59 protein-coding genes and 2 pseudogenes (2 of these 61 only partly in view) are annotated in these 57671 nt (G+C 39.8%); 10 read left to right on the top strand and 51 right to left on the bottom strand.

Features of this window, described 5'->3' with window-relative positions; translation table 11 throughout:
• Positions 1 to 405: the start of a LysR family transcriptional regulator gene (locus NQ503_RS05285; RefSeq protein WP_005426706.1), read on the bottom strand. 474 nt of this gene lie to the left of the window's left edge; 405 of the gene's 879 nt are visible here — the first part of the coding sequence; its start codon is at positions 403 to 405; its stop codon lies beyond the left edge, outside the window.
• Positions 406 to 509: 104 nt separating this feature from the next.
• A complete protein-coding gene (locus NQ503_RS05280) occupies positions 510 to 2030 on the bottom strand; it encodes a PucR family transcriptional regulator (RefSeq protein WP_005426708.1) in 1521 nt (506 codons plus the stop codon).
• A gap of 255 nt (positions 2031 to 2285) precedes the next feature.
• On the opposite strand from NQ503_RS05280, the gene NQ503_RS05275 reads away from it, so the two are divergent.
• From NQ503_RS05275 to NQ503_RS05265, 3 genes are read left to right on the top strand one after another with little or no spacing between them, the layout of a single operon-like run.
• Complete coding sequence (locus NQ503_RS05275) at positions 2286 to 3506, top strand: hypothetical protein (protein WP_005426710.1); 1221 nt, start codon at positions 2286 to 2288, stop codon at positions 3504 to 3506.
• A 16-nt stretch (positions 3507 to 3522) separates the two neighbouring features.
• Positions 3523 to 4512 (top strand): glycine cleavage T C-terminal barrel domain-containing protein, encoded by a 990-nt coding sequence (locus tag NQ503_RS05270; protein ID WP_005426712.1) that lies wholly within the window; start codon positions 3523 to 3525, stop codon positions 4510 to 4512.
• 14 nt (positions 4513 to 4526) lie between these two features.
• Complete coding sequence (locus tag NQ503_RS05265; protein ID WP_005426714.1) at positions 4527 to 5288, top strand: SDR family NAD(P)-dependent oxidoreductase; 762 nt, start codon at positions 4527 to 4529, stop codon at positions 5286 to 5288.
• Positions 5289 to 5520: 232 nt separating this feature from the next.
• Here the strand turns inward: NQ503_RS05265 and NQ503_RS05260 are convergent, their stop codons facing one another.
• A complete protein-coding gene (locus NQ503_RS05260; protein ID WP_005426717.1) occupies positions 5521 to 5733 on the bottom strand; it encodes a hypothetical protein in 213 nt (70 codons plus the stop codon).
• Positions 5734 to 6004: 271 nt separating this feature from the next.
• On the opposite strand from NQ503_RS05260, the gene NQ503_RS05255 reads away from it, so the two are divergent.
• The 3 genes from NQ503_RS05255 (at position 6005) to NQ503_RS05245 (ending at position 9321) form a co-directional block, all read left to right on the top strand.
• Entirely contained in the window at positions 6005 to 7288 is a 1284-nt protein-coding gene (locus NQ503_RS05255; RefSeq protein ID WP_005426718.1) for a sensor histidine kinase, read from the top strand.
• A 4-nt stretch (positions 7289 to 7292) separates the two neighbouring features.
• On the top strand, positions 7293 to 8006 hold the full coding sequence (locus NQ503_RS05250; RefSeq protein ID WP_005426720.1) for a response regulator transcription factor: 714 nt from the start codon (positions 7293 to 7295) through the stop codon (positions 8004 to 8006).
• An 88-nt stretch (positions 8007 to 8094) separates the two neighbouring features.
• On the top strand, positions 8095 to 9321 hold the full coding sequence (locus NQ503_RS05245; protein WP_005426723.1) for a hypothetical protein: 1227 nt from the start codon (positions 8095 to 8097) through the stop codon (positions 9319 to 9321).
• A 250-nt stretch (positions 9322 to 9571) separates the two neighbouring features.
• On the opposite strand, the gene NQ503_RS05240 is transcribed toward NQ503_RS05245, so the two are convergent.
• Positions 9572 to 10003, bottom strand: a complete 432-nt coding sequence (locus NQ503_RS05240; RefSeq protein WP_005426731.1) for a flavodoxin family protein — start codon at positions 10001 to 10003, stop codon at positions 9572 to 9574.
• Between the two features lie 41 nt (positions 10004 to 10044).
• A complete protein-coding gene (locus tag NQ503_RS05235; protein WP_044925936.1) occupies positions 10045 to 10737 on the bottom strand; it encodes a Crp/Fnr family transcriptional regulator in 693 nt (230 codons plus the stop codon).
• A gap of 97 nt (positions 10738 to 10834) precedes the next feature.
• Here NQ503_RS05235 and NQ503_RS05230 point away from each other — a divergent pair, with 97 nt between their 5' ends.
• Both NQ503_RS05230 and hcp read left to right on the top strand, forming a co-directional pair.
• Positions 10835 to 11431 (top strand): ATP-binding protein, encoded by a 597-nt coding sequence (locus NQ503_RS05230; RefSeq protein WP_005426733.1) that lies wholly within the window; start codon positions 10835 to 10837, stop codon positions 11429 to 11431.
• A gap of 14 nt (positions 11432 to 11445) precedes the next feature.
• Positions 11446 to 13050, top strand: a complete 1605-nt coding sequence (hcp, locus tag NQ503_RS05225; protein WP_005426735.1) for a hydroxylamine reductase — start codon at positions 11446 to 11448, stop codon at positions 13048 to 13050.
• 89 nt (positions 13051 to 13139) lie between these two features.
• Here the strand turns inward: hcp and asrC are convergent, their stop codons facing one another.
• The 8 genes and pseudogenes from asrC to NQ503_RS05190 all read right to left on the bottom strand — a co-directional run bounded on the left by asrC (position 13140) and on the right by NQ503_RS05190 (position 19893).
• Positions 13140 to 14105 carry a sulfite reductase subunit C gene (asrC, locus tag NQ503_RS05220; protein WP_005426737.1) on the bottom strand — a complete coding sequence of 322 codons (966 nt, stop codon included), beginning with the start codon at positions 14103 to 14105 and terminating at the stop codon, positions 13140 to 13142.
• Positions 14106 to 14118: 13 nt separating this feature from the next.
• Positions 14119 to 14907 (bottom strand): anaerobic sulfite reductase subunit AsrB, encoded by a 789-nt coding sequence (asrB, locus tag NQ503_RS05215; RefSeq protein WP_005426738.1) that lies wholly within the window; start codon positions 14905 to 14907, stop codon positions 14119 to 14121.
• 1 nt (position 14908) lies between these two features.
• Entirely contained in the window at positions 14909 to 15907 is a 999-nt protein-coding gene (asrA, locus tag NQ503_RS05210) for an anaerobic sulfite reductase subunit AsrA (RefSeq protein ID WP_044925938.1), read from the bottom strand.
• 20 nt (positions 15908 to 15927) lie between these two features.
• Positions 15928 to 16617, bottom strand: a complete 690-nt coding sequence (locus tag NQ503_RS05205) for a Crp/Fnr family transcriptional regulator (RefSeq protein WP_005426742.1) — start codon at positions 16615 to 16617, stop codon at positions 15928 to 15930.
• Positions 16618 to 16786: 169 nt separating this feature from the next.
• Positions 16787 to 17482 (bottom strand): annotated as a pseudogene (locus tag NQ503_RS17715) (AI-2E family transporter); the annotation flags it as partial.
• Between the two features lie 66 nt (positions 17483 to 17548).
• Positions 17549 to 18007 (bottom strand): annotated as a pseudogene (locus tag NQ503_RS17710) (cation transporting ATPase C-terminal domain-containing protein); the annotation flags it as partial.
• Positions 18008 to 18039: 32 nt separating this feature from the next.
• Entirely contained in the window at positions 18040 to 18201 is a 162-nt protein-coding gene (locus NQ503_RS17920) for a hypothetical protein (protein WP_005426748.1), read from the bottom strand.
• Between the two features lie 516 nt (positions 18202 to 18717).
• Complete coding sequence (locus NQ503_RS05190) at positions 18718 to 19893, bottom strand: MFS transporter (protein ID WP_022387814.1); 1176 nt, start codon at positions 19891 to 19893, stop codon at positions 18718 to 18720.
• Between the two features lie 124 nt (positions 19894 to 20017).
• On the opposite strand from NQ503_RS05190, the gene NQ503_RS05185 reads away from it, so the two are divergent.
• Complete coding sequence (locus NQ503_RS05185; RefSeq protein ID WP_005426755.1) at positions 20018 to 20920, top strand: helix-turn-helix transcriptional regulator; 903 nt, start codon at positions 20018 to 20020, stop codon at positions 20918 to 20920.
• A 58-nt stretch (positions 20921 to 20978) separates the two neighbouring features.
• Here NQ503_RS05185 and NQ503_RS05180 read toward each other — a convergent pair whose 3' ends face one another.
• The 3 genes from NQ503_RS05180 to NQ503_RS05170 form a co-directional block, all read right to left on the bottom strand.
• Positions 20979 to 21878, bottom strand: coding sequence for a hypothetical protein (locus tag NQ503_RS05180; RefSeq protein ID WP_005426757.1), 900 nt, complete (start codon positions 21876 to 21878; stop codon positions 20979 to 20981).
• A complete protein-coding gene (locus NQ503_RS05175) occupies positions 21875 to 23209 on the bottom strand; it encodes an MATE family efflux transporter (protein WP_005426766.1) in 1335 nt (444 codons plus the stop codon). The genes NQ503_RS05180 and NQ503_RS05175 overlap by 4 nt, the downstream gene beginning before the upstream one ends.
• 90 nt (positions 23210 to 23299) lie before the next feature.
• Positions 23300 to 25621, bottom strand: coding sequence for an Ig-like domain-containing protein (locus NQ503_RS05170; RefSeq protein ID WP_005426771.1), 2322 nt, complete (start codon positions 25619 to 25621; stop codon positions 23300 to 23302).
• Between the two features lie 229 nt (positions 25622 to 25850).
• Between NQ503_RS05170 and NQ503_RS05165 the strand changes: the two genes are divergently transcribed.
• A complete protein-coding gene (locus NQ503_RS05165; RefSeq protein ID WP_005426775.1) occupies positions 25851 to 27011 on the top strand; it encodes an IS30 family transposase in 1161 nt (386 codons plus the stop codon).
• A gap of 307 nt (positions 27012 to 27318) precedes the next feature.
• On the opposite strand, the gene NQ503_RS05160 is transcribed toward NQ503_RS05165, so the two are convergent.
• From NQ503_RS05160 to NQ503_RS04990, 35 genes are all read right to left on the bottom strand, one after another.
• Positions 27319 to 28302, bottom strand: a complete 984-nt coding sequence (locus NQ503_RS05160) for a Gfo/Idh/MocA family protein (protein WP_022388654.1) — start codon at positions 28300 to 28302, stop codon at positions 27319 to 27321.
• 63 nt (positions 28303 to 28365) lie between these two features.
• Positions 28366 to 29571 carry an ROK family protein gene (locus tag NQ503_RS05155; protein WP_044925944.1) on the bottom strand — a complete coding sequence of 402 codons (1206 nt, stop codon included), beginning with the start codon at positions 29569 to 29571 and terminating at the stop codon, positions 28366 to 28368.
• A 32-nt stretch (positions 29572 to 29603) separates the two neighbouring features.
• Positions 29604 to 29771 carry a hypothetical protein gene (locus NQ503_RS05150; protein WP_005426781.1) on the bottom strand — a complete coding sequence of 56 codons (168 nt, stop codon included), beginning with the start codon at positions 29769 to 29771 and terminating at the stop codon, positions 29604 to 29606.
• A gap of 263 nt (positions 29772 to 30034) precedes the next feature.
• Complete coding sequence (locus NQ503_RS05145) at positions 30035 to 30631, bottom strand: class I SAM-dependent methyltransferase (protein WP_005426783.1); 597 nt, start codon at positions 30629 to 30631, stop codon at positions 30035 to 30037.
• 4 nt (positions 30632 to 30635) lie between these two features.
• The gene (locus NQ503_RS05140; RefSeq protein WP_005426785.1) at positions 30636 to 30977 is read right to left on the bottom strand and encodes an arsenate reductase family protein; all 342 of its coding nucleotides are present in this window, start codon (positions 30975 to 30977) and stop codon (positions 30636 to 30638) included.
• Positions 30978 to 31064: 87 nt separating this feature from the next.
• A complete protein-coding gene (locus NQ503_RS05135; protein ID WP_005426786.1) occupies positions 31065 to 32051 on the bottom strand; it encodes an alpha/beta fold hydrolase in 987 nt (328 codons plus the stop codon).
• Positions 32051 to 33409 carry an MFS transporter gene (locus NQ503_RS05130; RefSeq protein ID WP_005426788.1) on the bottom strand — a complete coding sequence of 453 codons (1359 nt, stop codon included), beginning with the start codon at positions 33407 to 33409 and terminating at the stop codon, positions 32051 to 32053. Before NQ503_RS05130 ends, NQ503_RS05135 begins: the two co-directional genes overlap by 1 nt.
• Before the next feature lie 45 nt (positions 33410 to 33454).
• A complete protein-coding gene (locus NQ503_RS05125) occupies positions 33455 to 34102 on the bottom strand; it encodes a TetR/AcrR family transcriptional regulator (protein WP_005426790.1) in 648 nt (215 codons plus the stop codon).
• A gap of 197 nt (positions 34103 to 34299) precedes the next feature.
• A complete protein-coding gene (locus NQ503_RS05120; protein ID WP_005426791.1) occupies positions 34300 to 34641 on the bottom strand; it encodes an arsenate reductase family protein in 342 nt (113 codons plus the stop codon).
• A 26-nt stretch (positions 34642 to 34667) separates the two neighbouring features.
• Positions 34668 to 35558, bottom strand: coding sequence for a Fic family protein (locus NQ503_RS05115; RefSeq protein WP_005426793.1), 891 nt, complete (start codon positions 35556 to 35558; stop codon positions 34668 to 34670).
• A gap of 100 nt (positions 35559 to 35658) precedes the next feature.
• The gene (locus tag NQ503_RS05110) at positions 35659 to 35853 is read right to left on the bottom strand and encodes a hypothetical protein (protein ID WP_005426794.1); all 195 of its coding nucleotides are present in this window, start codon (positions 35851 to 35853) and stop codon (positions 35659 to 35661) included.
• A gap of 8 nt (positions 35854 to 35861) precedes the next feature.
• The gene (locus tag NQ503_RS05105; RefSeq protein WP_171030286.1) at positions 35862 to 36086 is read right to left on the bottom strand and encodes a hypothetical protein; all 225 of its coding nucleotides are present in this window, start codon (positions 36084 to 36086) and stop codon (positions 35862 to 35864) included.
• Between the two features lie 32 nt (positions 36087 to 36118).
• Positions 36119 to 37039: a DUF4268 domain-containing protein gene (locus NQ503_RS05100; RefSeq protein ID WP_005426796.1), complete on the bottom strand. Its 921-nt coding sequence runs from the start codon at positions 37037 to 37039 to the stop codon at positions 36119 to 36121.
• A gap of 571 nt (positions 37040 to 37610) precedes the next feature.
• Entirely contained in the window at positions 37611 to 38492 is an 882-nt protein-coding gene (locus NQ503_RS05095) for an Abi family protein (RefSeq protein WP_005426799.1), read from the bottom strand.
• Between the two features lie 125 nt (positions 38493 to 38617).
• On the bottom strand, positions 38618 to 39208 hold the full coding sequence (locus NQ503_RS05090; RefSeq protein ID WP_005426801.1) for a hypothetical protein: 591 nt from the start codon (positions 39206 to 39208) through the stop codon (positions 38618 to 38620).
• Positions 39209 to 39400: 192 nt separating this feature from the next.
• A complete protein-coding gene (locus NQ503_RS05085; protein ID WP_005426803.1) occupies positions 39401 to 40297 on the bottom strand; it encodes a DUF6414 family protein in 897 nt (298 codons plus the stop codon).
• Between the two features lie 154 nt (positions 40298 to 40451).
• On the bottom strand, positions 40452 to 40694 hold the full coding sequence (locus NQ503_RS05080; protein ID WP_005426805.1) for a hypothetical protein: 243 nt from the start codon (positions 40692 to 40694) through the stop codon (positions 40452 to 40454).
• A 76-nt stretch (positions 40695 to 40770) separates the two neighbouring features.
• Positions 40771 to 41643, bottom strand: a complete 873-nt coding sequence (locus NQ503_RS05075; RefSeq protein ID WP_227191094.1) for an HNH endonuclease domain-containing protein — start codon at positions 41641 to 41643, stop codon at positions 40771 to 40773.
• 12 nt (positions 41644 to 41655) lie between these two features.
• Entirely contained in the window at positions 41656 to 41943 is a 288-nt protein-coding gene (locus NQ503_RS05070; protein WP_005426808.1) for a hypothetical protein, read from the bottom strand.
• 288 nt (positions 41944 to 42231) lie between these two features.
• A complete protein-coding gene (locus NQ503_RS05065) occupies positions 42232 to 43173 on the bottom strand; it encodes a restriction endonuclease (protein WP_005426811.1) in 942 nt (313 codons plus the stop codon).
• Positions 43174 to 43449: 276 nt separating this feature from the next.
• Positions 43450 to 43782, bottom strand: coding sequence for a nucleotide pyrophosphohydrolase (locus NQ503_RS05060; protein ID WP_005426816.1), 333 nt, complete (start codon positions 43780 to 43782; stop codon positions 43450 to 43452).
• A gap of 5 nt (positions 43783 to 43787) precedes the next feature.
• Positions 43788 to 45548: a DUF2075 domain-containing protein gene (locus NQ503_RS05055; RefSeq protein WP_242650180.1), complete on the bottom strand. Its 1761-nt coding sequence runs from the start codon at positions 45546 to 45548 to the stop codon at positions 43788 to 43790.
• A 194-nt stretch (positions 45549 to 45742) separates the two neighbouring features.
• Positions 45743 to 46777, bottom strand: coding sequence for a DUF5692 family protein (locus NQ503_RS05050; protein ID WP_005426823.1), 1035 nt, complete (start codon positions 46775 to 46777; stop codon positions 45743 to 45745).
• Between the two features lie 23 nt (positions 46778 to 46800).
• Positions 46801 to 47145 carry a hydrogenase maturation nickel metallochaperone HypA gene (locus NQ503_RS05045; RefSeq protein WP_005426827.1) on the bottom strand — a complete coding sequence of 115 codons (345 nt, stop codon included), beginning with the start codon at positions 47143 to 47145 and terminating at the stop codon, positions 46801 to 46803.
• Between the two features lie 37 nt (positions 47146 to 47182).
• On the bottom strand, positions 47183 to 49969 hold the full coding sequence (locus tag NQ503_RS05040; RefSeq protein ID WP_005426829.1) for an FAD-dependent oxidoreductase: 2787 nt from the start codon (positions 49967 to 49969) through the stop codon (positions 47183 to 47185).
• Between the two features lie 33 nt (positions 49970 to 50002).
• On the bottom strand, positions 50003 to 50671 hold the full coding sequence (gene hypB, locus NQ503_RS05035) for a hydrogenase nickel incorporation protein HypB (RefSeq protein ID WP_044925949.1): 669 nt from the start codon (positions 50669 to 50671) through the stop codon (positions 50003 to 50005).
• A complete protein-coding gene (locus NQ503_RS05030; protein WP_005426832.1) occupies positions 50643 to 51221 on the bottom strand; it encodes a TetR/AcrR family transcriptional regulator in 579 nt (192 codons plus the stop codon). The genes hypB and NQ503_RS05030 overlap by 29 nt, the downstream gene beginning before the upstream one ends.
• Before the next feature lie 374 nt (positions 51222 to 51595).
• Positions 51596 to 51982 carry a methyltransferase domain-containing protein gene (locus NQ503_RS17570; protein ID WP_005426839.1) on the bottom strand — a complete coding sequence of 129 codons (387 nt, stop codon included), beginning with the start codon at positions 51980 to 51982 and terminating at the stop codon, positions 51596 to 51598.
• 46 nt (positions 51983 to 52028) lie between these two features.
• On the bottom strand, positions 52029 to 52556 hold the full coding sequence (locus NQ503_RS05020; RefSeq protein ID WP_005426841.1) for a flavodoxin family protein: 528 nt from the start codon (positions 52554 to 52556) through the stop codon (positions 52029 to 52031).
• Between the two features lie 252 nt (positions 52557 to 52808).
• Complete coding sequence (locus NQ503_RS05015) at positions 52809 to 53318, bottom strand: outer membrane protein assembly factor BamD (RefSeq protein ID WP_005426846.1); 510 nt, start codon at positions 53316 to 53318, stop codon at positions 52809 to 52811.
• Positions 53319 to 53340: 22 nt separating this feature from the next.
• Complete coding sequence (locus tag NQ503_RS05010; protein ID WP_005426848.1) at positions 53341 to 54834, bottom strand: RNA-binding domain-containing protein; 1494 nt, start codon at positions 54832 to 54834, stop codon at positions 53341 to 53343.
• A gap of 394 nt (positions 54835 to 55228) precedes the next feature.
• Positions 55229 to 55927 carry a DUF4160 domain-containing protein gene (locus NQ503_RS05005; protein WP_005426852.1) on the bottom strand — a complete coding sequence of 233 codons (699 nt, stop codon included), beginning with the start codon at positions 55925 to 55927 and terminating at the stop codon, positions 55229 to 55231.
• 19 nt (positions 55928 to 55946) lie between these two features.
• A complete protein-coding gene (locus NQ503_RS05000; protein ID WP_022389061.1) occupies positions 55947 to 56651 on the bottom strand; it encodes a DUF4160 domain-containing protein in 705 nt (234 codons plus the stop codon).
• Between the two features lie 102 nt (positions 56652 to 56753).
• Complete coding sequence (locus NQ503_RS04995; RefSeq protein ID WP_227191087.1) at positions 56754 to 57071, bottom strand: PH domain-containing protein; 318 nt, start codon at positions 57069 to 57071, stop codon at positions 56754 to 56756.
• Between the two features lie 251 nt (positions 57072 to 57322).
• Positions 57323 to 57671: the 3' portion of a hypothetical protein gene (locus NQ503_RS04990; protein ID WP_005426858.1), read on the bottom strand. Its footprint extends 248 nt past the window's final position; 349 of the gene's 597 nt are visible here — the last part of the coding sequence; the start codon falls outside the window, past its right edge; the stop codon is at positions 57323 to 57325.

The raw sequence follows: 57671 nt of genomic DNA, 5'->3' as shown, positions 1-57671 counted from the left end.
CATCTCATACACTGCATCTGCTGTTGCAGTATGCAATACAATCTGAACCAGCGGGTATTTTTCTTTATATGTTTTACATATCTCCGCCAATGTCTCCACCGCTGCAAATTCACCGCATCCAATGGTTATAGTTCCCTCTACAACATCTTCTTTTCCTTTCAGTTCCTCAAGTGTTTTTTCCTCAAGATTAAGGATCTCCAGGGCACGCCTTTTTAATAAAATCCCCTCTTCAGTAAGCGAAATTTTCTTCCCGCTTCGAATAAATAATGTTACTCCAAGCTCCTCTTCAAATGCCGCCATTTGTCTGGATAGCGTTGGCTGGGTAATATGCAATTGTTCTGCTGCTTTTGTAAAGCTCTGTTCTTTTGCTACTGTCAAAAAATAGCGTAATAGTCTTAATTCCATGTTTTTATATTCCTACAATTTTTTTATTCTAACCATTCTATCATGTTGCATCCCAGACATCATCTATATCTTTAATGTGACATTTTACAGTCTTATGTGATAAGTTATTTCAGATAAATTTTCTCTATTCGTCGTTGCTCCAACTCGGCCCTAAGAATAATCCCAAGTGTCAGACAATAGTCCGGATCCCTCAGATCACTGCCAAGCATGGCAGTAATATGAGATAACCGATCGAGCAGAGTAGAACGATGCAGATAAAGCGCCGCAGCAGTTTTTGTAACAGAAAGATTATTGTCCAAATACACCCTCAGAGTATGTAAATAAGAAACCTGTGAACTGTCATCATGTTTCTTCAGGCGTTTCAGGCCTTCCGTATAATAAACCCAGCTTGGCCGTCCCGCCAGAGCACTGTTGAGAAGCTGCGGAAGCAAATAGTCCTGAAAATAGAATATGATAGAATTATCTTCCTGAGAAAGTCCGTTCTGCAACGCCGCAGAAGCCTGAAACCAGGCATGATTTCCATCGTAGAGATTGTTAAATGAGGAGGAAACACCACAAATGGCTCCAAGTTTTTCCAAAACGGAAGTCAGCGAATCCATTGATTCCTTTTGAACCTGATCAGCAGGCAGAAATTCTACAACAGCATCCTCAAATTCAAATGCAAATGATCCTGGATGTCGCTCCTCCAAAGCAGCAGAAAGATAGGTTCCTGAAAGATGACTACCGCTGGATTCCGGAATCAGCTTCATACAGATCCAATCATGCTTTCCATTTTCCATACTCAAAGCACGACGATATTCAAAATCAATACGCTGCCCGGAAATGACGCTGCGCAAGGCTCGTCGTACAGCGGTACGGGTACTGGACAAAATCGGATTCTGCTGAATAGCCTGTCGCAGAAGTTTGGAAAAGAAAACTGCCAATGCCCTGTCAGAGGACCTGAATGGACGAGATTCTTCAAAAACAGTCAGACATCCTAAGTATTCTTCCTGATCGAAAATATTTACAGAAAGAGAACGCTTTCCCTGTAATTCCAGCAACAGAGGTTCGCGAACATAGTTGGACATATCATGCAAAGACAGAAATGTTGCCATTTTCTCAACATCGAAAGATTGCGTATCCAATTGCAATCCCAATTGTTTTTTCAGGTACTCTTCCTCCGTCACTCCCAGATAGCGAAAATCCGAGCCTATAAGCAGCATTGGATTTTCAAAGATGCCTCTGCTGGCATCCAGCATTTGAGACAAAGCTGCACCATGGCGCAGGATGAACCAGAGCCTTTCCTCCCAGGTATCATATTGATTGAATACCTCCTGCACCAAATTGAATATTCGAAAAATGTCCTGGCTGCCATGTATAAGAATAACGCTGCACCGCTCATAGTAGGCATTAAGATTCCAGTGTTCTCCCAAACATACCAGACAGACATTTTCTCCCAACTCTGGTGTCTGTGGTAAATGATCTGCAGAACAGACATAGACACTATTTTCCTCAAAGGACTGAGATCGATCCAGATAAAATTCCGGTCGGTTCAAGATCAGTGTACTGTTCTTCCTGCCATGAAACAAAACTCCTGTCAGTTCTTCTTTCAGCCTCCAATAAAGAATATCCGCGCATAACTTCATAACCAGCCTCCCAAATTATTCTAAAAATATTATAATTTTTCAAAAAAAAGCTGTCAAGATATCACCCATACGTTTTGTATGGGTGGCATCTGTTTTATATGCATTATTCACAAATAATGTCCATATAAATTGTATGGTTTTTTAGAATACAAATTGTATGTAAAGAAGAAGATAAAAACCATCTTTTTGTAGAATGTTCGATGCAGTATTTTTTGACTATAATAAATCAAAACAAAAGTAGACAGGAGGTATACCATGCTAAAAGAAAAACTGGAGACGAAAAAATGCTTTTCAACTGCCTGGGGCAGACTAATTACGGAGGAAGAAGCCTATCGACAGCTGAATCGCCAAATTGCCGCTATGACTGCCAATCTTTTTCAGGTCATGCGCATTTTTGAACCTAACTGGGAAAAACGCACCGCAGCCATCTGCAATATTGCCAATATGATGAATATGGCAGTTGCAGGAAGCCCCGATGAACAGAAAAACTATGTTAATGCTGCTCTCTATGAAGCATTTAACATCCCGGAGCTTTGTGAAAAATCCAGCTGGCTTGGTGGCATTACCGGTGACTCCGGCGATGAATGGGAAAATATGGCCGGTCGAGTAATACAGTTTACCCGAAATCGAGTGGAAAAAGAGCTGGATACCTGTCCCTGGGATATTGTGGGCAGCGAACTGTGCAATATGACCACCAGTATGTTCACTGCAAACTTCGATCTGGCTTCTTCCAACGGAACAGAAAACGAAGTGGCACTGAATATGTGCCAGGCACGAGGCTGTGGTAACAAGCACTGTCGTGTCGTGGCAGAACGACGGGATGTCTATGGACTGCCGAAGCAGGATTGGCTGGAACATATGCAGCAACCTGTAGATCCTATTCATGATACGCCTCGAGAACGCATGGTCAAAGATGGTCAGTGTCTGCGTAATGGTCAATACACACAGAACTTCGGCGAGGAAACATCGCTGGAAAAAGCATATCACTGGGTTGCGCAAATGGGCTGGGTATGGTCTATCCAGTTCCCAATGATGGCTATTAAAGAGATGGCGCCTGATGAAGATGAATTCATGCGAGTATTCCGCATTATCTTTGCTACTGCCGGTAAAAATCAGTTTATCGATCCCTTTGCAAAAGAAGGTCTGCGGAGTTTTCTGGGCATTCCTCATGATATGGACGAGAACGACGGCCGTATTCTCGGCGGATATATCCGCTATATGCTGGACGTACAACAGGTCCCCTATGAGATGGTTCGCTGGACCAAGGATGAAACCTGGATCAAGGTCAAATCAGAGGACTTTACTGCCCGTTATGAGATGGCACCTCTGGATGAACTGGTAGATGCCTACGAGGCACAGTGGAATGGTGCAGCTAAAACGCTGGTCAGCACGGAATGGTCCTGTGTAATCGAAAATCGTGACGAAGAAGAAATGTACATCAAGGTCATCCGCAAGGAAGACTCGCGAATGCTGTAAAGGAGGAGGACAAAATATGCTGTTTAGAGAAGATAACGTCGCACGCGCAGACGCTGATGCTATACGTAAGGGTGTGGGATTTTACCGCTGGACACACGATATCGTAGAGATTACCGGCAAAGACGCACTGGAGGTTCTTCAAAAGATTTATATCAGCAACATTTCCAAAGTTGCTGTCGGACGTTCAAAATACACTGCATCGCTGGATGAAAACGGTGAAATCATTGACGATGTGATCGTCATGCACATGGCAGATGGTCTGTACTGGGTCTCCGACCTCTATGGACCACGTTTGCTACCGTGGATTGAGAAGCACAAAGGTACAGCTGATATTCAGACAAAAATCATCACCTATGACTGGGATATGTATGCCATACAGGGACCTGATAGTATCAATGCGATGAATGCCATGTTAGATAAACCGATTGACGAACTCAAACGGTTTGGCATCTGCGAGCGTAAGATTGGCGATATTCCTGTCTATATTCACCGTTCCGGCTTCACCGGTGAAAATGGCTATGAAATCTATTCTGCATTTGATAAGAGTGCAGAAATTCACAATTTAGCACTGAAAGCTGTCGAAGCTGTCGGAGGACGTGAACTTCAAACTCTTGAAGTCTATGTCCGATCTATCCCAATGGAAAAAGGCTTCGCGCTCAAACAGGACTTTAAGCACCTGAGTCCATATGAGTGTGGACTCGGATGGGCCGTTGCCGCTGATAAAGATTTCATTGGTAAAGAGGCAGCACTGGCGCGTAAAGAACATCCGAAATATCGTATGGTCGGTCTTGAATTTTCACGTGAATCAACAGAAGATATCTCCATCTGGGAGCGTGTATACTGGTACGGTGTGGAAGTCGGCCGCTGTGCACAGACAATCTACGGCTATACAGTCGACAAAAACATTGGTTTTGCCACCGTCCGCGCTGACATACCCGATGGTGCGGAGCTGACCGTTGGCTGCAATGATTCTCCGGCCATCGTGGTAAACAAAGTTTTCTGCTGAGAAAGGAGGACATTATGGGAAGATTAGATGGAAAAGTCTGTATCGTAACAGGTGCATCTGCAGGTATCGGCCGTGCCACAGCAGAACTGTTCTGCCGTGAAGGTGCCAAGGTCGTGGCGGTTGCTCGCCGCGAAGAGCGTCTTAGAGACCTGGCCGAAGAATGCAGCGAACTACCTGGCGAGATAATCTGGCATGCAGGTGATGTCGGTGATCCGGCAACTGCTGTAAACATGGTAAAAAAAGCAGTGGAGACATTCGGAAAACTGGATATCGCCGTAAACGATGCCGGTATCATGGATGACAACACCGCTATTGCGGACATGTCTGACACAATGCTTATGGAAACATTCCGCATCAACACATTTGGTCTCATGTATGGAATGCGTGAAGAATGCAGACAGTATCTTGCACAGGGCAACGGTGGCGTAATCGTCAACATCTGCTCCGTCGGCGCAACACACCAGACTTCCGGTGCTGCCTACTGTGCAAGCAAGGGTGCTGTGCTGGCAGCAACAAAAAACACAGCATTCATGTACATGGAAGAAGGCATCCGCTGTAATGCACTTTCACCCGGTGGTGTCGTAACTGACATTCCTCTGGTCATGCCTCCTTCCGACGAGTTCGGCTTTGGCCGAACCAGCATGCTGCTGAACTTCTCCGGTGAGCTTGCTATGCCGGAGGACTTGGCTGACGCAATCCTGTTTCTCGCAAGCGACCAGTCCCGCTATGTTAACGGTGAAGAACTTAAATGTGACGGCGGCTGGACATGTTTCTAAAAAATAAGGGAGGATATATATGAGTCTCACCGAGCGACACAACAACAGAAAATATCATCCGCATCAATGCAATTGGAACCGTCAATATGGTCAAAGGTGAGTTTTTCCGCGCTGGTCTGGCCTATGCCATGTCTAAAAAGTTTGTGATCTACTTCACACAGAAAAATGTTTCCAGATTTGAGTTCAAAAAAAGAAACAGTCTCCAAATTGGAGGCTGCTTCTTTTTTGAAGATTATTCGATTGCCTGAAGCTCTTTTTCCAGTTCTTCCAGATGTGGTTTCAAAAATGCCGACTGCGGGAAAGATGCCAGTTTCCGTAAGGTCAGACCACCAACCAGTTTCATCTGTGGATTTTTTGAAGCGTCAGGGCTGTACTTATCCAGAACTGCTGCCGCTTCCGGATTTTTCAGGATATCCTTTACTTTGCTGTCAAGTGAAAATGCCATAACGCTTACCTCCTGCCGTATATTTTATGGTAATATTATACAAAATATCGGGCAGGAATCATAGCCTACAAAGTGCATGTTTTACAATCATCTTAATCCTTCACTCTAACGGTTATCCAGTTTTCCATATTTTTTCCAATCCAGTTTCCATTACATTTCACGCCTCCTCCGATTTCACATAACCAGACTGTTTTTCTTACTCTGTTTGTGATAAAATCACAGTAACTTCAGAAGCTTTCCCATTGTTTTCTTTTTACTGGAGGATTTTTCAATGCAGGAAATACATCATTTTTTTCACTCATTATTCAGTCTCACCCTTGATTTTCGTGTCCGGCTGTTTAATATCCTGGCTTTAGGAGGCACTGTGATCAGCCTGATCATGGCCCTTCTCAGTCTAGGAACCGGTTCCTGGGGAAATGTCCTGATCAACCTTGTGCTGGTCGCCGTCTCAGGAGGACTTTTTCTTTATTCCTATTACAGTGAGAAATATCAACGATGTTATCTGATCACCATTGTCATGATTTTTCTGATCGTTTTTCCGGTGATGTTTTTTACCAGCGGCGGATATCATGGCGGTATGCCGGCTTTCTTCGTGTTTGCCATTATTTTTACCGTGCTGATGCTGGAAAAAAGACGGGCTCTGATCGTTTCTCTGCTGGAGATTGTCCTATATATAGGACTGTGTCTGGTCGCATACCATTTTCCGCACATTGTAACTCCTTTTGCTACGGAAGTAGACCGGCTGGCAGATATTCTTCTGGCATTTGTCTCTGTAAGTACTGTCTGTGGCATTGTTCTCTATTTTCATCTGAAGGAATATAACCAGCAGCAGCTCCTTCTGGAGGAACAGAACCGGCGGCTGCGCTCCCTTGACAATGCCAAGTCTACTTTCCTGACCACCGTTGCCCACGAGATCAAAAATCCTCTGAGTTCCATCTCCCTCCATGCCCGGGACACCTCCGAGCTCCTTGAGGAAGAACCTCTGGATTTCTCTCTTATGCAGGAAAATCTCCGCACCATTGAACAGTCGGTAATGCGGATCGACCGGATCGTGCTGGATTTGATGGATACCGTTTCCATTGAGCAGGGACGGCTGGCCCTTTCTCTTGTACCATCAGATCTGGGAGCACTTTTACATTCTGTAGAAAAAGATTTCAGCAGTCATCCAAGTTCCGGGAATAACCAGCTGGTCCTTACGATACAATCTGACCTCCCGGAAATCTCTGCAGACCCGGAACGGCTGATCCAGGTTATCACCAATCTGATCTCCAATGCAGATCGTCACACTCAAAACGGAACCATCACCATTTCCCTTACAGGCGAACCGGGCTGGCAGACCATCTGCGTTTCCGACACCGGAACCGGCATGTCAGAAGAAATGCGAAAAAACGCGCTCAAGGGTTATGTTTCTGCAGATAAAGATTACTGGCGGCACGGCATAGGCCTCTATGTCTGTCATCAGATCATCACTGCCCACGGCGGCAAAATATGGCTGAAAAGCCAAGAAGGTGAGGGAACTCAGGTGTTCTTCTCACTTCCGGAGGAGGAGTCATAAATATATGAATGAAAATAAATCGCTTATCCTTATGGTTGAGGATGAAGAACAGGTGCTGAATACCAACTGCCGGATGCTGCGGCGCCGTGGCTACGATGTTCGCACTGCGCAGACAGTCTCCGAAGTCTATCATCAGCTTGAAGAACAGCTGCCGGATCTTCTCATCCTGGACATTATGCTTCCGGACGGAAACGGCCTGGATATCTGCCGCCACTTCCGCGAAAAAACCATGAACCCTGTTCTTTTTCTCACAGGAAAAAGCGATATCCGCGATAAGGTAGAAGGGCTTCAGCAGGGAGGCGACTATTATCTCACCAAACCTTATAATTTTGACGAATTTCTGGCCGTGATCCAGATGCTTCTGGAACGCCAGAAACGAATAGAAGAAAAAATAAAAGAAAAATTTCAGGCTTCCCGCCAGATCACCATCGGAAGCCTGCGGCTGGATCTTTCGGACGGTCACGCATATCTCAATAATACCGACACAGGTCTTACCCGTACCGAATTCTCCCTGCTGCGTCTCCTTGCCGAAAACCAGGAGAAGATTTTTTCTGCAAAGGAGCTCTATGAAGCAGTATGGGGCAGCTGTGCGGGAACAGATACCAGCACAGTACGGCGGCATATCTTTAATCTTCGTGTCAAGATCGGTGCCGAGGATACCGATGAATATGACATTGTCTCGGTTTATGGTAAGGGATATCTTTTTACCTGCCGGTAAATGTCTCTTTTTCTTCACATTTCTGAATATCAGAATCTGTCTGTTACAATATACTTAACAGACAAGTTCTTTTTATCAGGAGGTGCCTATGCATAAAAAAATCTTATTTCTTTTAACAGGCTTGATTGCTCTTTCCATATCTGCAATCCCAGCCCTCGCTTCTGACCCTCCAACTGATGATGGTCAGTACATCTGGCAGGATGAAAACGGAGATTACTGGTACCGCAATGGTTCCGAGGATGAATATATCGGCGAAGGTAATTATGCCCCTGATCCGGATTCCGGTGAGCTGATGGAAGGCAACGATGCCGGCTGGACCGAACAGGACGGTTATTTTGAACCTCATTATTATTATGAGGATGGCAGTGTGTGGCTGGAGGACGCTACCGGAACCACTTATATTGGCTCCAGAGATAAATACTATATTGATGACTACGGCAATCTTCAGGAATATTCCGAATCAGAAGCTGCTTCCTCCTCCGGGGATTCTTCAGAAGAATACTCTAAATCAGAAAAGCGTGGCGAACTTCATATGCGGGTTGGATTCACTGCTGATGATACGATCAGAGAATCCATGCCTGAAAAAGAAGGTTATTTCGAGCAACGTTCCGTAAATGAGGGAAAAAGTACTGCCTTTGCTTTAAAAGTAGCTAATTCTTCTCTGGAGGATTCTTCCCTGAAGGGTTTTCTGGCAGAATACTATCCGGTAAAGGGTGAGATCATCACTCAAAAGGATCTTACCTTTGAATCTTATCCTGCTACGAAATATCAATATTTAACCGCAGTCAACGAAGAAGAAAAAAATGTTGATGCGCTTGTATGCCAGACTGACGATTATACATTTGGACTTTTTATCCTGACTCCGTCAGACACCTATGATAAGACCGCTGAAAAGGAAGCTGCAGAGCTGATCAAATCCATAGATTTTGTTTACGCAGAGAATGTGGATATGGCCATGACGGATTACTTCCAGGTTCTTACTCCGGAGCGTTGGAAATATCTCTGCCATTATGAAACGACCAAAACCGAAAATGGTGGATATAAACTGACTTATTACAATGAGGATGTTCCTGTGCTGACCCTGGAAGCCAGATATTACGATGGTGAAGACCAGCCTTTGGACAGTGTATGGCAAGGCTATCTCGGCCGCATCGAAACAGTCGATGGCAAAAAGTATGATCTTATGTCCACCATCAGCCAGTACTCTGAAGATGCCTCTGACGAATGGAAAGAAATGTATGACACCTGTCTGGATACCATAAACGGAATCCGCATGATGGATGGCTGTTCCCTGACCGAAGGAAGCCATATCTGATTTCCCGGTCCCCTCTGCCGTTATTTTGCAGACCGGAAAATCTATAGCTGTATCTCAACCGCAAAAGACACATCATATTTACACAAAAGAAGCTGCAGAACTTGAGTCTTCATTGTTCTGCAGCTCCTTTGTATTATTCTGTCCATCATCCACATCATTGATTCCTGCAATAAAGGTTTCAATGAGCTACTCACTTAATTATATATTTTGTGGTGAAAACAGAGAAAATTTCTATTTCTTCTTTACGTGTTTATAAGTCTTTTACAAACTCCACTGCATTTTGGATATCTTTATCATCCGGATGTCCTTTTGCAATACCTCCAACCAGTTTGAAGGGACCAAATGTATCATATCCTTTGCATCCAAATTTCCCTACTACGCTGGCATGTTTTTTATCCAGAATCTGCTCTATGGATCTATAATTCGCACTTCCACCATAAGTGCAGATCAGGAATACCTTTTTGTCATCTGACAAATTCTTTTCTGCAAATTTTAATATCGACTGATGAAATTTCGAAAAATAGATTCCTGATGCAAACCCGATCATATCATAACTTCTCAGATCTGCATCTGACTGTTTTACTGCATCAATCAAATCAACCTGACATCTTTCTGCTATGCTTTTTACTATTTTTTCTGTATTTCCATGATGTACTGATGCATATACGATTGCTTTTCTCATATCTATACCCTTTCTATCCGCTCAACAAAAGAATTATACCATCATTTGTCAGCTTGTAAATCTGTTTCATTACAGGCAATCAGCTCAAAATGATTTCGATTTGTTTTTATAAAGCCTTCTTTTTGTAACTTTGATATCTCCGTAGACATTGCCGCACGGTCTATGCAAAGATAATCTGCCAGCTGCTGCCGGTCAAAGGGAATGTCAAAAGATAACGACGAACGTCTGATGGATTCTGCCGACAAATATGACAATAGTTTATCCCTTGTCGTTCGCTTGCCAACATGAGTAATCTTATCGTTCAGGATTAGTATCTTATTTGCCAGGACACTGACCAGGTTACGTATCAGCTTCTGATGATGCTCACACGCAGTTTGACAAGTAACCAAAAGCCTTTGGACATTTAAGAAAATAATCTCACAATCCTCATCTGCTGCCACACTGATATTCAGAACAGCTCCCAGGCTTGCCGCATATGGTTCTCCAAAAAAATCTCCGGCATGACATTTCGACAGAATATTCCGATGTCCCCAAAGATCTTCCTGCATTACAAGAACACAGCCCGACACCACAAGGCCCATTACCTCAGTAGAATCTCCTGCTCTGAAAATATAAGAAGCTCGTTCTTTTGAAATTACGGTTGCATTTACACAATGCAATATGGATAATATCTCGTTATCACTAAGACCTTTAAAAAATGGACTGTTTCTTAGAATAGGCAAATATTTCTCCAAAATCGTTCCTCCTGTTGGAAATCAAACATACAAGTTGTATTTATCATACTATAATTTTAGCAGAAACAAAAGTTAAATACTATTGACGGAGGATAAAATGATAAGAAAGATTATCAGGATTGATAAAGACAAATGTAACGGCTGCGGTGCCTGTGCAAGTGCCTGTCACGAAGGTGCTATTGATATCATTAACGGAAAAGCCGAACTGGTAAGAGAACATTTCTGTGACGGACTAGGCGATTGTCTCCCAGAATGTCCCACAGGCGCCATTTCTTTTGAAGAAAGAGAAGCCCCTGAATATGATGAAAAAGCCGTGCAAGAAGCACAGAAAAAAACACTTCAGAACTGGCCGGTACAGATTAAACTGGCACCTGCAAATGCGCCATATTTTAACGACGCTAAGCTTTTAATCGCAGCCGATTGTACTGCTTACGCATATGCCAGTTTCCATCAGGATTTTATTCGGAATAAGGTGACTTTAATTGGTTGTCCAAAATTAGATCAGGTAGATTATAGCGATAAACTGACCGAGATTATTCAAAACAACAACATTCAAAGTGTGACAATTGTAAGAATGGAAGTTCCATGCTGTGGTGGTCTGGAAATGGCAGCAAAAAAAGCTCTTCAAAATAGTGGGAAATTCTTACCATGGCAGGTTATAACAATAAGTATTGATGGAAACATTATGGAATAAAGGAGGATACAACAATGGATAAAAAAATGTTTTGCTTTCAGTGTGAACAAACAGTCGGATGTACCGGCTGTACAGGAAATGCTGGTGTCTGTGGAAAAAAGGCGGATACAGCTAAATTACAGGATGAACTGACAGGTGCGTTGATCGGTCTTGCAAGAGCCGTCGATGGCGCAGAAACTATTTCTAAAAGAACCGGACAGGTCATAATTGAAGGACTATTTACCACAGTTACAAATGTGAGCTTTGATAATACAGCTATCGAAAAAACGATACGAAAAGTCAGAGCTGAAAAAGAACGACTGGTTCCTGACTGCGGCAGATGTCAGTCACCGTGCGGTAAAACAGACGAATACGACATGCAGCAGCTGTGGAATGCCAACGAAGATATTCGTTCCTTGAAGTCTCTGATTCTTTTCGGGATTCGTGGAATGGCAGCCTATGCCTATCACGCAAATGTTCTGAATTTCGAAGATGCCGAAGTAAATCGTTTCTTCTGCGAGGCATTATTTAAGATTGGCTATGAAGAAAGTATGGAGGCTCTGCTTCCTACAGTACTGAAAGTAGGGGAAATCAACCTGAAGTGTATGGCACTTCTTGACAAGGCAAATACAGAAACCTATGGAACGCCAGAGCCAACCGAAGTTACTCTTACCATAGAAAAAGGACCTTTTATTGTCGTGACTGGTCATGATCTGAAAGACCTGCAGCTTTTACTTGAACAGACAGAAGGAAAAGGAATCAACATCTATACCCACGGTGAAATGCTCCCCGCCCATGCCTATCCACTTTTAAAGAGATTCTCTCACTTAAAAGGACACTTTGGAACCGCATGGCAGAATCAGCAGAAAGAGTTTGATCATCTTCCTGCTCCTATTCTTTACACTACCAACTGTCTGATGCCGCCAAAAAACAGCTACGCTGACAGAGTATTTACAACAGAAGTAGTTGCTTTCCCAGGTGCTGTTCATATTGATGAAAAGAAAGATTTTACGCCGGTTATTGAAAAAGCACTGGAACTGGGTGGTTACAAAGAAGATCAGCTACTCACAGGCATCAATGGCGGAACAAAAGTAACAACCGGTTTTGGTCATGCAGCCATCCTGTCTCATGCGAATACTGTAGTAGAAGCTGTAAAATCAGGTGCAATCCGCCATTTCTTCCTGGTTGCCGGCTGTGATGGTGCTAAACCAGGCCGAAACTATTACACAGAATTTGTAAAGCAGACACCTTCCGACAGTATCGTCCTCACCCTGGCATGTGGAAAATTCCGTTTCAATGATCTCGATCTGGGAGAAATCGGTGGTCTGCCACGACTGATGGATATGGGTCAGTGTAATGATGCTTATGGTGCGATCCAGGTTGCTGTGGCACTTGCAGATGCATTTGGATGTTCTGTAAATGAGCTTCCGCTTTCCTTCGTTCTCTCCTGGTATGAACAGAAAGCAGTCTGTATCCTACTGACACTTTTACACCTGGGTATCAAAAACATTCGTCTTGGTCCTTCTCTTCCGGCATTCCTGTCTCCTAATATTCTGAACTATCTGGTGGAAAATTATGGTATTGCACCTATTACTACACCAGAAGAAGACATCAAAGCACTGATGAATCATAGCAAATAAATTTTTCAAGATCTTTATATAGAATCAACAAAGCCGATACCGGATTCCAAAATCCTGCATCGGCTTTATGATTATAATTGTCTTTTTTATTATCTGTAATATATACCGCTCCAGTAAATATTGTCTTTCACGATTGTTTCAGGTGGAAGCTCTACACCATCCAATGCCCATTTTTTATATTCTGCAAAACCCACTCGGTCTATAATATACCCCACATGTTCCTTACCGCCAGGCGCATTTGGATCAATATATTCTTTCACAAATTTATAGGTATTCAGGATAACTTTGATGATGGTGTCTTCATCTGCCCAGATCAGAAAATCTTCTCCCAGACGTGGATTTTTCTTTCCTGTTCGTCCCATAAGTGTCAGACGATAGTATTTTTTTGCACTTCTGGTCCATGCTCTGGTCGGACATTTTGTTACACAAACTCCACATCCCACACATTTTTCCTCATTGCGCACGATTCGATAGTTTTCCATCTTTAATGCATCCACCGAAAGCTTATCACAGCCTTTTACACATGCACCACAGGAAACGCAGCGGTTAGGGTCATATTGTGGCTCTGTCATACCAATAATTCCAAAATCATGCATCCTTGCTTTGATACAATCATTGGCACAACCTGTAAGTGCAATTTTAAAATGAAGATCATTAGGAAATATAGCCTTTTCAATTCTCTTTGCAAAGGCTGCTGTATTATAATTTCCAAAAGGACAGACTCTGTTTCCGATACATGCACAGACATTTCTGGTTCCTGATGCCGGATACCCGGTACCTGCTTCATTTTGATTGATCTGAAGATTATCAATGATCGGTTGAAGCATCTCATTAACTTCATCCATATCTTCCATATGGATTCCTTCAATTTCAAATCCCTGACGGGTGGTAACATGAATCTGGCCATTTCCATATTTTCTGGCAATATCTACTATCTGCTGCATGACATCCGCATTACAGCAGCCTCCCGGAACACGCACTCTGGAAGCCGTAAGCCCACGGACTTTTGATACACGGAAGGCATTTTTCTTCAGTTTCTTTGTATTGATATCCATTATATTTTCCTCCCTAATCAAACAGTTTTTTACCTTCTGAATAACAGAATACCGGCCCATCCAGACAAATATATGTGTCATTCATTCGGCAATGCCCACATTTACCAAGTCCACAGCACATTTTTCTTTCCTGTGATATCCAAATTTGTTCTTCCTTCATTCCCAGTTTAAAAAACTCTGCCACTGCAAATTTCATCATAATCGGCGGTCCGACAACAATAGCTGCAGTTTCATGAATGTTATCCAATTCAAGTTCCGGAATATATTTTGTAACTAGCCCCGTTCTATAGAAAGGGTCATCGGATGAGTCCACCGTCAGGACCAGATTCATCTGCTGTTCCCATCTCCTCAGATCGTCACGGAATAAAATATCTTCCGGAGATTTAAATCCAAGTATTGTATGTAATTTTTTTACCTCATCCGGATGCTCACCGAAGTAACTGATCACACCTCTCACAGGAGATACTCCTGTTCCACCAGCTACCACGATCAGCTCTTTTCCCTGATAATTCTCCTTTTTAAACCCGTTCCCATAAGGACCACGCATAAAAAAGCTGCTTCCCTCATTTAATTCAAAAATCTCTCCGGTCACCTTACCAACCTTACGTATCGTCAGATCAACATAATCTTCTCCTATACCACTGACCGAAATAGGTGCCTCACCATATTTTGGAATAGAAACTTCAAAAAACTGTCCTGGTCTTACTTCACCCACATATGTCATACGAAATGTATATTCTGTCTCTGTATGCTTCACGATTTCTTTTATCTTAGATAAGAAAGGAATATATTCATTTGTCATCTTATTTTCCCTCCTTTTCTTTCAGTTTCTGAAGGCATGCAACATAGGAAATATATTCCGGACAGACATTTTCACAACGTCCACAGCCGACACACATATGATATCCAAATCTTTTCTTATAATCTGCAACTTTATGTAATACCTTAAAGCGCATTCTTTCACCCTGGCTCTGACGGAAGCTGTGTCCTCCTGCAATGTCAGAATATCCATCCACCTGACAGGAAGCCCATACGCGGCGCCGCTCTCCTGCCTTTGGATTATCTTTATAAAAAATATCCTGCATAGTAAAACAGGTACATGTCGGACAGACAAAATTGCAGCGACCACAGCCAATACAGCGGCTGCCATATTCCTGCCACATAGAATCCTGATGAATTATATCTGGAAGATTCTCCGGGATCTCTACATGAATCTCATTCTTTTCCACAAAATTCAGTTTCTCCTGTGCATTCTGTCCATAATCCCATAATAATACTTCCAGTTCTCTGCATCTCAGTTCCATATAGCAGCCCTTTTCATCCGGAAAAATATACATATCATATTCTTCACAACGATTTGTACCCATACTTACACAAAAACAATTTTTACCGGATTCCTTACACCCCATCACAGCAAAAACTGTATTTTCCCGCATTCTTCTGTAATAATAATCCTCTGCACCGTTTTTCAGATACATCTCATCCAGACGTTTCAAAGCATGAAAATCACAGCTTTTCAAAAAAATCAATCTCTGTCGTGCCACTCCATCTGCTGTTTTCATTTCATCCTCTGTAAAATAAAGAATCGTCTCTGAGACTGGAAACAGCACTTCCTTGAAACTGTAATCCGACTTCTGATCCCAGACAAGTTCTTCCCAGCTGTTCAGCAGACCATAACGAACTATATCTGTATCTGAAAAGCATCCTGTTCCCTGATAAATTTTCGGTCCATACACATCATAGGATTTCTGCAAAATCTCAAAAATCGTCTGCATCTCATCACTGTTGAGTCGTTTTCCCATCAGATACCCCTTTCTCATAATCACATTTTATAAAATTCTGCAAGACCATCAGAATCCGTCAATATAAACCGCTTATTGCCATAACGGATCAGACCTCTATCCGTAAGAACTTTACAGGCACGAGACACATTTTCCCTTGGTGCCCCAACTAAGTCCGCCATCAGGGTAATAGTAAGATCAATATCTATCATCACCCCGTCTTCCGTATCCACACCAAAATCACGACCTAGCTTCCATAATTTTGCAGCTATTTTTCGCTCCATCTGCATGTTTCCGGTCGTATTTTTTAACTGGTGACCCATTCGCCAGAGATTTCTTTCATATTCTCTCAGAACAGCTCTTGTTAAAGCATGGCTCTGCTCCATAAGCTGAAGGAATTGTTCTTCTGCAATTTCTATTACCTTCACTGGACAGACAGCCTCACAAAAAAGTGCATTTGGCTTTTTGCTTACAATACTCTGATTTAAAAGCTGTCCTTTTCCCAGGATAAAAATCACCTTTCTATTTCCGTGCTTGGTCAGATTGTAAAGCATCACTTCCCCAGAATACACGAAATATACTGTTTTCGTTCTGCTGCGTGAATGAAAAATCACTTCCTTTTTCTTATATGAAACAACCTTACTTTCATTAAGCAGATTCTGCAGAATATCCTTTGGTATTTCTTTAAAAAAATCCATATTCTCCAGTTCTCTGATCGTTATCTGTCCCATTTTATCAACCTCGCTGGCATAACTTTTACAGTCATTGATAATAAACTGCTTCTGTCTTGCTTTCCTTTTGTATTATAATTAAAAAGTTTATCATTTTCCGTGATGTATGTCACATTAAAAAAAGACGTAAGTTTCCCTACGTCTTAATTCTGCCAGTTTCATCACTCAATTATACCCTCTTATCATATTCTTCCACTTCTGTCCGCGTTACTCGTTTTATATTCTGTTTTTTCAGACGCAAATAGACATATTCGCGAAAAATAGTATAAAACACCGATACAGTCGGAATAAAAATGAGCATACCTACTATTCCCATAAGATTTCCACCGATTGTCACTGCCGCCAGCACCCAAATCGACGGAAGGCCAACAGATCCGCCAACAACATGCGGGTAAATCAGATTACCTTCAATCTGCTGTAAGAGTAAAAATATAATAATAAATAAAACTGCTTGTTTTGGACTTACCATGAAGATCAAAAAAACACCCACTGCACATCCAATAAAAGCTCCAAAGATAGGAATCAATGCCGTAAATGCAATAAAAAAGGTCGCTAATCCACTTGCAATGGAACCTAATGCTGACATTGTTGTGTTCATCATATTTCCGGCTCCGCTCCCAAGAATACTTATCCCCCATTTGATTGCCTGGTCAGGATTAAACTGAAGTTGATTTACCAGTTTCATGATCTCCTGGTTATCATGTGAAAACTCACGGATCCAGTTTTTCATCTGTGGGATAAAGTCAGCAATACTTGTCATCAGATTTCCCGTTGTCTGTGTAAGTTGTGGAATTACTCCAAATATAACCAAACCAATCACACTGACCAGTAATATAATTGTAAGAAACAAACTTACCGGTCTTGCTAATTTTTTAGCCAATTTATTGTTTTCTTTTGTCTTTCCAAGAATTATCTTTTCCAAAAAGCTCATTGGCACATTGATCACAAATGCAATTGCGCCACCAAGTGCAAATGCTCCCTGCAAACATTTATTGTTGAAGAATACTTTTGTGAAAATGACCGGATGATCTGATTTGCAGTTGAATCCATGAAACAGTCGAGCAAGGCAAAGAGTTCCAAACGCATATGTACTTCCGAGCAATGCACCGTTCTGATGATATCCTGTTAAGAATCCAATCATTGTCATAGCTCCAATCACAAAACCTTCCAGACCGATCTTACTAAGAAAATCTTTTGTCAGTATCGATTCATCTGCTGATCTTGGCTTCTCATTCATCACTTCACTTCTATGTGGTTCCATTCCTAATGCAATTGCCGGAAGGCTGTCTGTCAAAAGGTTAATAAACAGCAGATGTACCGGGGCAAATGGAACTGGTAATCCTGCAATTGATGCACAAAGAACTGCTAAGATTGCGCCAAAATTTCCAGATGATTCTTCTCTCGGCGGATCCATCATCGCGATCAAGCCAAGAATACCAGGTGATTCTCATCTTTTATAGTTAAAGTGTGATTCTCTGGAATTTCACGATAAGTAAAATCCAATACTCGCAGACCTTCCATCGAAAACTCCTGGTTTTGACGTTGGATTTTATCTTTTACTGTCTGTTGATAAATTTCTTTCATCACTTATGCCTCCTCTTTTCATAAATGTCTATTGGATTTTTATGCAATGAAAGATCTTTTCGATAAAAATGTATAAAAAAAGAAACCTTTATTGCATAACAAAAATGCAATAAAAGTCTCACCATTTTCTTGCGACACCGGATGTTTTCACCGTACTGACGATACCACAAACGCACATTTTAAAAGCGTAGGTTACTCCCCTTTATTTGGTACAATCATATATCAAATCAATATCACTGTCAAGAAGTTCCTAAGCCTTGTAAATCAGACATTCTTCAAAAGAGTTCTTATATAATTATTTTTCTATGAATTATACGCATTTGCAGGTCTTTCCCACACAAAAAACAACTTTCATAACCCAAATCAGTATATCGTGGTTCATGTAATACAGGCACTTGTAGATCAATCATTGCCAGTGTTATTTCTATAACATCCTCATCCGTCCTTGTTTCAAGAATAATTTGTTTTGTTTCCATTCGTATTTTCATCTCTTTTCTGTAGACAAATTTTGAAAAGTTATCTGGACTTTATCTTATCAAAAAATAAGAGTCCGATTACCATTACCACGGGAAAGATCAGGCCGACCAACATACCGCTCCTTATATTATCTCCCGCCATCTGGGTTACTCGTCCAACAATACCAGGACCGATGCTTCCTCCCAGATCTCCAGCCATGGCAAGAAGTGCAAACATTGCAGTACCACCTGCCGGAAACTTCTTAGATGAGATACTTAATGTACCCGGCCACATGATTCCAACAGAAAAGCCACACAGGATACATCCTGTAAGTCCTACTACAGGATTTAAAAAGAGTGATGCAAGAACATAACATACTACGCATAATGCACCTGAACCAAGCATGAACTTTGACAGATCTACTTTTTCTCCGTATTTTCCATATAGTATTCTGCTGATTCCCATGGAGACAGCAAATAAACATGGTCCCAGAAGATCTCCCATTGTTTTGCTTAAGCCAAGCGCTGCTTCAGCATATGCAGAAGCCCATTGTGCCATAGATAATTCAGAAGCACCGGAACATACCATCAAAATAATAGCAATCCAGAATAATGGTGTTTTAAAAAGAGCTGATATACCCATTCCTTCGTCCTCATCTACAAGATATTCAATAGGACAGGTTGCAAAATTATAGATATTTACTGTCGGAATCAAGGCTAACAGAACTGCCAGCCATTTCCAGCTGTCGATTCCAAATACTGCAAAGAAAATTGTTGAAACAAGAATTGTTCCTACTGCTCCCCAGCAATAAAAAGAATGAAGCAAGCTCATAGTTGCTTCTTTATTATCAAATGGACATGCCTCAATGATCGGGCTGCAAAGCACTTCAATAAGCCCGCTGCCAATTGCATATATAATTACACTTATTATAATTCCTGCAAAAGGATTCGGGAGAATTCCCGGGAGAAAAGCAAGTCCTACAAGACCTATGGCTGAGCAGGCTTCTGAAGTTACAATACATATTCTGTACCCTATTTTATCAACAAATTTGGCACAAAATAAATCAACTATAAGTTGAGTAAAGAAAAAACAGGTGGAAATAAGTGCAATATTTCCAAGTGTAATATTGTATTCCGCGTGAAACTTCAAATATAAAAGCGGTGCGAAATTAGCAGCGATTGCCTGTGTTATAAATCCAAGATAACAGGCCAATTTGGTTTTTTTATAATTCTTCATGTAAGATGCTCCTTGAATAATATTTGTTTGTATTATATAATATGTGTACACTAATTTCATTGTAATTTTTTCATATTTTATTGTAATATATCGTATTGTTCAATTATATGAGGTATTAATAGCCATGAGTTTTCAAAATCAATTCACCAAAACAACAACGGATGCCAACTTAATGGAAACCGTCCATCATGGAAGCGCCGAGTATCCTTTTCGCTATTATTATGAAAACATAGCCCTGTTTGATTTTAAGTGCATCGACTGGCACTGGCACAGTGAGCTGGAATTTATATATATCGAAAGCGGAAATGTGGTTTTTGATATTGGTACGGTTCACTTTGAACTTAATGAGGGTAACGGCATAATGATCAATTCCAAAATTCTCCATCGATTACAATCCTCAAGCGATGCCATCATTCCCAATTTTCTGTTTCAGCCTTCATTTATTGCACCACAGGACAGTCTCATTTATAAAAAATATATCAATCCTGTAATTTCATCTTCTCTTGAATATCTCGTTTTTCAACCAGATATTCCCTGGCAGAAAAAAGCTCTTGAAATCATAAAAACAATAATTGCAGTACAGGAAACAGAATTTAACCGTGAGATTATTGTATCTATGTCAGTTCAGCAACTCTGGATATTACTTTTAGAAAATCTGACTTTTGATCAATTTGAAAACATGGGCGCTGTAATTTCCAGAACACGGCTTCAGCTGATGATGCAATACGTTCATGCACATTATTCGGAAAATATAACACTTGAGGATATTGCCAGAACTGCAAATATCAGCAAGAGTACTGCCCTTCATCTTTTTCAGAATAACCTTAAACTGACACCGGTTAAGTATCTTATCAACTATCGCCTTACACAAGCAGCGCTTCTTCTAATAAATACAGAAGAAAAAATAGCCACAATCTCTAATAACACCGGATTTAACAACGTAGATCATTTTTGCCGAACTTTCAAAAAAACATATAAGATGACTCCTACTGACTATCGAAACCAAGAAAGAGCACCAGTTTCCTGATGCTCTTTCTTGCAATTCTATATATGGATATTGCCCCTATAACTTCATCTTTTCGTACTCAAAAAAGATCCAGCATATTATCCAGATATATCTTTTCTCTGACATGAATCTGGTATTCTGGTCTTGTCATATAATACAGCAGGAATTCCAAAATCAGTGCACTTCCCAGCCCGCGTCCTTCAATCTTAAAATTAGAAAATCCCATTAGCAGATAAATATCTTTGATATCTGTCACACTAATAAATCCAGGATTTGCCATTGCTTTTGAAAAAAGATATCCCTCTCCGGAATCAGGTGCTGCACAAATATGTTCCTGACAATTTTCTCCCAGATTTTTCCGACTGACTGTTTCGTAACAGGCTTTTCTGTCCTTACATCCAAACCAGCAGCATTCATTACACAGGAATTCCACTTTTTCTTTTTGCTGTGTATTCATCTGATTTAACTGATCAAATTTTTTATTAAGACGAAAATCCGGTACTACATATCTGAATTCCTCTCTGTCTATTTCCTGTAAAAAATCACTGAAATTTGTCAGTACTTTTGTAGTTGATGAGACCAGATAAAGACCCGGATAGTTCTTTTGCAGATAATATGAAAGTAGATCCGAATGGATGATCACACCATTTTGAGGTTTATTGTTTTTTTCCAACAACGCACAGAGTTCATTGCATTTCCGATCCTGCAAGTGTTCTTCCCGCAAAAGTGAATTACTGAATGTCAGTCGGGCGGATATCTGATATTCCTGCATCAGATCCAGTACTTTTTCCGCATCTGCCTCTCCAAAGGATGTACGGCCTCCGCCCCAGATACAGTCTGACGGAGCCCCGTATATTGAACCAATCTCACACCAGTCATAGAAATATTCTCTATGTTCCCGGAACAACGGCAGAAATACTCGGTACAGTTCATAAAACTCAAATAGCCCCGGAAGATGGTAATATGCTCGTTTTTTCATGCTAGATCTCCCGACTGTCTTCTGACTTTTCTATAGAAAACCAATGTCAGCACTGTAGCGGCAATCCAGCCAAATGGCCATGCCATCCAGATTCCAGTACTTCCATAATTTCTGCTGAACATCAATGCAAATAGAATTCTGATGATCAGATCCGGCACAGTTGCAGCAACAAAATATGTCATTGCACCGGCTCCTCTGATGATTCCATCTGTCATCAGCTTTACTACGATCATAAGATACCAGGGTGCGACTATCCGAAGGAACTCCATTCCTGCTGTAATCGCTGCCCCACTCTCTGCATTCAGGAACAGTCCCATCATCCGTCTGCTGAATCCTACATACAGAACAACAAATGGTACAGTTGCCACCGCTGAGAGTTTCAGACCAGTCCGAAATCCCAGCGGTATTCTTTCTGCTTTGCCAGCGCCAATATTCTGGGCAGTATAACTTGAAAGGCAGGATCCCAATGTCATAAAAATATTAATAGCAAAAGTGTTCAGCTTAATAGCGCCTGAATAACCGGCAACAACTGCCGAGCCATAGCGATTGACAATATCCTGTACAAAAAGATTTCCGACACTTAGTACACTCTGCTGTAAAATACTTGGTACTGCAATTGCAAATATCTGAGTAAAATATCCTCTGTCGAAAAACGGCTGTTTTTCTTCTCCTGCAAAAGACCTGAGTCTGGAAAACAATGTCAACAGTGCAAGTACAGCTGAGATCCCCTGTGCGATAAAAGTAGCCCAGGCAACACCTGCAACTCCCCAGTGAAACTGAGCCACAAATATCAGGTCAAGGATAATATTGCCGGCGGATGATCCCAGTAGAAAATACAATGGAGTTTTGGAATCGCCCAACGCAGTAAATACACCAGTACATACATTATAAAGCATCAGAAAAATCATACCGAATACATATATTTTGAGATACAAAATTCCATCTGCCATAATATTCTGTGGTGTATGTATCCATTCCATCATATTACTGCTGAAGAAATATCCAAAAACAGTGAGTACCGCCGCAAGTCCGAGTGAAGAGACAAAAGCTGTCGTTACTGCGCGCTTTACTCCTTTTCTGTCACCTGCGCCAAATAATCTGGATACTACCACAGAAGCTCCCAGGTTCATTCCCACTGCAAATGCCATAAAAATAATTGTGATTGGATAAGAAGCACCTACAGCTGCAAGCGCATCCTCACCAGCGAATTTTCCTGCGATCATACTGTCCGCAATATTGTAGATCTGTTGAAACATCACGCTAAACATCATCGGAATCCAGAATCTCCACAATGTCCGGTCAGGATGCTCCTTAGTAAAATCTGTAATCATAATTGTTATACTCCTGAATGATTCAGGTGTTCTCACCTCAATCACCAGACTGTTTTTACTGTTTCTCTATTCTTTATTTTACTTTGCAATCTATTTCAGTTTAATTTTAAATCTTGCTTTCTTTCCACTTCCATCAAGTGCTGATGCAGTAATTGTTACTGTCTTTCCTTTTCCTGCTTTCAGTGCCTTTACCTGACCTTTTGATGTTACCGTTGCGTATTTATTGTTACTGCTGGTCCATTTTACAGTCTTGTATGCGCCGGATTTTCCACTGACTTTTGCTTTTAATCTCTGGGACTTATTTATTTTCATTGTTTTTTTGCCTGAGATTGTGATCTTTGTTACCGGATTCTTTGTCGCAGTCAGTTTATATGTAGCCTTTGCATTTCTGTTATTCTTCAATGCAGCAGTAATCACAACCCTCTTACCACCGGTTTTCTTTTTAAATGTTACGACACCGCTACTGTTTACAGTTGCTACTTTCTTATTACTGGAAGTCCAGATCAGATTGGATGGATTAACAACTCCTGAAGAAGTTTTTACCTGCAGTTTTGTTTTCTTTCCCACTGCTACTTTTCTCGTAGTACCTGTAATAGTCAGTTTCGGCTGGCTGGAAGTCACATTGGTTGTAGTACTGTTTTTCTCCCAGATTGCTATATAAACAAGATTTCCTGACAAACCATATGGTTCTGTTGCCTTAACCCTATACCCATTCTGGTCTACCCACTTTACAAATGTATAGCCATTTCTCACAGGATTCTTCAGAGTAAATGGTGCCGTTACCCCTACCGTATAAGATACAGGATTTGCCGGATCATTTATTCCGCCATTCAGATTATAGCTGATCGTGTGCGTAGATCCCGTTCGAAATTCTACCTGAGATACGCTGAATCCGGTATCTTCGAACCATTCAGACCAGTTCGTATACCATCCCAAGGTTGCACCGGTTCCTTTGATTACTGAAACTTTAGCAGTACACAGATTTCCCAGATAAAACCAATCTTTTCCGGTAAGTTCAGGAAAATCTTTTGTTGTATACCAGCTTCCCAGGCTTTCTCTGTCCTGGTAATATCTTCCCGTAATATCTTCCGGGAAGACAATTTTATTCACTTTACTTCCATAGAATGCGAATACATAAATACAGGTCAGATCTTTTGGAACATTATATACGCCTCCCGGATTCTTTGCCGGTGGATAAAAGAACAGATCATTCTGTTTTCCTGCTTTCCAGTATAAAACTCCATCTGAAGAATAGAAGCCAGTATCTCCGGCATTTTCCACATAAATTGCTTTCAGATTATATGCCTTGCAGAATACGGATTTATAAATTTGCAAATAGGAACTGTTCCGAAGATCAACCGTAATCTCCTCTACTTTGGAATTTTCAAACATACAGCTCTGATCCAGAAATTTCTCATTTACACGTATCTTAGGAACGTCCAGTTTCGGGCAGTTTTTAATTTTTGTAAAATATACCTGATTAATATCTTTCGAAGCATCTACACGCTCCAGATTTGGGCAGTTCTCCAATCCAATCTCACTAAATTCTCCGGTGATCTCCAGTGTCTGCAGATTAGGATAATCCGCCACCTCAATTCCACCATAGTCTGTATAATCGCCCCAGAGTGTTAACGTTTTAATTCCGCTATGGATTTTTGTCGGAACTTCATATCTAGAATCCCAATCTACAGACCACTGGTCTTTCATCGTCAACTTCTCTAATGGGATTACATTATGGTTATTTTCTCCCCATCCAAAAATTGCACCTGCTCCTACCTTCACTCCACCAAGATCCAGTTCTTTCAGGTTTACAAATTTCCCAAAAAGTCCATAGCAGACTCCATCTGTTGCATTGGAGAAGATCTCTTCAGAAGTCATGGTCTTCGGTAAAACAATCTTTTTGATCACTTCAGGGCTGAACATGCTGAATAAGCCACTTCCCTCAAAATCAGCAATTGTTGAGACTGTTTTTCCACCAATAGCAGAAGGTATGATCAGCGCATCATTATTCTGGCTACTGCTGTCGGCTTTTGCATTTCCCCAGACTCCCTGTGAACCGGTGATTGTGATCGTTCCGTCATCATTATAATAACCATTCCAAATATAGCCAGCATCGTCTTTAATATTAATTGAGGTTGGTCTGCCATAAGCACCTGCTTCCGGCTGAGAATCACTGAAATCTTCTTCTGTTTCAGCATTCTGATCATCTTCTGGCGTAATCTCCATAGCGACCTCTTCATTTGTCTGGGTTTCTTCTTCCTCGAGATCTATATCCGGAAGTTCTTCTGTTTCATCTGTTACCTCAGCGAAATCACTCATTCCAGAATTTCCGTCTTCTGTTATTTCTTCTGCCTGAGACTCGTTTTCGATCTCAACCTCTTCTTCCGCCCAGACAGGAACCACCGGTGTCATACTTAGCGATGCAGTCACTGTAAGATGTTATATATGCTACATTAATTTTATCATTATATATCATTAATCGTCAATATATGTTATCACAGACAACACGGGCGTAAATTTTTTATTTAAATTCCACCGCATGCTTATGCGGTGGAATTTACTCCCACGCAGTTGATATTTACTCTTTCATACAAAAATGATACGGTTATCTTTCCTTCTGACAGCAGTAGAATGAAAAATCATGAGTAAATATATACCAGGAAACCAGAAACATCTTACACTTGAAGACCGTATTTACATCGAAGATGAATTGAACAGGGGAACAACCTTCAAGGACATAGCTAAGTTTTTATGCAAGGACCCTACTACCATATCCAAAGAAGTAAAAGCCCACCGAATTTCTGACTGGTACCATAAAGGCACTTTCTATAATGCAAAAAATTTCTGCGTACACAGGTATCACTGTAGAAAAACAAATGCTTGTGGAAAGATCATCCTTTGCGGTGTGAAATGCTCTTCCTGTCCAACATGTAACCAGACCTGCAGGGACTTTGAAAAAGAACGTTGTTCCCGTTTAGATAAGGCTCCGTATGTTTGTAATGGATGTCCAAAGAAGATCAGTCAGTCTCCGTATCAGATTGTTACCAACCATCCGGAACTGGAATTATCAGTCAGAACCCTGTACAGCTATCTGGATCAGGGACTGTTCACAGCACGTAATGTTGATCTGAAACGCAAGGTGAAATTTAAACCACATAAATGCCACAAAACACAGATTTCAAACCGTACAGTTTTCATTAATCGTACTTATCAGGATTTTCAGACGCTGCATCTGGAGTCGTTTACTGAAATGGATACTGTTCATTCTTCCAGAGATTCAAAGAAGACACTACTTACCTTCTTTTTCACAAAGGAAAAGCTGTTTCTTACCTTTCTGATGAACCGCTGCACGGAGGGTGCTGTCCGACTCATTTTTGACCGGCTGGAAAAGCGTTTGGGGACTTATGGATTTATCTCAACATTTGAACATATATTAACCGACCGCGGAACAGAATTCGGTGATCCTGAAGCATTGGAAACAGGAGCAAATGGCATACAGCGCACCAGTATTTATTATTGTGATCCTATGCACAGCGGACAAAAAGGCGGTCTGGAACAGGCACATACCATGCTCCGTATGGTGCTTCCCAAAGGAACCAGCTTTGAATTTCTCTCCCAGTGGGATGTAAACCTGATCGTAAACCATATCAATTCAACGCCCAGGGAAAGCCTTGGAGGACGGACACCATACAGTGTCGTGCTTGAAACATTAGGTGAAGAAGTGTTAAATGCATTTCAGCTTAGACCGATTGCCCCGGATGAGGTCAATCTGACGCCTAAGCTGATACGCTTTAACTCTTAATAGAACAAAACTAATCGAAATCTGCTGTCAGACTGGAAGTAAACTTTTCACATTTTTTGAATGCGACCGGTGGAATTTAGTCTGACACACTACCTTCCAGTGGTCCGTTTAGCATGCCATAAAATCAAGAGATTTTCGATAAGTTGAGCTAATTATAACAGAAAATGCAGGATTTTGCTCAAAATCCTGCACAAAATCAGTAAAATTTAAATCCTGATGGAATTTACTCTTTCACTGGAATTTAACTTTTCAAGTCAGCATTTCTGATGCAAACTATTAGCTAGATGATTTAATCAAAATAAAATAATTAATATCCGATTTCTTCAAGGATCGCATCAATCATCCTCGCATTTGCCAGGGAAAATCCCCTGGTCACTGCCGGTGTTTCCTTTCCTTCCACACAGCGTCCCATCTGTTCAACTTCAAGGCGGTAGTTCTGTGGAACAGAGATGGTTTTCATCTCTTCCCTGCCATCAAAGAAAGTTATTGTGTAACTTAATTCCCCGTCTCCATTAAATTCAAAACCCGTTCCTTTGATACTGCCTTTCGTTCCCTGGATTTCGAACCGGTCGATATGCCTGTCAAGGTCCGTTGCCAGTGCCATGCCGCAGGAAAATGCTGCCTTTTTACCGTCCGCGTATTCAAATATAGCAGATGTAAGCGTATCAATTTTTTCTTCCGAAAAGCTGGCGATTGCTCTTACCTTCGCTGGTTCATCACCCAGAATACGCAAGATCAGGCTGGTATTGTAAACACCAAGATCATAGGTGCAACCGCCAAGGGTATCTCTTCTCATACGGATATTCTTCGGGTCATAATCCGAAGTGATGTAGGCAGACTCCATATAGCGCACATCTCCAATGGTCCCATTTTCAATCTCTTTTCTGACCGCAGCAATGTACGGGCTGTGCTGGTATGCAAATGCTTCCATCAGGTATACATGATTTTCTTCTGCAGCTTTAAACATTTCTTCTGCCTGTGCTTCTGTCGGTGCAAGCGGCTTTTCACAGAGCACATGTTTGCCGCTTTTAAGAGCCCGAATCGTCCATTCATAGTGCATGGTATTGGGAAGCGGGATATAAACAGCCTCTACTTTTGGATCTGCAAGTAATTTCTCATAGCTTCCATAGGCTTTTTGAAAGCCATAGGTTTCTTTGAACCGTTCTGCTTTTTCCATGTTTCTTCCTGCAATTGCGTACATTTCACAGTTTTCTGCCTGCAGCATGCCTGGGAAAGTACTCCTCTCACAGATGAATGCAGTTCCCATAACGCCCCATTTGATTTTTCTCATAGCCTTTGCCTCACTTTCCATTTTTTAACCCCAAATTTTCACTACAAGATCTATTAACTTTTCCTAGTCAAAAAAACTTCCCTCAAATACCGCTGTCAGCAGTGCTCCTGTACACCCATAAACGGTCGCTTCATCTTTAAAACCGGATTTTACCACCTGTATCTGGCGATATTTCCGTTCAATATGCCGTTCATTAACCAGTTTCTCTATCTTACAGAGATATGGATCTGGAATCCAGTAACCCTCATGGCCGATGATAATCTTCTGTGGATTCAGGCTGTTGACAAACCCTACCAGCGCACAAGACAGTTTCTCTGTCATTTCGGTAAAGACCCGATCCATATCCTGCTGTCTTTTGGTAAATGTATTCCCTTCACCTTCCTTGATTGCTTCATCCATTTCCTGGCAAAATCCCCGAAAATCTTTCATATCCCCAGTTACTTTTTGAAGCTGGCTTTCAAGTACATTGCTGGAAATATAGCGTTCCAGGCATCCCCGGTTTCCGCAGCTGCATGGTTCTCCCTGCCAGTCAATGCTCGTATGCCCCAGTTCACAGATCATTCCACTGGTATTCGCATACAATTCCCCATTTACAACCAGTCCGGAGCCCACACCGTTCGCCAGATCTACATAAATAAAATCCTCACAGTCCGTTCCTGCGCCATAATATTTCTCCATGATCGCGGCACAGTTACTCTCCCCATCAAAAAAGACTGGCATATGACAATGTTCCTCTATTTCCCTGGCAATTTCCAGGTCATGCAGCCCATAAAAATTCGGCGGTGCCAGGATCTTACCCCGATTCTTATCCACCGGCCCGATTGCGCCGATTCCAATCCCGTATATCTTCTCATCTCCCAGTGTTTCCATAATCTGATCCAGTGCATGAAAGATGTGCTCCATCAGCTGAGGTGCTGTCTCTTCAGTTACCGGAAAACAAATCTTTTTTAGCAGTTTCAACTGTATATCGCAGAGAATCACACTGCAGATTTCCCGATAAAGATGCACACCGATCAGCTTCGGTGCCTTATCTGAAATGCATAGCTGTACCGGATTGCGTCCCTTTCCTTCTACCTGTACTTTTTGCCGTTCCTCAAAGATCCCTCGTTCCAAAAACTCATTCACGATATAAGTGACGGTCATCTTGGCAAGTCCCGTTTTCTGCGATAACTCGATCCTGGAACTGCATTGTCCTGTCGCGATCAGTTTTAGGATCAGCCCCCGGTTTCTCTGTTTTAAAAGTGTATTGTTGACTCCTGATTTCGCCATTTTTCCTGCTCCCATATGCTTTTGGTCTTATCTTACCACAAAATCATTTCGCCATCGTATTCTTCCATAGCCCGGATTCCCCAGATTGTCGCAAATCCTGCACCATGTGCCACATCAAACATTCCTCCAAGTTCATGTTCCATCATATGACTTGCCCAATCGCCGCCACCTACTTCGAGAATAAAATCCCCTCCATGCATTGTGATGCTTTTATTTAGTACAACGTTTTTACTTTATATTTATATAATACAATCTTTTTACTATTCGTCAAGATAGAACACAAAAAAACTACAGATTTTTTTCTATAACTTTTCCCGGTGAAATATAGAAAAAAGGATACAAGACAATTTGTCTCATATCCCATAAAACATTTCAAATTTCTTCAGCTCCTATATAAATCGTAAGTATTGTTTATAGTTTTATTATACAAGTGGATCAAAGGCATTTGAGGTTAATTTTTTATTCAATCAACTGAAAATATTAGTATTTTCTCTCGATCATTCTTCCCTTCAAACAAATCTTCTGTATTGATCTCATCGTAGAACATCAATTGTTCTTCGGTCATGAGACAGCCAAGGTATTCTTCTGACGGATAATAAAACATCAGTAAAATTTCTCTTGGTTTCTCATAATATGACTCATAAATTCCAGCAAGAACTTTGCGCAGGATCTCCACAGAAAACGGATTAAAAAAATAACATCTGTCCACTTCAGACGGGACTGTATATTTTTCTGCACTGGTCAGTTCAAACGAAACCTTCCTGCCTGATACAGCATGTTCTCGGTTTGCTTCGGCACTCTCAAAAATTCGCTCATCATACTCAACACCAATAGATCTGCATCGCGTCTGATAAGACAGATAAAAACATACTCGTCCCTTTCCTGTACCATAATCCAGAAGCACATTTTTCTTCGTTATCAAGCCATTGTTTGCCAGCCGCTCCAATACACAATACTGCGTCGGCTCATATGGATATCGATACTGATCCGAACGAGAATCGTCCCGTCCGGTGGTTTTGATCTTCAGCAATTTATCCCATTGTGTTTCATTTTGGTTCATAAAATCATTTCCAATCCTTCCATATATCCGGCTGATATCCGAGCGTAGACTGCTTTCCATTTCTGACCACCGGTGTCTTGATCACCTGCGGATTCTCAAGTACCTTTTCCAGTTTATCCTCATTGGCAATATATTTAATCAATGCAAGCATATCTTTGTCCTTGCATTCCCAGTTAATCATATTTTCAAGACCACCGTTTGCCTGTGCAACAGAAGTAAATTCACCCTTACTCATGCCTTTTTCTTTCATATCAATAAATTGAAATTTAATACCACGTTCTTTAAAAAATCGTTCTGCTTTCTTCGTATCGTTACATTTCTTTGTACCAAAAATCTGTATGTTCATCGTGTTCTCCTTTTCTATTTCGTTGTAAACATATCCAAAAAATTCACTGCTACATGTCCATACCAATCCCTGCTTTTCTCAATTTCTTTATTCCAAAAAACTCAAAATTCGTTCTACATATGCCTGCATCGTCTCGTCATCACTTCCAAATATTTCATGTTTACTTCCAGGCATATACATATATTCACATGAAGTCCGCCCTTTTCGCTGCAGTTTCTTCGCAAATTTTTGTATCGCCTGGACAGAAACAAACGCATCTTTCTCTGCCTGAAATAAAAGTACCGGTGCAGTAAGTTTTTTCCATCCATGATATCTCAGATACCAGCTCATTTTTATTGAAGCAAGAAGCCATCCATAAGAGGCTGCACTTGTCTGGATTTCTCTGGATTGCTTGCGGATCTCGTTATACCTGGTAAATCTTGCTTCTGAAACTGCAGCACTTGTCTCAAGAATTTCACTTCCGTCATAAGGTTTCTGACCGATCACATACCTTGCATTTCTTCCCGCCAGACATTCTACCTGTGCAATTGCAACAGTCACCGACCATGGCACATTTCCGGTAAGCGGCCGTATCATCGGCGAACTGAGTATGATCTTCTGAAAAAGCTCCGTCTCCCATGCAGCTGCGATCGTGCCAATCGCCCCGCCCATAGAATGTGCAAACAAAAACAACGGAAGCTCAGAATACTGCTCTTTTACTACATGACACACCTTCAGAAAATCTCGTACAAAACGTTTCCATGTATCAATATGTACCAGTGATGGATCCTCTGTCAGTCGATAACTCAAACCGTGACCCATATGTTCTGGCATGCACACATGGTATCCAGCCTTCAGAAAATAATATATCATTTCATCATATTTCTGTGCACCCTCCGTAAAACCATGACTTATGATAATAACCCCCTTTGGCCTGTCTGTCTCATAAAATTTCACATGAAGTTTGCCGTTTTTTTCTCTTCGTTCAGGCTCTTTTGCTCCTGTAATATAACATTCTCTGCAATGTGCATACAAATACGGCTCCACTTCATCTTTCATAATGTCCGCAAAGTTATCTTCCTGTATAATTTTCATTATCTCTGCCCACCAATAATTCCATTAATCTTTTTCTCATTATAAAATACCAGTATAATTCCGCCAATACAACAAAATACTGCTGCGCCAAAAGCAGCCACACGATACCCTGTTCCATCTCCTGCACCAATCGTAGACACAGCTGTAAAAATCAGCATAGAAAGACTCTGTCCAAGTTTGAACGCAAACGTTCTTGCTGCATAAAACATTCCTTCACGATTACTTCCGGTCCTAATCGAATCACTCTGTGCAATGTCAGCCACTACTGCCTGTGGAAGAATTCCGAAAATTGCCATAGGAAGTGCCGCCACAACTGTCAGGATCAGTCCCTGTACGGTTGCCGGAATAAAGATCATTTTTCCCATAAACCCTGTATAAAAATAAGCCAGACTGAATACGGCAAATGCAAAAAGAATCATCTTTTTCTTTCCAAGTTTTGGAGTGAGCTTATTTACAGGTACGTAAAATACCAGTGAAAGTGCAGTCATTCCAACAAAATATAATGTTGTCATTGTCTCTGGAAGTTTCAAAAGACTGGTAACAAAAAACGGCAGGCCCGTCTGAAACATCGTCAGTGCGATCCAGTAAAAAATATCCGAACCCACAAATTTACGGAACTCACCGTTTTTGAATGTAGCAACCAATGAACGAAACGCGGACTCTTTTGCCGGAACTGTATCCACATAATCTTTTTCACGAATGCAGAATACCGGTACCAACATACAGATAAAAGCTACCGTAGCCATCAATGTAAACGTCACACGAATTGCTCCAACTCTGCCAAATGCCGGAATAAATACACCCCAGATCATCGGTGCCAGATAAGCCACTGCTGTTCCTGCGATAAACGTAAATGAAATCACGGTAGAAATATTCAGTCTCTCCTGCTGCGTGTGTCCAAGCTCCGGAATCAGTGCATTATATGGCGTGCAATATGCAGTAATGGAAAGATAATATGCCAGGATCATTACCAATAGAAAAACTGCGTTGATCCAACTGTTTTTATTGACCGGTGACCAGAATACCAATACTGTAGAAAGCACCAGCGGCAAAGATGCCCATTTCAAAAAAGGAATTCTCCGGCCATTCTTTGATGTACATCTGTCAGACCAGGATGCAATCATAGGATCTGTAAATGCATCGAAAATTCTTCCAAACGCTGTAATTCCGCCAATGATCGTAAAAATCCCCAGAACTACCAGTCCCTGTGGAATAAACACCGTCTGTCCCTGACTGATTGCCGTTTTATCCGGCTGATAGAAATACACAAGCCAGTTGGATATGATTCCAGATAACATCGCCCATCCAAACTGTCCTGCTGCAAACTGCCATATTTTTGCTGTTGTTAACTTTTTCATGTTATACCTCCTGATACTATTTTTATCTTGCTACACATTGTAATTTTATCCCTTGATTCCCCCCAACAGCAGCTCCGTGACAATACGGAACTGCCGATTTCCTTCAACCGCCTGGTCTGAAGAGAGAATTTCTCCTCCCACCGCCAGTTTCTGCATCACTGCCAAGAGAGTATGCGTCAATGAAAAATACATCTCGTCTATTGAACAGGTAAAAAACAGACTTTCATCTGCCAGCCCTTTTTCCAATGCATCTGTCACATACGGTTTCAGTCGTAAGATACCACTCTCATAATCTGTCAGCCGCTCTTCAGAAATCTGATATTTCTTTACAAAAACATCAAACTCCTGTAGAAATTTCAGAAATGCTTTTTCTTCCTGAAATATTCTTTCCAGAACATTCATGATTTTCTGAAGCTGCACATATCCTGTGTCAGTCTGCTCCAGTTCTGTCAGATATTTCTCCGCGACTTTCTGCCAGTAAAATTCAGCCGTCTCTATCACCAGTTCTATTTTCGTAGAAAAATACCGATATACCGTAGCAACACCTACCCCTGAACACTTCGCCACTTCCTCCATAGATGTATCTTCCACACATTTCTCCCAGAACAGTTGCATCGATGCCTGAATGATCTTTTCACGTCTCTGCTGTGCCTGACGTTCTCTCGTTGAAGGTACTTTTTCTGTTGTATCCATTTTTCTCACCACCTTCTTTTGAATGCTGATTTTGCTTTAAATATCATTTTTCATTTATGATAGTGATACTATCATTTTTATTTGTGCTATACAATAGTTTTTTATATTATTTTATATTTTTTGTGCATTTTGTATATAGTATAGAGATAAAAAGACACCTGTCAATCAAGACAGATGCCTCTCACACTAATATTCTATTATTTCCAGCTTTTCCACACATCCGGCTGATACCCCAGCGTAGACTGTTTTCCATTTCGAACTACAGGCGTTTTAATCACTTGCGGATTCTCAAGTACTTTTGTTAATTTATCTTCATCCGCAATATATTTGATCAACGCAAGTGTATCTTTATCCTTGCCATTCCAGTTGACCATATTTTCAAGACCACCATTGACCTGTGCAACGGATGTAAACTCGCCCTTACTCATGCCTTTTTCTTTCATATCAATAAACTGATACTTAATGCCACGTTCCTTGAAGAAATGTTCCGCTTTCTTCGTATCATTACATTTCTTTGTACCAAAAATCTGTATGTTCATAGTCTCCTCCTGTCTTTTTTTAGATACTAATACGGAATTCTGAAATAATCCAAATATGCCTTATAACGATCCTGCGCAGTAAGACACGTATCCATCAAATATCCCTTTTCACGGTTCCATTCCTTCAAACCACGATAATAAAACATTTTTAAATCATCTTCGATGATAAACGGAACAATATTATGTTTCAGGCATTCCTTAAACATAAGCAATCTTCCAACCCGTCCATTTCCGTCCTGAAACGGATGTATACGCTCAAATTTTACATGGAAGTCTAAAATATCTTCAAAAGTTATTTCATTTTTACGGGCATACTCACCCAATAATACTTTCATCTTTGTAGAAACTTCTTCCGGAGATGCTGTAGCCATACCTCCTACTTCATTTGGAACCCTTTTATAATTTCCCACTGCAAACCAGTCTTTTCTCGAATCACTCGTTCCATTCTTCAAAATCAGATGTATATTTTTGATAAACTTCTCTGTCAAAGTTACCTTTGCATTGTCAATAATCAAGTCTATGCATCTGAAGTGATTTGCTGTTTCAATTATATCATCTACATTGAAAACTTCATTTTCCATACCAATCGTATTTGTCTCAAAAATATACCTGGTTTGATCATGAGTCAGCTTACTTCCTTCCATATGGTTGGAATTATATGTTAACTCAATCTGCGTTTTATGATAAATTCCTCCAGAATACTTTTTCGCTTTCTCTTCCTGTAAAATATCTAATAAAGTACGCGGCGATTTCACTCTCTTATTTGCTCTTTCCGGTTTTTTCGCATTCTCCGGAATGTTCCAGGTCTTTCCTGTAAGAAAAGCATCCGGTACACGTCCCTGGGCACAATAATTCCGCACACTTCGCTCTGAGATATTCCATTTTTTCGCTGTTTCCGCCACTGAAATATACTTCATATGCACACCTCTGATTCATAATTTAGTTGCATATAGTATATCATATTATCGGCAAAAATATTCAAATACATTCAATATATTTCGTGTTTTTGCCGTTTCATTATCTATAATCCTTTGATACATCCAGATAAACCCGCTTACCGTTGATATAATCTGCATAGGCAACTTCCGGATCTTTTCCACGAAACACCGTGCATAAACCACACATATCACAATCTGCAATGCATCTGAAAGTATTTTTTATATATTCTCTGCGTTCTTCTTCTGTAGAATTTTCTATTTCCGGTGGTCTCATAATTACACCTACTTCACGAGCCCTGTGTTGCTTCTGTATTCTTCATTAAGCTCACGCAGTTCTTTTTCTCCATTAATGTACGGTTCATAAAAAGCATCTACCGCTCCGCCGCCCAGATTGTCACAGCCATTACAGAAATCACATGCACCACCACACTGATTCAGGCCCTCCTGAACAATACGAATTCTCTCTTCTTTTGTTGTATCCTTAATCAGTATACTTTTTATTTCCATAATCATCATTTCCCTTCACTGTTTCAGCTTCATTATAAATAACGTTTAAATGCCCTTTTCATTTTTATACAAGTGTCCATTATGTAATCAAACTGCTCCGGCCATGTCGCTCTGTCATCCAAATCAACCGTTTTTTCAATCAAAATACGACTTGCTTTTCTTTCCGGCAATTCTTTCCATTCTAATTCCATTTCCATATTTTTCTCTATTTCATCTTTATGAGCAAACAAACTCTTAAACAATTCTTTGTCATCATTTATATACAGCTCAACATCAACCGCTTTTCTTTTCTGGATCTGCGACACAGCGATATGGCAGGCAGATGAACCGATGCTGAAATCCATCCAATGATCCGTTGTCGGTTTTCTTTTATTAAAAATCCTTGAAAAATTTGCATCAGTAAACGCATAATCATTGAATGCCTGCCAGTATTCCAGTCTTTGTTGCTGGGTTGAATTGGCTGACGCTGTTTTTCTGATTTCCTTTGTCCAGTCATTTGGTCTTTCAACAACTGTAAAAGCTGGTGCTATCTGTGAATCTCCAATCTGAAACAATTTTATTTCACACAAAAAGAATCCAATTTTATCATCTGTATGATTATTCAGCCATTCTACTGCTGCTTTATGTTCCTCACGAGCATGTTTCACCACCCAGATAACCACATCTGCACCTTTTCCTGATGCATATGTAATTAATTTTCCAAGATGGTCATGATCCGTATCCTCTAACTGATTTTCAATTATAATCTTCCTGTCTGTTCCCGTTTCAGAAGCATAAATATCTACATTAAAATCACCAACCGAAGATTCAGTCTCATCCACAGTAATATCCAAACCTACAGCATCTGCCAGCAGATCTACATTCTCAGCTACCCATGGAGTAAAATTCAATGCCTCATGCGGCCATATACTTCTTAAATCTGTAATTTTCTTTAATGTTCCAAGATTCGTCATTGCTCTCTCCTTTTATTAACCTTTAATCTTCTGGTTTTCCTTCGATAGCTTAATCTAAATAATATTTTAATACAGGATTCCAAAATAATCCAGATATCTCTCAGTCATTCATGTATTCATAGTAGTACGATTCATCTGCAAATAATCTGTACACACCATCTACCAGCCCCATGTAACCATCTGTAACGAAATATCCTTTCATGAAATTCACCGCAGCCTTTCTGAAATCTTTTACTGTTGATTCATTTGATATACCTATTATCTCAGAATGGCAATGCAAAAATCTGTACTTCCAAAACTTTTTTATTATTTTTTATATATCTTCTCTTCGATACTTCAAAATATATTCCCATTTCGGAATTTATTTTAGGATTTCAATACTTATATTCCCATTTGGGAATTTATTCCAGAACATAGTTTCCGTTGCAAATCATAACACTTTCGTATATGAATTGTTTACCGTATACGAGAATTAACATTTATCGTGTACAAATTTATAACAAAAGAAAAGAGCCGTTTTCTCGACTCTCTAACCTTAAGACACTTTAGTACATTTTTGTCTCATACTATTTTATTTATCATTTTCTAAAAGTGCTTTCCAATTCTCTTTAAATCCCATTGTTGTTATATCAACATTCTCATATTTATCGAACAATATCTCTATCTTATCTACAAACATATTCCAATGATTATCATTTTTCAAAATATGTTTAAGACATAACAACACTCCCAAAATACGATTATTTCCAATACCAGCTTCTGAATATTCCTTGTACAACATTGGTGTTTTTGATAATTTTGCATTATACAAGCGACCATAATGTGCACATATATTTCGAACATAAGAAATGCTCTCTAACCAACTCTCTAAGTACGTATATCCTATCCCAAACGATTTCGCTATTGCTTTTTTATCTGGGTTTTTCATATTTTTGTAAAACTTAGATAATGTACCAAAACTGAAAACTTCCACCAGCGCATATATTGGCAACATCCCACCTGCATAGTTCATCCGAAAATTCTTAACAAACGGAGCCTTAGAATTTCTTCTTATTTCTTCATGAACATCCTTCAAGAACTCTTGATGATATTTTACATTCACAAAATTATCTGCTTCTAAATAACCTAAAACACCATATTTTTCAGCGAAATAATTCGAAATTCTACATCGCACATTTATTTCTATTTTTTCGATTTCAGGGAATATAATTTGACGAAAATTTGCATTAAAAAGATATAAATCTACCAGTTGTTGAAACGTAATGTTTTCTCTATATCTTCCTTCATTTGTCTTAAGATTTAAACTATAGGCTTTAATCAATCTAAAGTATGAAATGTCATTTAATATTCTTTTCGCATACTCCTCATCTTCGACAATCAACCCAATATTTTTTAAATTCTCTATCTGTTCATCAATTGTCATAGGAGGCTGATGTTGTTTTACTTCTCCCATCCAACATTCTCCTTAAATTAAAAGACCCAACGTGGTCCGCATCGTTGAGAGGCGTGTTGGGTTCTGTTAATTATTAATATATTCATTTTAAGGAAAAAATCAACCGTTAAGTATACTTTTTTAATTTATGATAAAATATCTCCCAATGCATCTTCTGCACTGTCAACACTATGATATCCTGTTTCTTTCGTGTTGCCATTACTGTACTTCATAGTAATGCCACCTTTTGTATCTCCTGGCTTATAGTAATAATATCCCGAATACACATTACCCGGCTCATCTTCACTAAAATCCCAATGCGTACCATAATTATAATAAAGCGCATCCATAAAAGCCTCATTATTAAAGTATTCTGCATATAATATCGTACCATCATTTTTATCAAAAGATACCTCCAGAGTATCTCCTGGATTTGCATACCTCTGAAGCGCTGCACCTTCTTCGAACGCGATATTATAGCATCTTTTCTTCGGTGTTCCATTATAATCTTCTGCCGTATATGCAACCTCATACTCTTCGAGCAATTTTAGAAGATCATCCTCTGTTGTATCTTTATCGATTGCCAGAAACATCTTTTGTATATCATCGTATTCCTTAGTTGACTCTACTGGTGATTCAGTTGGAACAGCTGACGCTGCCACGCTAAAAGATGCTGTAGATACGACAACACCGACTACAACTCCTGCCAAGCTAATTTTTATTATATTCTTTTTCATAGCTATACCTTCTTATCTTTTTACTTTTCCCAATAAATCTGTGCTTTCCTGTACGAGTCTAGTCAAGCACTCTTAGTATTTCTATATATCCCCACTAGATTACCCAAATAACCGCCTTCTTCGGTCCTAATCATCACATCTACTACCCGTACCCTTCTAATTAATAGTCCTTATATCCAACTTACCTAAACGTCATGCATAAATAGCAATAGGAATTACAATAACTGCAGGACTCTCGATTTTAGTCCGTAATTCAGGTAAATTGAACTGCTTCATATCATCCGTTTTTAACTCAGCAAACAATTCATTTAGCAAATCTTCTTGAAAAATCGATAACGAAGTTTTTCTAAGTAAATCAATATTTTCAGTATCCTCTTTACATATCGATATTACTTTTCCAAGGATCTTAAAATGTCCTCCAAGTATTTCAGATATATTATCATTGGCAAGATATTGTTCTTGTACTGATAATACTGTTGTTCCCTTCACATCTGATAGAATAAAATCTATTGTTCCACTGTGTTTTAATTCATCAGTAAACGACTTAATTTGCTTTACTACCTCATCTTCTTTTTGTTTCTGATTTTTCGCTTGTGTTCTGTTACCCAATTGTGTTTTTTCGGTAAAAATATCTGCCATGCGAAACAAATCAATAAAACTGTCCATATAATTTATTATCGGATTTTTTTGCAGTTCACCCTCGACTTCAATAAAATCTCCCACTCGTACTTCTGAAAAATTCAAATCAGATTTTAATATTTTATTTTCTACTAAAAAGCCTCTAAATTTTGATAAAAGCGAAACATTTGTATGCACTTTTTCTTTAATAACATTTTCATTTTCCCCTTTATTTCCTTCATGGCTTAATCCACCAGAAACATCTATCTTTAAAAATTTACTCAAAATAGGCGCTGAAGTTGATATTCCTGCATCAACTTTCTGTGCAGAACTACTTTCTTTATGCTCTGTATAATTAATTTGACTTACCATCGAAAAACCATCTTCTATAATAGCAAGCATATCCAAAACAATTTTCTCGTTTATATACACTGGAATAATTAATCTATCCAGTTTTATATTATTTTCCATATTTGCACTCCTTCCATTCAATTTTATACTTTTAGTGTCAAAAATTTGAAATTAATAGTATTCTCTAACGGTATCAAAACAATGTCGTATCCGCTACAAAGATCTTAGTTTTCCAATATATACGTCCCTATAATTCATGCTCAGGACAAATATATTATTTAACCTGTTTGTCTATCAACATCTGTCGCACAATTTCCATCATACAAGCATCTGTTGCCATTCGTTGATAATCTGGAGCTACCTTTCTAGCAGCTTCGCAATAATCGGAAATAGCTTTAACCATATCACAAATATTTTTTTGTTGTTCTACATTTCTCCAATTTTCTAATTGCTGTACATAAGTGTTTTTTAGATACATTGGATTAAAAATATCATATGGATAATTTTCATAATTCATCAGTTGTACCTCCTACCTTAAAGAAAGTAATATTGTATCTTATAGTTCCGATTCTTTTACGTAAGAATCTTTATCTTTAATACTCCCAAATCTCATATCCCTGCCGTCTTGCTGACTCATACACCGGCAACATATTCTTCTCCAGAATATTATAAAATTCTTCCTCTGTATTCCCCTTCCGGTACAGTTCCTGCCCAGCCCAGATAGAATGCAGATTATCTCCATAACAGACTTCAAATCTTTTATGTATATTTGCATTTTCATGAATCATCCCATACAAGATATACTGATTATAAGCAAAATCTTTAAAGAAAGGATTCCATTTCGGAAGGCGATTACTCTTTGAAGAATTCAAAGAAGATTCCATCGGCATGAGATTCCATAGCTCATCGTTCATTACAAATGACCATGGAATAAAATGATCCACATCGTACTGCTTTGGAACAATTTCACGTCCAGTAAACACATCTCGAATCTCTCGTACTTCCAGAACACCCTCCCACAATTTTCGAACATTGGATAGCTTACGCATTTTGTCATTCATAGGAACCAGTTTATAAATAAGTCCTGGAACTTCCGGATTATTATTTTGCAGCCATTTGACTTTTTCATATTGAATCCATCCAAGAATATTTACCGTATTATCCTGAATCATTTTAATCCAATCCTGATGAAAACGAACCTCTTTCTTTAACTTGCTACTCTCACCTAAAACGTATGGAAGTGGTGTTATATTATCATTAATTTCTTTAATATACGTCGTCATACGGCGAATGCTATTCCACTCAGCCTTTTCTTTACTGCGTGCAAAAAATCCTGCCAGAGCTCTGTACGGAACCATATTTGTAAGCTGTTCTTTAAACCTTTTCAGCTCTGAATTATATTCACCTATAGCATTTTTAATTTCTATTTTCGAAGCATTCGCCGGAAGTGTACTGAGTTCTGTCAATTGCAGAATTGCTCATTCCAACCCATCACGTACCATTCCATCTGCCTGTAATCCACTAAGATGGATGTGAAATTCCCGCACAGAATACCAAGCATTTGCAATCATTTCGTCGATAATCGCATCAAATGTTGTTTCTGTAATACCTTCAGAAATCAGATTTACGATTGCTTCCAACCAATAAAATTTATAACAAAAGGACGGATCTTTCAACATCTGTGAAAAGCCCTGTATATCAAGTTCGTTGTAATATTGAACTTTAATATTTAACACATTTTCCTGCGTAGGATAATATTGAGCCATCTTTCGTCCCCTCTTCCATCTCTAACATCAATTGTTGATCTAACTGCCTTACCAGTAGACCTTCTAAAAATCATATCTGATCTCCTATATCAATTTTATTTATTAAAATAATTATATCATTTAACTATCAGCATCACAATTACAGTTTTTGCGCTATTCTTTCTGTTTAACGAATGAAAAAAGACACCGACCGCAGTCAATGCCCTTTCCCCTCTCACTTTATGCTCTTTTCGTTGCTTCCTTGTAACCTTTTTCTATACTTTTACACGCTCAGGATATGTACGAAGACTAACTCATCTCCTTCATAAAATTACTTTTCAACCTCTCAAAATCTGCGTACCATCTTTCCCCTAAATTGGCATTTAACAAAAGAATCATTTCTTCCATATCAAAAATCTGTATTCTCGTATCCATTTCTTTTAATGCTTTTGTAGCGTAACCCGATGTAAAAATAACTGCTCGGGTTGCTTCTTCACTTAGCATGGTATATCCTAACGCACGCACTGTTTCTTTCTTTAACTCACAAGTTTTGTACAACTTGCATTCTACAAAAACTTTCTCTTTTCTTTCATTCTCATTAATTTCTGCAATGATATCTTTTCCACCGTCTCTCGTTGCCTTCGTCAAATTCACTTTATATCCTAACGCTTCATATAATATGGCAATTAAAATTTCAAACTCTCTCGAAGTTAATGAAAAAATATATGCATTTTTATCAGAAGCACTCTTTATATATTTTTCCTCGATAATATCCATCGCATCCGAAATGCCATATATTCGATCATCTGGCATATATATACACTCGGCATCAAAATACATACCTAAAGCTTTTAATGCTTTCATTGGATTAATATTTAATAACGGAAGCACCCAGGTTAATCCTTCCCAAGCTTCTTGTTTATTTTTTATACGATAAATCCGTTCATTATATTTCAATTGATTCATACATAACTCATATGTTTGTAAATTTTTTTCTTTATTTACTTTGTCCTGTACATATTCTTTGTAGAATTCATATGTGTCAACTGTATCTACTCCTAAAGTATATGGCTGAAGCAGTATTCTCAATAACTCTTTAATTTCCATATCACTTTTCTGCTCAATATCTTTCATCCACTCTCTAAAGGGAACAAAAAACTGTGGATAAACAAACTCTTCATTACGCTTTCTCAATTCAATCCACTCTTCAAGTGAATTGTAATTGTCGGTATATATTTCAGGTCTTTCCATTTTTCACCTCACACCTGACTTTGTCATTTTTCTTAGTCGCAGTTTTGCTCCCCATAGTCGCAACCTCACCGCCTTTAGTCGCAACTTGACTTTCATTATCCTACCCCAAAATCGTATGAGTGCTACTCATCCAGTAGCCCCTCCCAAACCCATCTCCTTCTGCAAACTCTGGTTCTTTTCCTGAATAGAATTTATTGTATTTGAACAGATTTCGCACACCTGAGCCAATCTACTCCACGTATCCAATATTTCTGATAGATGCTTCATAAACATATTTCACAATTTATTATATTTCTCTTTCTTCCCTTTCGCCTTGCTCACGGGATATTTCTCATTATTGACCTTAATCTTCTCCTGCACAATCTCATCGATATCCAGTCCACAGGCATCTGCCATGAGGACGCAGTAATTTAATACATCTGCAAGTTCTTCTTTGATTTTTTCCTGTTTTCCCTCATTGGATACGTCTGTACCGCTCCACTGGAATACTTCGAGGAGTTCTGCGGCCTCCAGGGAAATGGAAATCGCCAGATCTTTTGGATTGTGGAATTGTTTCCAGTCACGGTCATCTCGAAATTTCAAAATTTGTTTTATTGTCTCTTCTGTCATTATTCTTACTCCTGTTCTGCTGCCTTTTTTAAGGCTTCTCTTAACTGGTCATCGCATGCATATATGTACAGACCATTTACTCCACGTGTCATAAGAACACGAACCTCATGCTTCAGCAATTCTTTTGCAAAGTTCTGCTTTGTACCGTCTTCCATTGTTCTCTTCTTGGTCGCTTTTCCGTTGCTGCTTTCGCTTGGATCATAAACAATTTTTCCATCACGATATTTTACAGACTTTCCAAGAATCACTCCTGCATAGTTGAGATCAAATCCCTGAATTGTATAAGTTGAACCAACTTCGGCAATTGTGTGTGCCTGCTCTGCCCATGCCTGTTCTTTTATCTTCTTTTTCTCATCTTTATTAAGATTTTGTTCCAGTTCGTAGTTCCATGGCTTATGCCATCTCTGGTCTTCTATCCACACATCTACTTCCCAGTATTTTTTTGATGTATCCTCCGGCTTTTTGCCTTTCTTATAATCCCAGTCATAATTGGCAATGACACGCGACAATCTGCTCTTCTCACTGTTTGCTTTTTTCTGTATTTCCAGATCCAGTACTTCCGGTGAATCAAAGATTTTTATTTCATAGTCATGATGTGGAATTTTGTTTATAATCTGTTTTTTCGTAAAAGCATCGATCCATTCAAGTGTCTCATCATCCGCCTGCATACGAAGCTGTTTGGTCAATGTGATATGATTACGCTGCTCAATTGCCTTATTGCGATACCTGTCAATCATCTGCTTTTCCCAGTACTGGTCCATTCGTAATATCTGATTTTCATCAAATACAATGACAACAACTTTCGCTCGTTTTACGATATCATCCAGCTGATTTTTCCCACTGTATCCCTGATTTCCCTGTGTAAAAAGCAGATGTGCTTCATCAACAAAAACAACATCCACCGAATCAGGATCTTTATGTCTGTTTAAAAAAGTAGAAGCCTTACTTACCACATCTTTATACTTTTCTGTGATTCCAAGCTTCTTCGCAATATCAGAATACACTTTTACCTGTTCATCATGATTGACCACCATGCAGCATTTAAATTCTGTATTGTCTTTTTCTTCTTCCTGACAATATAATTCATAGAAGATACTGCTGTTCAGAACGGTCTTTCCAGTACCTGCTTCACCATCAATAAATATGATTTGTTTTTCATTTTTGTTTCTGGCCGATGCAATACAGTCCAGAATCTGGATTTTTGCATCCTCCTGCTCGTCTGTTAATTTATGCAATGGCGATGCTTTATAAATCGCAGAGTCTTTCACGATATTTTCATCTGGAAAAAGTTCCTCATCCGACTCATGAAGCTCTGTCCAGATTTTCTGAAAAATCCCCTCAAATTCCTCAGATGGATAATAACTCTTCTGGGGATTTCCTCTTCCATTGTGTACCTGTCGCACTTTATCCACACTCATGAGATAATGCATAAGACGATTTTCAACATCCAGTGTCAGGGATTTATTGAAATGTTCATGTCCGATGATATAAAGCGAAGCGTCTTTTTGCAGCATTCTATGTTGCCAGGTTTCATGTTTGATTCGGTTATGATAATGCTGTCTCGTACGTGCAAAGATATTGTTTGATTCCCCGACATATACATCATACTTATTCGTTTCCGGCCAGTTGTGGATGTATACCGTCGGAAAGTTCATGATAATGTCTTTGGTATCTTCTGCTTCATTTGTTTTGATTTCTTTCTCAAATTCAGCCAGTGCAGTTTCATTGTCTTTTATTTTTCTAATAATTGGTTTTGTGATGTTCATGCTCATTATCGTTTTTTATAACCCATCTTCCCTTACGGTTGTTACCTTCTCGTACTATAATAAGATTCTTTAGATTTGGTTTCAAAAGTTTCTCTGGGTTAATTATATCATTTAACCACTCACACCTCAATTACCGTTTTGTTGTTTATATTGTCAAAAAAAGGCACCGACCTCCGTCAGTGCCTTTCTCATCTTTATGCTCTTTCCATTGCTTCTTTGTAATCTTTTGTATCTGTGAAGATCTCGTTCTTCCACGGGTTCTTTTTCTGTACTTTTGCGCGTTTCAGGATGTATGCGAAGACGAATACATTCACTGCAAATGACAGTACGGAAATAATTCCCTGTGCGGTCGGTTCTGCGATAGTCGGCATACTGCTTCCCATTGCTGCTGCGATGCCGCCCTGTCCGTATACGGAAGTGACTGTTGTAAAACGGCTTGCATCCTGGAACAGCGGGAATACCTGTGCGAACATGCACCAGAGAGCCAGTGTGTTTGCACGGTTCTGAATCCAACCGCCTTTATTCCAGAGTGCTGCTGCAAAGGTAGGTGCAAGCAGAAGTGCCAGTCCGCAGTACCAGGAATGTGTCGGCAGGTTCAGATATGTATATTGGAAATTCCAGATATCATATGCAAGGACATATACCCAGATCATGTCCGGCCAAAGCATATCTTTTTTGTCTTTTGAGGAATAGATTCCCCACCATCCTGTCATACAGAAAATATTTAAAATTCCGGCAAGTCCGTTTAATACGTTCCACCAGCCTCCATAAAGCCATACACCTTCGGAGGAAAGCCACCAACCGCCAGCAAGCGAACCGGCACGGACTGCTGATTCAAAGTCTGATGCTACTGCGATCAGGATATTGATTGCAACAATGATAAACGGAAAAGCTTTAAATCCATGAGATTTTCCAAGTTTTCCCCAGTGATACTTCAGTATCATAAATCCGATACAGCCTGCTGTTGCCGCATACAGTTTTGCATAATGGAACCAGCTGTTCATGTGTACATAAGTGTCATTATTCAGTGCCCAATCGGCTCCCATTGCTGCTCCGACATAGATAGCGATAAAGTACACGCTAAGTGCTGCAGGAAGGATCAGGAAACAGGCAATACCGCCCGCTTTGGATCTTCTTGCGATTTCATTCATTACGACAAGTCCGGCAAATACCAGCAGCCATCCAAGAAGCTGCCATCCGGCTGTCTCTCCGTAGATTTGAAAAAACATACTCTTTACTCTCCCTCTTTTGTTTATTCTACTTCTATTTCCTTAATGTTGAACTCATTTCCCTGCAATAAATAGGTATGCTCACTTCCGCAATGTGGACAGGTTTTTCCATGTTTTACCGTTGGATATGTCTGCTTGCAGTCTTCACAATACGTGAGTGCAGGTAATGTTTCCACCACTAATTCAGATTCATCGAACAGAGGCCGCTTTTTTGCAGCCCATGTCCAGCAATTCTGTAAATAGGACTCGATCACTGTCGAGACCTCTCCCAGTTCAAGTGTGACTTTTCGTACATGTGTCACTTTATTTTCAGCGGCCACCTTTTCCAGATGATCCATGATATGAAAAGTTACTCCAAGCTCGTGCATATTTTTGCTCCTTTATCTGAGAGCTGCTGCACAGCTCCTATTTTTTCTTTTTGAATTTCACTTTGATCGACTGTTTCACCATGTTTGGAAGAATGTATTTCAGCTTATCTTCCGAAGCACGCATAATGGAAGCTCCCGGAATCTCTCTGTGCAGGTGGATTGCGTCAAACATACATTTCGTTGTACAGACACCACATCCGATGCATTTATTCGGGTCGACAACAGATGCTCCGCAGGACAGGCAGCGGGAAGTTTCTTTTTTCACCTGCTCTTCTGTCAGACTCTGTGACAGATCACGGAAGGTTTTTGCCTGTTCTTTTACATCCGCTTTTGGCGGAATCTGACGACTGGATGAGTCATAAGTTTCCACTTTGATGTTTTCTTTGTCCAGTTCGATGAAATCACGTCGATTACGTCCGATCGTCAGTGTACAATGTTCATGGACGTAACGGTGAAGAGAAATTGCACCTTCACGTCCGGCTGCGATCGCATCAATGGCAAATTTCGGACCTGTATAAACGTCACCACCTACGAAGATATCCGGTTCGGAAGTCTGGTAAGTCAGTTTATTAGCAAGTGCACCGCCGTTCGGACGGAGTTCCACATGGAGATTATCCAGCATATGTCCCCAATCGATTGCCTGTCCTACTGAGAAAATGACATGGCGGCACGGCACAGTTACTGTATCGTTCTCATCATATTCCGGTGAAAATCTGCCCTGTGCATCAAATACGCGGGTACATTTTTTGAAAACAACACCGCTTACATGACCGTCTTCTTCCAGAACTTCTTTTGGTCCCCAGCCACAATTCAGCTCGATTCCTTCTTCGAGTGCTTCTTCGATTTCCTCGTTGCTTGCCGGCATTTTTTCTCTTGCTTCCAGACAGAACATGGAAATCTTCGCATCGATACATCTGCTGCTGATTCTTGCCGCGTCAATGGCTACGTTTCCGCCACCAACTACAACAACATCACCTTCAAGCGCAAAACTCTCTTTTGCACCGGCTTTTCTTAAGAAATCTACCGCAGTATATGCACCTTCAGCATTTTCTCCACTGATTCCCGGTTTTCTTCCTCTCTGGCAGCCGATCGCAGCATAAAATCCCTTATATCCCTGCTCTCTCAGGTCTTCGATCGTAACGTCTTTTCCAACTTCTACGCCACAGCGGATTTCTACGCCAAGCTGACGGATCACATCAATTTCTGCCGCCAGAAGATCTTTCTCCAGTTTGTAGGATGGAATTCCATAGCGAAGCATACCGCCCGGTTCTGCATTTTTTTCAAAGATCGTCGGTTTGTATCCGGTCAGTGCAAGGAAATATGCACAGGATAAACCAGCTGGACCGGCTCCGATGATTGCGATTTTTTCTTCAAATCCGCCTTTCAATGACGGAATTGTTTTCTTTGGAATGAAGCGTGTCTCTGCATTCAGATCACGTTCTGCAATAAAGCGTTTGACTTCATCGATTGCAACAGCTTCGTCGATTGTGCCTCTTGTGCAGGCATCTTCGCAGCGACGGTTACATACATGCCCGCAGACTGCCGGAAGTGGATTATCTTTCTTGATCAGTGCAAGTGCATCCTCATAGCGACCTTCTTTTGCAAGCTGCAGATATCCCTGTATTCCGATATGAGCCGGACAGGCTGTTTTACACGGTGCTGTACCGGCATCATAGCAGTTGATACGATTGACATCACGGTAATTATGTGTCCACATATGTTCGCCCCATGGCTGGTCACCAGGAAGCGGCATCCGCGGATATGTAATCTCGCATCCTTCTTTGTCGCAAAGTTTCTGTCCCAGTTTCACCGCTCCTGCCGGACAGGCTTCCACACATTTTCCACATGCGACACAGTTCTGTTTCTCTACTTTTGCGATATATGCAGAACGAGACATATTTGGTGTATTAAAGAGCTGTGACGTACGAAGCGCATAGCAGACATTTACATTGCAGTTACAGATAGCAAAAATCTTATCTTTACCATCAATGTTTGTGATCTGATGTACAAAACCGTTTTCTTCTGCCTGTCGGAAAATATCCAGTGCTTCTTCTTTTGAAATATAACGTCCGTCTTTCTGTGTCTCTACAACATAATCTGCCATATCACCAACTGCAACGCACCATCCTTCCGGATCATCGGCGCAGCCTTCGTCATGTGTCAGTCGGGAACGACGGCAGGAACAAGGGCTTGCTGCATATTTTCCCTCATATTTACTAAGCCAGTAGGAAATATGTTCCAGATCAACAGATTCATTTTCCATCTCGATTGCTTTTTCTACCGGAATGACATGCATGCCAATACCCGCTCCACCCTCCGGTACAAATGGAGTAATTTTCTCCAGTGGCAAACGGGACATATGTTCAAAAAATGTACCCATTTCCGGGTTGGATTCCAGTATTTTTGCGTTCATATTAAAGAATTCCGCACATCCCGGTACATACATCGGCAGGACATACTGCTTCTCATGTGCCGCATTTTCCCAGTTGTATTCGAGAAGTCCTTTGCGTGACATTTCTTCCAGAAGTGCCTCACATTTTTTCTCTTCCAGCCCTGAAATTTTCACGATCTCCGACAGTGTTTTTGGCTTTCTTACTCCAAGCTTCAATGCCAGGAGTGCTTCCTCATCAGTAAGCACTCCGGCCAGTCCCCAATACTCCGGATCATTTCTGGTGATCTTTTTAAGACCCAGCTTCTGCGGAATACGGTCTGTGATCTTTTTGCCCAGTTTCGCAATTGGCTCGCGAAATGGTTTACCCGGATCCGGTGTAAATTCCGGGTACACATAATCCGGATAAAGCTCCTTATCGAGTTCTTTTTTCATCTCTCTTTCCTTTCCCTTCTCTCTTCTGTTTTGTTATGATTTCCAGTCAGTAACCTGCTTTTTCAGCCATGTAGTCCATGCTTCTATGCCTTCTCCTGTCTTTGCACTGACCGGGAAAATCTCCGCTTTTGGATTTCTCTGGTGAATGTATTTTTTTACCAGTTCCATATCAAAATCAAAGTATGGAAGTACATCAATCTTATTGATCAGAACTGCATCACATACTTCAAACATTAATGGATATTTCAAAGGTTTGTCATGACCTTCCGGAACAGAAAGAATCATTACATTTTTGGATGCGCCTGTGTCAAACTCGGCCGGACAAACAAGATTTCCTACGTTTTCGAGAATCGCCAGATCTACATCTTCAATGCCCAGACCTTCGATCCCCTGCTCTGTCATTTTTGCATCCAGATGACACATGCCACCTGTATGCAGCTGAATTGCTTTTGCCCCGGTTTCGGCAATTGCAAGTGCATCCACATCTGAATCAATATCCGCCTCCATGACCCCGATACGAAGGTCATCTTTTAAAGCTGCTATCGTTCTTTTCAGAGTTGTCGTCTTTCCTGATCCAGGTGACGACATCAGATTCATCAGAAAGACACCTTTTTCTTTCAGTCTGATTCGAAGCTGATCTGCCTGTCTGCCATTGTCCGCAAACACGCTCTCTTTAATTTCCAGAATCCTTACTTTTCCCACCTGTTTTTATTCCTTTCATCAGTATTTCTACCATTTCTTTTTTTGCCTGTTCATAAGTCAGTTTATTTTGATACAGAATATCTGACTCCATAAAACAATATACAGTGCCTTTTACCATTGCCATTACTACCGGAATGGAAACTTCTCGAATCATGCCCTCTTCCATGCCTTTTTCAAGATACTTTTCTGCCTGTTCCCATCCATTGTTTACTGACCTCATCAGATGTCGGTATGGCTTTGGATACTTTTCCGCAAGTTCGTAGATTCGGCTCAGTCCAATGTTGTAATACTTTTCCGGCAGTGCGCACAAAAGCTTCTCCAGTTTCTGCACTACATTCAGACTTACATCCGCCTCCAGTTCTTCCTGCATACTGTTTAAATCTGCCGCATAACGGTCCGCTACTGCTACCAGAACTGCCTGTTTGCTTTCAAAAACTGTGTAAATTGTTTTTTTACTGATTCCAAGCCGCTTCGCCAGATCGTTCATTGTAAATTTCAGGCCGTTCTGTTTAAATTCCTCAACCGTTGCATCAATAATTTTATCCCGCATTCAATCCTCCATTTGGAAACCCGGAAACTCTTTTTGGTTTTCTGGTTTCCATTATTGTAATGCCTTGTTAAGATATTGTCAATCTATATTATAAAAAAGGCTGCGTAACTTTACAATTTACAATTAAGTAAATGCTGTTACGCAGTCTGCTGTATGTCCCTATTCTTATTCTACTGAAAAAATTAAAATCCTTTCTCGCTCATTCTTTACTTCAAACAAATCTTCTGTGCTTATTTCATCAACAAACATTAAAGCTTCTTCCGTCATGAGACAGCTTATATATTCCTCTGACGGATAGTAAAACATTAACAGAATTTCTCTTGGATTCTCATAGTATGATTCATAAATTCTGGCAAGAACTTTTTGCAGTATTTCTACAGAAAACGGATTAAAAAATAGCACCTGTCCACATCAGTTGGTACTGCATATTCTTCTGCTCCTGTCAGCTCAAAAGATACTCTTCTGCCCGATACCGCATGTTCTCTGTTAGATTCTGCTGCACTAAAAATACGCTCATCATATTCCACACCGACAGATCTGCATCGCGTCTGATAGGAAAGATAAAAACATACCCTGCCCTTCCCAGTACCATAATCAAGAACTGTATTTTTCTTACTGATCAACCCACTGTTCGCCAGGCGTTCTAATACCAAATACTGCGTCGGCTCATACGGATATCTGTACTGATCAGAACGAGAATCATCCCGTCCGGTCGTCTTTATCTTCAACAATTTGTCCCATTGACTCTCAATTTGATTCATATCTTCTGCTCTTCTTCTGTAGAATTTTGGATTTCATTTATAATATTCACTTCACATCCTGTCCCAGTTTTTCCAGTTCTTCCATAGCTTCTGTATTCTTTTCAAGTTCATCCTTAGCATTTGCAGAATAGGTCTTGAAAAACAATACTTCCCATGATAAATATCCTGCCATGCATTCAAACTGTTTCCTGATCAGCTCGTACTGTACATTATCAACCGGAGCTCCGCCAGTCACAATGATACCAACTTTCTTTCCCTTAAGCTGTAATCCACGACAATAGCATTTATCAATAACCAGTTTCAATTGTGCAGTCATTCCCCACCAATAGACCGGGGTTGCAAAAAGAATCATATCTGCTGCTGCAATTTTGTCAATTGTCGGGTTCGTATCATCCTGATCTACGCACCCCTTATGGCACTGACAGGCTTTGCAGCCTTTGCATGGAGCAATATGTAATTTATCAGGAGAAATCATCTCAATCTCATTATGTTCAGCTGCTCCCTTTATAAAAGTATTGATTGCTGTTAACGTATTTCCCTTTCTTGCACTTCCATTAATAATTACGATCTTCATAGCTGATCTCCTTTTCTTTTTATTTGTCACATTTAAACTTTATTTGCAAAGCACTCTCCTTATCTTTATCCGACCAATACTTATATCATCTGTTCTCTTCCCAGTAATCCTCTGCATCCTGTATATCATCAAACTCATCGACATGATCATAATAAAAATCTTCTGGATCATCGTAATCATACACATCGTACATATCCATGCTCTTATCATCTCTGCTGTAATTGCGTTTTGATGAAGATGAATGCACGAACTCTACAGCATTGCTAACCCTACCATTTCGACAAGTCGCCATAAATTTTTTCGCTCCATCCCTTTATATGGTACATCTTTCTTGATTTCTTCTCTTTTTTCTTTCTCTTTCTGTTCTGTATACTCTTCATATTGCGCTTTTGTTTCCGCTTTCGCTGTCTGCATTTTCTCCGAATATTTTCCAGTATATTCATTTTCTCGCGGGAAATTCCACGTAAGCCTGTACAGCTGCTCAATTTTTTCTTTGTCCGCAACACCTTTACAATATTCCGCATATGGTATGATATATCTGCTATCTTCGTAGTCTGTTGGCAATTTCTCCAGCAGTTTTATCGCATCCTCATACTCTCCAGCATCTATACACGCATTCGCTTCTTTATACCATTCCTTGTTCTGGCTTTCTGCTGCCTCTTTTGCCCTCGCTCTGGCAGCCTCATCTCCCTTGATAGCACAAAAAGGAACTCCTGTAACTACCAATACGAAAGCTATTACAGCTATAATTTTCTTCTTCATACGTTAAATACTCCCTGCAATATTATTTCTTCCTTCCATTTTTTAGGGTGTATACTGTATTTCTATAAGCACCCAATCGTTCAAGCACCCCCATATCAACCAGTTTTCCAAGAATACTTCTAGCACGTCTTTGTTTTACTTCTAATAGTAGTTCTACCTGATGCGATGTAATCTGCCCGTTTTCTTTTGCAAAATGCAATACCTTTTTCTGCTGCTCACTTAAAGTATTTATCGGCACTTCATCGGCACTAATCGGCATTTTATCGGCACTACTTGTCACTTTATCGGCACTAGCGTTTTCATTATCCTTATCAATTATTATACTATAATCAAACGAATATTCATCATCTAATGGTACAACGATACGAAACACATCATCTTCTACAAACTGCGGATCTCTTCCCGAATAATACTTACTATATTTAAATAGTTTTCGAACTCCAGAACCTAGTTGATCTGCATATCCAATATTTCTGAAAAATGCTGCAATAATTGGATTCTTTGGATTTGGTTCCAGATTGTCAACTGTAATAATGCCCTCTTTCGATGCACGATTTGCATTTTCTACATACATCCGCTTCTTTTCAATTACAAACTTTGCTGTATAACTACTGGTAAATTCTCGGTGCATTAGCGTATTACTAATCATCTCTCTGACAATTGTATTTCTCAGACTTTTATTTATCGCGCCTTCCAGGAAAAACTTATCTGGCAGGTTTTTTCTTCCAAATTCCAGAAGTTGATTATAACTCTCAATCAGGTTCGTTTTAATGATTTCTCGATCATCGTAGCGATCTACATTTACTTTACGCACAAGTGCATCCGTAACATAAGCTGGAGCCACATTTAAAATTACATCATCTTTTCCAAGAAGCATAATTGCCGCAAGATTGTATCCTTCTTCACCTGTAGCAATATCCCGACCATATAACCCTGCACTTTTCAACAACTCCTGATCATCCATCGTAGTCCATGGGTGCTGACCCCCGGTATGATTCTGCGCCATAATTCGAATTTTAGGCAACAAATCCAATCTTAAATCTTCCATTCTTGCATATGGATAAATCTTTCTTTCTGTAAAAATATTCTGCTTACGAATATACATCTGCGCAATCGCACCAGTTGCAGTTACCTTTACATCGGCATCATCCACACGATCATAAATCACTTTTTTATAACTGTGCACCTCCGCACTTGGTGGAATGTGAACGTGAATGATAGTATGATTTTCATCATATTTTATAATTTCAGGAATTAGATATGTGGTAGGCGAAAATAATACCGGATTACTTACAACTTTTATAAAGTTCTTTACCATATCCGGAGCTGCCTTTTCAGGCACACCGACCACTGTTCCATCATCCAGAACGCCCATAAAAAGCTCTCCACCGAAACGATTTAAGAAAGAACATACTGTTTCATAGGTGTCATTTTCTATTCCATTGCCACAGCGTTTAAATTCAACCGCCACGGTTTCTCCGATTGTAAAAATGGATTGTAGTTCTTTCATGTTCATAACATCTCTCTCTATTCTTTTTAGTGCAAGTTTAATAAAAAGCCTCGATTTTACGGCATTTGCTAAACCGTTAATAGGTTACATATATTTACAAAACAGAGTTTTCTGGATATGAAGCAACTTCTAAGAGTCCATTTCTGATGATTTTAGGTACAAGAAATAAAACGTCGTTTTTTCCTTATGAAGGCTTTCTTGTTCTCTCAAAATCTCCTACAGTAGCTAACCTCTCATATCTACCAGGATCACCTGCCTCTGCCGGATTCTAAATTCCTTCGTTCTGCTTATCCATAGTTTGGTGCTGCTTATGCTCCTTTATCGTCAAACCAGAATATGATACGAGTATCTAATTTAGAAATTTCTGTATTTAGTTGATCTTGTATATTTTGTAAATCCATTAATTTCTCTCCTTAACTCCCTCATAATCTGTTAACACATTTCTGAAAGACGTGATTCCAAATCTATAATCAATATCCACATTTATTCCATCTGTCATATTATTCCAACAATCAATCAAAAACCCTCTATTCTTTTCAACTTTATTTTTTATTTGTTTCATATATTTTCCAGGAATTTCTCCTGCAAGTATCTCACCTGTAAGTATATCAATCGCTGCGCTATATCTATCACCTGCATTAACATGCACATGCGGTCTATTATGTTTTCCATATTCACGTGATTGCATATAATAATGAATTTGTCCTTCTCGCCAAATATCTCCTTGAAGTGCAGAAAATGCAAAATATAATTGCAAATTTCCTTCTATTTGAAATTTTCTTAGTAGAGTTTCTACCATAATATCCATATTTTCAATCTCAATAAAATCTTCATGACTTTTTATGCAAATACACGGACAGCTTCTGCAAAGATCACCTATTTGCTTATTCATTTTCTCGCATATTGCATTTCGGATATCTGACATTGTAGTATTTGGCTCCAAAATATATTCTAATTCAAGCTCAGAGTCTCTCTCTAAAATATTTAAATTTTTTCCATCTGGATCATTCGCTGAAAGAATACTACATATATAGCCAGGAACAGGCTTTTTATAGTAATAAATTGTATCAGTATATATAATCTCACTTTTTATTTTCATTTATCAATTCTCTCATATATTAATAATGTATAAGTCCCAGTGCCTGATTTAAATCCACATCCAGACCATCTGTATGCTCATTCCAGTATATCAAAAAGTCTTTTTGATTGTTTTCAATTATTTCTTTTATAATCTTCTGATCTTTTTTTCTTATTTTAGACCCCGTCAACTGTTCTGCTGTTTTTAAAGAAAAACTCCCACTTCCTTCCCCTTGTCTTATATCAACATGTACATGAGGCTCATTATGTCGTTTTCCTTCTCTAGAATTTATATAAAAACGAATCCCATGATCCTCGAACACCGCCCCAGCATCTGAGCTTACCAAAATCTGTATATCAATCGTATTAGATATACCCAATTTTTGCATATAAAATTCTAAATTTTTGCTTTTATCTACTATAGAATACCTCAAACCATTTTTCAAAAAATATATTTCCAGAACATCGTATTCCTCTACAAAATCAAGAGTTGTTTGTTCTTCTCCATACATATCCATCCTATTATTCTTTTCAGAGTAAATATGCCTTCGAATTAATTGGTAAAATTCCTTTATAGATACTGAATTCTCTACCTCAAACATTATGCTTCTATTATTAATTATTCTAAGCGGTTCTATTATTTCTTCCCCAACAATTCCATAATTCTCACTATGCGGAATTAACAGTTCATCACACAAACGTTCTTCTGCATATATATGTACTGTAAAATTAACCGTTATCTTCATTAACAATACCCCACTCCCTTGCATTGCTCTTTTCATTCTGTTCAAAGAGGAGTGTGAATCTTATCCACACTCCCCCCTGCGAACTTTTCTTAAAAATCAATCTTATAAAATATACTGCTGTATATTTGAACAAATTCCTTTGATGTCTACTTTTGATCTGAAATCAAACTGAAGAACCGTTCCATTTGCAAATGTCATAATTAATTCGCTGTCAATATCCAAAACTCCTGCCGTCTCAATTCCGAAATATAAAACTTTTGAGTATGGATATGAAAAGTAAGACGTTTTCTTTCCTGTGATTCCCTGCACATTGACTACAATAACTCTTTTGTCAGTAAAAACCACCTGATCACGTACTGTCTGAAAGCACTGAATAATGTTTTCACCTGTAACCAGCATATTGTTAACTTCAGATTTCACCTATTTTTGCGCAATTTCCTTAAGATTTAAGAAATTTGCATCCTCTCTGATTCCACTGTTTACTGTTGCCATACGCCTTCCTCCTTAAGATTATTTATAATTCTCAAATAATTTCAAAATCTTGCGAGTAAATTTTTCTGTTCCATCTTCTCCGCCATATTTTCTTGTTTTCATATGGGGAGTAAGCAACCGAACGGTTAAAGAACTTTCCCAGATATGTAATTTTAATATAGCAGATTGAGGTACGAGTGTCAATTAAGTGTTAGCGCCTCTTCTCCTCTGGAAACACTGTGATATCCAGTTTCTTTGCTGTTACCATTATCATATTTCATTGTTATGCCGCCTTTTGTATCACCCGGTTTGTAATAGTAATATCCTGTGTACGTATTATCCAGCTCATCCTCTCGAAAATCCCAATATGTTCCATAATTGTAATACAAAGCATTTCTGAACGATGCTTCATTAAAATACTCTGCATATAAAATTGTGCCATCTTCCTTATTAAAAGATACCTCCAGAGAATCACCTGATTCTGCATATTTTTGAAGCACAACATCTGAATCAAATGCAATATTATAATTCCTGCTTTTCGGTGTACCA

It is taken from the genome of Blautia obeum ATCC 29174 (genome assembly GCF_025147765.1).
In the GTDB taxonomy this organism is placed as follows: domain Bacteria; phylum Bacillota; class Clostridia; order Lachnospirales; family Lachnospiraceae; genus Blautia_A; species Blautia_A obeum.
This window is presented reverse-complemented; position numbering and strand designations above follow the sequence as displayed.

Coding starts and splice junctions, on each gene's coding strand:
- NQ503_RS05170 (WP_005426771.1), bottom strand. CDS start 25,621: ATGACACCGGTGGTTCCTGTCTGGGCGGAAGAAGAGGTTGAGATCGAA.
- NQ503_RS05255 (WP_005426718.1), top strand. CDS start 6,005: ATGCAGGAAATACATCATTTTTTTCACTCATTATTCAGTCTCACCCTT.
- NQ503_RS05245 (WP_005426723.1), top strand. CDS start 8,095: ATGCATAAAAAAATCTTATTTCTTTTAACAGGCTTGATTGCTCTTTCC.
- NQ503_RS05230 (WP_005426733.1), top strand. CDS start 10,835: ATGATAAGAAAGATTATCAGGATTGATAAAGACAAATGTAACGGCTGC.
- NQ503_RS05090 (WP_005426801.1), bottom strand. CDS start 39,208: ATGAAAAAGAATATAATAAAAATTAGCTTGGCAGGAGTTGTAGTCGGT.
- NQ503_RS05085 (WP_005426803.1), bottom strand. CDS start 40,297: ATGGAAAATAATATAAAACTGGATAGATTAATTATTCCAGTGTATATA.
- NQ503_RS05265 (WP_005426714.1), top strand. CDS start 4,527: ATGGGAAGATTAGATGGAAAAGTCTGTATCGTAACAGGTGCATCTGCA.
- NQ503_RS05100 (WP_005426796.1), bottom strand. CDS start 37,039: ATGACGAATCTTGGAACATTAAAGAAAATTACAGATTTAAGAAGTATA.
- NQ503_RS05250 (WP_005426720.1), top strand. CDS start 7,293: ATGAATGAAAATAAATCGCTTATCCTTATGGTTGAGGATGAAGAACAG.
- NQ503_RS05115 (WP_005426793.1), bottom strand. CDS start 35,558: ATGAAGTATATTTCAGTGGCGGAAACAGCGAAAAAATGGAATATCTCA.
- NQ503_RS05015 (WP_005426846.1), bottom strand. CDS start 53,318: ATGAAGAAGAAAATTATAGCTGTAATAGCTTTCGTATTGGTAGTTACA.
- NQ503_RS05125 (WP_005426790.1), bottom strand. CDS start 34,102: ATGGATACAACAGAAAAAGTACCTTCAACGAGAGAACGTCAGGCACAG.
- NQ503_RS05190 (WP_022387814.1), bottom strand. CDS start 19,893: ATGAAGAATTATAAAAAAACCAAATTGGCCTGTTATCTTGGATTTATA.
- NQ503_RS05000 (WP_022389061.1), bottom strand. CDS start 56,651: ATGAAGATAACGGTTAATTTTACAGTACATATATATGCAGAAGAACGT.
- NQ503_RS05130 (WP_005426788.1), bottom strand. CDS start 33,409: ATGAAAAAGTTAACAACAGCAAAAATATGGCAGTTTGCAGCAGGACAG.
- NQ503_RS05030 (WP_005426832.1), bottom strand. CDS start 51,221: ATGCGGGATAAAATTATTGATGCAACGGTTGAGGAATTTAAACAGAAC.
- NQ503_RS05050 (WP_005426823.1), bottom strand. CDS start 46,777: ATGTTTTTTCAAATCTACGGAGAGACAGCCGGATGGCAGCTTCTTGGA.
- NQ503_RS05270 (WP_005426712.1), top strand. CDS start 3,523: ATGCTGTTTAGAGAAGATAACGTCGCACGCGCAGACGCTGATGCTATA.
- NQ503_RS05260 (WP_005426717.1), bottom strand. CDS start 5,733: ATGGCATTTTCACTTGACAGCAAAGTAAAGGATATCCTGAAAAATCCG.
- NQ503_RS05160 (WP_022388654.1), bottom strand. CDS start 28,302: ATGAGAAAAATCAAATGGGGCGTTATGGGAACTGCATTCATCTGTGAG.
- NQ503_RS05010 (WP_005426848.1), bottom strand. CDS start 54,834: ATGAACATGAAAGAACTACAATCCATTTTTACAATCGGAGAAACCGTG.
- NQ503_RS05280 (WP_005426708.1), bottom strand. CDS start 2,030: ATGAAGTTATGCGCGGATATTCTTTATTGGAGGCTGAAAGAAGAACTG.
- NQ503_RS05005 (WP_005426852.1), bottom strand. CDS start 55,927: ATGAAAATAAAAAGTGAGATTATATATACTGATACAATTTATTACTAT.
- NQ503_RS05150 (WP_005426781.1), bottom strand. CDS start 29,771: ATGCATGGAGGGGATTTTATTCTCGAAGTAGGTGGCGGCGATTGGGCA.
- NQ503_RS05065 (WP_005426811.1), bottom strand. CDS start 43,173: ATGGAAAGACCTGAAATATATACCGACAATTACAATTCACTTGAAGAG.
- NQ503_RS17570 (WP_005426839.1), bottom strand. CDS start 51,982: ATGAATCAAATTGAGAGTCAATGGGACAAATTGTTGAAGATAAAGACG.
- NQ503_RS05275 (WP_005426710.1), top strand. CDS start 2,286: ATGCTAAAAGAAAAACTGGAGACGAAAAAATGCTTTTCAACTGCCTGG.
- NQ503_RS17920 (WP_005426748.1), bottom strand. CDS start 18,201: ATGAAAGAAATTTATCAACAGACAGTAAAAGATAAAATCCAACGTCAA.
- NQ503_RS05165 (WP_005426775.1), top strand. CDS start 25,851: ATGAGTAAATATATACCAGGAAACCAGAAACATCTTACACTTGAAGAC.
- asrB (WP_005426738.1), bottom strand. CDS start 14,907: ATGACAAATGAATATATTCCTTTCTTATCTAAGATAAAAGAAATCGTG.
- NQ503_RS05105 (WP_171030286.1), bottom strand. CDS start 36,086: ATGGAAATAAAAAGTATACTGATTAAGGATACAACAAAAGAAGAGAGA.
- NQ503_RS05205 (WP_005426742.1), bottom strand. CDS start 16,617: ATGGGACAGATAACGATCAGAGAACTGGAGAATATGGATTTTTTTAAA.
- NQ503_RS05060 (WP_005426816.1), bottom strand. CDS start 43,782: ATGACAGAAGAGACAATAAAACAAATTTTGAAATTTCGAGATGACCGT.
- NQ503_RS05180 (WP_005426757.1), bottom strand. CDS start 21,878: ATGAAAAAACGAGCATATTACCATCTTCCGGGGCTATTTGAGTTTTAT.
- NQ503_RS05155 (WP_044925944.1), bottom strand. CDS start 29,571: ATGGCGAAATCAGGAGTCAACAATACACTTTTAAAACAGAGAAACCGG.
- asrA (WP_044925938.1), bottom strand. CDS start 15,907: ATGGGAAAACGACTCAACAGTGATGAGATGCAGACGATTTTTGAGATT.
- NQ503_RS05140 (WP_005426785.1), bottom strand. CDS start 30,977: ATGAACATACAGATTTTTGGTACAAAGAAATGTAACGATACGAAGAAA.
- NQ503_RS05080 (WP_005426805.1), bottom strand. CDS start 40,694: ATGAATTATGAAAATTATCCATATGATATTTTTAATCCAATGTATCTA.
- asrC (WP_005426737.1), bottom strand. CDS start 14,105: ATGGATATCAATACAAAGAAACTGAAGAAAAATGCCTTCCGTGTATCA.
- NQ503_RS05055 (WP_242650180.1), bottom strand. CDS start 45,548: ATGAACATCACAAAACCAATTATTAGAAAAATAAAAGACAATGAAACT.
- NQ503_RS05095 (WP_005426799.1), bottom strand. CDS start 38,492: ATGGGAGAAGTAAAACAACATCAGCCTCCTATGACAATTGATGAACAG.
- NQ503_RS05175 (WP_005426766.1), bottom strand. CDS start 23,209: ATGATTACAGATTTTACTAAGGAGCATCCTGACCGGACATTGTGGAGA.
- NQ503_RS05135 (WP_005426786.1), bottom strand. CDS start 32,051: ATGAAAATTATACAGGAAGATAACTTTGCGGACATTATGAAAGATGAA.
- NQ503_RS05020 (WP_005426841.1), bottom strand. CDS start 52,556: ATGAAGATCGTAATTATTAATGGAAGTGCAAGAAAGGGAAATACGTTA.
- NQ503_RS05045 (WP_005426827.1), bottom strand. CDS start 47,145: ATGCACGAGCTTGGAGTAACTTTTCATATCATGGATCATCTGGAAAAG.
- hcp (WP_005426735.1), top strand. CDS start 11,446: ATGGATAAAAAAATGTTTTGCTTTCAGTGTGAACAAACAGTCGGATGT.
- NQ503_RS05040 (WP_005426829.1), bottom strand. CDS start 49,969: ATGAAAAAAGAACTCGATAAGGAGCTTTATCCGGATTATGTGTACCCG.
- NQ503_RS05120 (WP_005426791.1), bottom strand. CDS start 34,641: ATGAACATACAGATTTTTGGTACAAAGAAATGTAATGATACGAAGAAA.
- NQ503_RS05110 (WP_005426794.1), bottom strand. CDS start 35,853: ATGAGACCACCGGAAATAGAAAATTCTACAGAAGAAGAACGCAGAGAA.
- NQ503_RS05240 (WP_005426731.1), bottom strand. CDS start 10,003: ATGAGAAAAGCAATCGTATATGCATCAGTACATCATGGAAATACAGAA.
- NQ503_RS05070 (WP_005426808.1), bottom strand. CDS start 41,943: ATGGCTCAATATTATCCTACGCAGGAAAATGTGTTAAATATTAAAGTT.
- NQ503_RS05185 (WP_005426755.1), top strand. CDS start 20,018: ATGAGTTTTCAAAATCAATTCACCAAAACAACAACGGATGCCAACTTA.
- NQ503_RS05145 (WP_005426783.1), bottom strand. CDS start 30,631: ATGAACCAAAATGAAACACAATGGGATAAATTGCTGAAGATCAAAACC.